Origin of the sequence: Loktanella sp. F6476L, from assembly GCF_023015725.1 — a bacterium.
Taxonomy (GTDB): Bacteria; Pseudomonadota; Alphaproteobacteria; order Rhodobacterales; family Rhodobacteraceae; genus Yoonia.
This window is the reverse complement of record NZ_JALKAR010000013.1, coordinates 1-51,531: the sequence shown is the minus strand read 5'-3', so window position 1 is coordinate 51,531 and position 51,531 is coordinate 1. Positions and strand designations below refer to the sequence as shown.

Below are 51,531 nucleotides of genomic sequence, written 5' to 3'. Positions count from 1 at the left end.
ACGCAACACCGCGCAAGTGCCTCGGCTATCAAACGCCTTCAGAAGTGTTCCGCGCAAAACTGATGGAAGGAGAGCCATGATCCAGATAAACTGAACAGAGAGAAATCGCGCTTCAGCGTGAGTTCACCAAACCGAAGGCTTCAGCGCTGCGTCCAAGTGTTGAAAACTGGCACTTTCCAATTGGCCATACCAGCAGACGGATCACCCGCGGCCAAACACGTCGCTGCCACACGTCGCTGACGTTGGTAACCAGTCACAAAACACGCCTGATAGCTGTCCGCATTGGCTGGGCGTCCCAAAATATGCGCGCCCGCGCCAAATCGGCCTTTGATCCCGTGCCAATGGCCCGCGATATGATCCGCAGACGCCCACGCCAGATTTTCGTCTGGATCAAGATCAACGTCATCATCCAACGGATCATCTGTTGGCCCATCCGGCGCGTCATCCGGTTGGTCGCGATCAAGGTCCTCTTCCTCCAGATCAGCGCCCGTGATCAGCGCATAACTTTGGCCCGCAATCTGCGCCAGATCATCGTCGGCCATCTGTTCGATCAACCAAGGCACCGCGCCGACGTCACCTAAAATACCGTAGCCTTTAATCTTGCGTGCATTCGCGTCGATCGGTTGCGTCGTCAGCCAGCTACTACCCGCCGCAAATCCCATCGCAGGCAGCACAACATGCAACGCGTCATCCGCGCGGGCATTATCGCTGGTCGCGATCTGCGACAGACCATCAAGCGCCGCACCGCGGTCCCCCAGCAAAACCGCCGCCCACATCGCCCAAAACGCCGTTTCTGGGTCCGTATCGGTGCAAAGTTCCTGAACGCGCGGCAACAGATCCACCCGCCCGATTTCACCCGCAAGACGCAGCGCACGGCGACGCACGCCGGGCGCATCGTCCAGAAAAGCGGCCATATGCTTGCCAGGATCAACGCGGTGAACAGCACAGGCGGTCACACCAAGCGCGCGCGACACGGGGTTCGATGACCCCAGCAGCGGACTAACTTTGCCTGACAGTTGCGACCCGTGCAGCCACCCGATGCCCGACGCGGCGGGTCCGATCAATTCGCTCGGGTCAGTCTTAATCATCTCGATTGCGTCAGGGATCAGCGATGTATCGTGATGCCCAAAAGCAAGGTGGGCCACGGTGAACATTTCACCACCTCCGCCGATACCTTCGAATGCGGCAACCGCTTCATCCCAGCCAGCCGTGCCAGCAATGCGCAATCCGTCAAGATGCGCCTCGAGCTGCTCATCCAACCGCCCCAAATACATCGTATTGTAATGTGGCGCACCCACCGCACGACGGCGACGTTCCCACAGGACAGCCGCATCTTCGATGTGTTGGGCAAGAATTATCGGGATGTGTTTCATATCAGTTAAGGTGGATCGAACCGCCCTTGATCCGGTTCGCCCCCGATGAACGGCTGGAAATATAAGCACCGCGCAGCAGGATTTTTCCGGCCTTTGTCAGCGTGATGCTGGCACGCCCACAGCGGATCACGACCTGCTCTTTACCGGTGATATCGACGATCTCTTCTGCCCCATCATCAACGCTGACCCGCATCGGGGCGGGAGCCATATCAAGTTCAGTGGTCCCATCATCAGGGTCGTCCATCCCGTCACCCGGACGCAAAAGACGGCCCATAATGATCGGGGCACCGGGGTTGCCCTGCTCAAAGATAAGCGCCACTTCCGCGCCAATATCGCGGGTCGACAAAGGCACAGTTGCCCGCGCCGGAATCGCTTCTTCACTGGGATTACCGGGAAAGACCACCTGAATGCCGTCCTTTGTCACATCCATGACCATGCCAATCACAACACCGTCGAGCTTCACATCACCAATTTTCACGTCGCTGGGGTTCATTTCAAATCTCCTCGGTTAGGATTGACCTATCGTGCGCCAGTCGTTGCCGTCGAATAGAACGATGTCCTGTAACCCAATGGACCAAAGCCCGCTGGGCCCAACGGTTAACGCATAGACGGTGCGCATCTCTTCGTCGGTGTCACGCAGCATTTCCAATTCGCCGTCTTTCAATTCGTAAATGCCGCTAAGCGCTGTCAGATAGAACGCCCCGTTAAAGGCGCGGACCGACCAGAAATCTTCTTCGGTTTCGTCCTGTTCAACCATTTGCCAATCGTCACCGCGCCCCATGATTATCTGGCCAGCAAGCCCCACAGCGACGCAAATGTCCGGACCTGCAGCGATATCATTGAGGATGATGTTGGTCGGGCTCTGGCGTTGCTGCCAGTTGCTGCCGTCATAAGACCAGATTTCGCCATCCCAGCCAGCCGTGTAAAGTTCGGTATTGGAAAACCCGTCGATGGCCTGAAAAGCAACGGGCCGTTCGTTGGTCATGACGTCGTCATTTGAAATCATCTGCCATTTGCCTTTGTTACGCATATAGGCTTGGCGTTCGACACCAACGGCGTAAACTTTGTCGCCGACGCGGCGAACGGCCCGCAACGGCGCGTCCGGCGCATTGCCTGCCCCGTCTGTGACGCCGTTAATCACCGCATTGCCGCCGTCGGTCACATGGACAAGGCCAAACGGGTCGGTGACTAGCGCCTGCGCACCATCCTCGGTTGTTGTCGCGTCTGCTGTGACGCCATTGGCCAGACCAATTTCACACCACCCTTCGTCGTCGGACCAATAGACAAGTCCTGTGTGCGGCTGGGTTTCAATATCCATGCCCGGGGCCTGCGTGCAAACAACAAGCTTTTCGTCGTCGGTTTCAGCAGCGCGAATGAACTTCTGACCTGTGATATCCATTATGGTGTTTTCCTTTTATCCGCCTGTTGCGAGCTTGGAAAAGCCCGTGGTGCCCGGTGAAAGCCCGGCTTTGCTCACGTCGAAACCCGCATCGACCAGCTTTTCCGCGTTGGCGATGTCAACATCTTTTGTGTAACCGGTATCAACGAGTTTCAACCGGTCATTGTCGCCCACGCCGACATCGTCTTTGTGGTATGCGTCAAGCTGGGCTTCAGTACATTTCTTGTCGCATTTTGCCTTTGGAAACGTCTTGTTCAGAGCCTCAGCACCGTTCTTGCGAGCTTCGGCATAAGACACAGATGGTGTGGTTGTTGAGGGACCATTTCCGAATGTGACCGTTTCCCCCGTTTTGGAATCTGCCTTGTTCGCCGCACCTTGGAACGTGTGCAAAACGCCATGCGCGCCTTGATACTGGTTCGGGCCAAATGCGCACACGCAGGGCGCATCCCCCTCGTCGTAACCGGTTTTGCCATCCGCGCCACCGGACGCGATGGTCAGGCGGGATGCTTTAGACGATTTACTGGTGCCGCGTCCGGTTTTGAAAAATGCGGATGCTTCAACCAGATGGTGCGGGGTTTGACCGGGACAACAGCCCGGTTTCTTGCCGCTTGGCGCATCCTTGGGAACCAGCTTACAGGCCCGCGCGGTCAGACATTCGTTAGCCACGCGTTTTTGCGATTTGGACATGTTCTTATGCTTGTCGCGAGTAAAGGCGGAACCGGTTTCTGGTGCGACAAAGCCTGCTGCCGCACATGCATCTTCGCCGTCTTCTTTGTGCGGCTGATAATCCTTACAGGCGTCTTCCTCTTTCTTTTTGTCCTTTTGACAGGGATCATCGCTTTTCCCGTCAACATCAATCGCCATGCTGTCCATGAACGGCCATGGTGGTGTGTTTCCCGGCGCACTGCCGTGATTGTGCGTTGTCAGGTCGAGGTGACGCACGGCGTTTTCGCCTTCGATCTTCACGTCCATCGACCATGCGTTAAAATAGACTTTGCCACCTGTTTTACTGGTCACGACACCTTTCTTCGGGGCACAGCCCGCTTGATCGCCGACGCTTTTCTTGAACGCACTTTTGTTCTTCAACATCACCTCTTTTTTGGTGATTTTCACATCGCGGCTGCCTTTGGATGTGTCGGACGACATGCCGGTGTTGGGGTACGGGATCGGCACGCCGGGGGGCGTTGCTGGGGTCTGTGGCGGCGTGAAACAGACATCAGGAAAGCAGCAGATCGATTTACCGCTGCCTGCCTTGCACGACAATTCGCGCCCGTTGGCGAAGACATCATTCCCCATGATCTACCCTTCCATCCTGAAAATTGCGGTGCCGCGTCTGCCGTCATCATCTGAGGTTTGCATGATCACTGTTGGCCCCGGCGCATAACGTTTTTGCGCGGCGGTCAGACCTAGGCCAAGCATAAGCGGAATGCTTGCCGCACCCGTATAGCCAAATTCGCTGGCGGGGTTCCAAAGGTCCATTTGTTCAACCCTGATCCGCAACACGCGCGTCAAAGCAAGCGCTGCTTCTTTGAAATAGTATTGCTCACCGTTCAGGTCACTGACACGGTAATCGACTTCGCTGAAATCAATGCCCGCTTCACCCAAAGCACCGCGCATTGCTGTGACAAGTCCATCGGCACGCGTCGGTTCACCCGACGTGATATGTGCGGCTTCGCGACCAAAACCGAGGCCGAGCAGTTTGAACGCACCTTCGCGACCAAGCAGAACAGCCCCTGCCCCTTCAGCGGCAGGAAACCCGTTTGAGTTTGTCTCGGTCAGCACACGATCTTCGGCGTCGTAAAAGCCCATCGTTTGGGCCAGAAGATAGCTGTCCACGCCCGCAATAATGACCTTTTGCGCGCCCTTTTTCATCAATTCACGCGCGTCACGCAGCGCCACGATCCCGCCAACGCGACCGTAGATGATCACGGCACTATCTTCGTGCACCGGTTGGCCAATCGCCCGCAGCGTATCGTGCAACAACGACGCGTCCACACCAGCGAGCCTGCCGGGGCGGTCCGCCTCTGCCAAACACAACAGCACTGGCACGTCTTTCGGGTCCACGTCGCCCAAAGCCGCGTAGCATTCGCGCAATGGTCCTTCGAGCAATGCCTGCAGACGCGCGCGGCCCCGTTTCGGCGGATCCAATGGCACTTCGGCCCCGATCATCCATTTCCCGTCGTGGGATATGAAATGGGTTTCTTCGAAATTCGACAGGCGCGCCCGCTGGGCCGCTGCGGCGGCGGCCGCTGTCAGGCCGATTGCGGTGGTCATGCCGCAGGCTTCAATCGCAAGGCCACTCATAATTCAGGGACCTCTTTATCCATGCCAAGACCCGCAAGCCCCGGATTATACTTCTTGCCGAGCGCACGTGCCCGCCAAAATCCGCGCCCGCGCTTGCCGATAATCGCTTCGCGCATTTCCAGAATATCGCGCTGCAACGGCAGACTGGACCGCGTCACCACATCGATGATGCGCAAATCGGGTTGAATGATAATCGTGTCAGCGACCGAAGTGCCCGGAATGTCAGGACCGCGACGCCGCGCAAACACAACCGGCAGATCAAGCTTTGGCAGTACCATCTCGAACGGGCCGTCATGCCCCTGCATCATGTTGTTTAACTTGATCACTTCGCCCCCTTTTGGATGGCGAATTTGCTGATCGGCGGGGGCGGATTGCGCGTAACGATCGTCATAATCGTCGGGCAAATGCGGAAAACGGTTGTCGATCCAGTCTTGATCATAGGTCCCCGCATATTGCGCACGATTAGGCGCACCACGGGCCAACGGGCCAAAGCTGACAGGGGCGACTTTGTCCCATGGGGACTTTAGCAAATTATGTGGGTCTTCGCAGAACGGCATCGGGGCGCCATCCACGATGTCGCTGTTCTTGGACTGATGCCACCCCATGCCAACGGTGTTCAGCGGATACATCGCAGGTTCTTTTTCCGCTGTGTTCAGACGATCCGCGCCACCAAAGGCGTAATCATACGAAATCATCTGGCGGGTGAATGGTGCGGCCTCTGACGGCGACGTCGTCAGCATGTAAGACTGCCACGTACGCGGCCCGAAGACGGCAATCGTTTTTGACACGGTGCCGCAGATCAAACCGGCGTAAACCATTTGGGTCGGAACGCCGCCGGGCGCATACGCAGCCCCATGCACAAGCACATCGCAGTAAGGTTTGCGCAGCGCAAATTCGGATTCAAACGTGACCGCGCTCACCCCTTCTTCACCGCTGAATTCATCTGCAGTGCACAAAGCAGGCACATCATCCGACCACGTGCAAACGCCGCCAGTTTCAGCCGGAAAGGAAAGCCGCCGCTTTGTCACCACAACAGCATGTTCGCGGCCAGTCGGGTCCATCCCGATACTGAACCCTGCTATTCCGGACCCTTTGAGGTCGATGTGCATAGTCGCCCCGCGCTAATAAAACTTCTAAAATCTATACAACCTTCCCACCGTTACCGGATTCTTGAAAGGCTTTTATGACAATCGCAATATCCTGCAGATTGGGCGGGGATGTGCCCCTGGGTCAAGTCAGGAAAACCCGCAACATTTCACGACGCGCGAAAATGACTTGATCGGCGTGGCACCGCGATGCAGCTTGCAGGCGACATCATCAAGGGGCCGACCACATGCGCTACACGACAGAACACCATTGGCTAAGGGCTGAACAGGGGTTTGTTGTGGTGGGAATCACGCCCTTTGCGGTCGAACAACTGGGGACCTTGGTTCTGGTGGAATTACCGCAAATGGGGGACAACGTGGCCAAAGGGGAAGAGGTCGCAATGGTCGAAAGCAGCAAGGCCGTATCAGACATCTCAGCCCCGATCAGCGGGGACATCGTGGCTGTTAACACCGCGCTTGCAGGCAATCCGGGCCTCGCGAACGAAGACCCGATGGGCAACGGGTGGTTGTTCAAAATGTCCGTGCCAAATCCGTCCGAAATAGACGGCATGATGGACGATGCAGGCTACAAAACATTCATGGGTTAACTGCCCGCACGTACGTCATGCCCTTGTGACAAACGAAAGGTAGCGGTTCCCTTACTTGTTTTTGAGACTGATTCTATGTGAAGCTATGCGCAGGTTGGGCGTATTATTTCTACGAAAGCAGACCTCTTTTTTACAAAGCGACCGCGTTTTTAGCATGTTAGGACACTGAAATGGCATCGGATTTTCTACAAGACGGCCGGATGGGCATCCTGAAAACAGAGCTCGGCGAAAACGAATTGGTCCTGCTGCGTTTCAACGGCGAAGAACACGTTAACAACCTTTTCGAATTCCACGTCGAAGCCTTATCCACCAAGGCTGACATTGATTTTGACGCTTTGGTCGGCACGCCCGCCCACGTTTTGCTGAAAACATTCGAACACCCCGATCAGCCATTCCACGGGGTCGTCACTGCGGCCAAATTTGATGGTGTTGATGAAAACGGCTGGCGGTATGATTTGACGCTGCGCCCATGGTTCTGGCTGGCTGGACTGCGCCGGAATCAACGCATCTTCCACGAAATGTCGGTCGTCGAAATTCTGGACGAACTGCTGTCCCCCTACAGCCACCTCGGGTCGCCCGCCGTCGAAAAGAAACTGACCAAAAGCTACGCGACGTTGGAATATACCGTGCAGTACCGCGAAAGCGATCTGGCTTTTGCTACCCGCATGATGGAACGGTTCGGGATCAGCTATCACTTTGCCCACGACGATTCCGGCCACACGCTTGTCATGACCGACGAGATGACCGAACACGATCCTATCGACGGGGATAGCCGCAAATTCCAGCAAGTCGCAGATCGACATCGCGGCAACGAAGAACATTTCTGGCACGTGGCCCCTGCCCGACGGATCACAACCGGTGCGATCCGTCTGACCGACTACAACTTCAAAACGCCCAACGCGATGATGGAAGCCGATCACATCGGCGATGCCGGTTTCGGTGAAGGTCAGATTGAAAGCTTTGATTTCCCAGGCAACTACCTTGATCAAGGCGAAGGTAAAGCGCTGGCCAAACTGCGCACTTTGCAGGAACGTGGCCAAGATCACCGCCATTTTGCGACGGGCGATGCCACATCGATGCGGGCCGGCTTGACGGTTAAAATCATCGGTGATCCGATCAAAGGTGTCGATGATCCATGCCTGTGTCTGACCGCGCGCCATAGCTATTCCAGCAACACATATGCCAGCGGCAACGGCAGCGGCGAACCCAATTACGAGGGCACATATGTGATGCTGCCCACGTCGGCCCCGCTCGCCCCCGAACGCAAAACACATGTGCCTGCGGTGCAGGGCCCGCAAACGGCAACGGTCGTCGGCGAAGGCGAGATTGATTGCGACGAATATGGCCGCATCCTTGTGCACTTCGCTTGGGATCTGGCGGGCGCCAATTCGATGCGCTGCCGCGTGTCGCAAAACTGGGCCGGTAAAGGCTGGGGCGGCATGGTGATCCCCCGCATCGGGATGGAAGTTGTCGTTGAATTCCTTGAAGGAAACCCAGACATGCCGCTGGTCACGGGCTGTGTCTACAACGGCAAAAACGACGTGCCCTACCCGCTGCCTGCGAACAAAACACGGTCGACCTTCAAGACGGACACGCACCAAGGCACCGGTTTTAACGAACTGCGGTTCGAGGACGACAAGGAAAAAGAAGAAATCTTTATCCACGCCCAAAAAGACCGGAACGAAAAGACGCTGAACTGCCATTCGGAACGGATCGACGCCAACTGGGTACAATCGGTCGGCCAGAACAAATCCATCGAAGTGAACAACAACCATGTCGAAGCCATCGGCGGCAACATGAACCTGACCGTCGGCCCATCCGCGATCAGCAGCGTGGTCAGTGCGGCGGCGGCGGCAATGGCAGGCGGTGTTGGCAGTGTGGCTGCGGGGCTTGGCAAACTCGGTGCGGCGATCCCTGGTGAAGGACATTATGTCGAAACGATTGACCTGACCAAAACATCCACCGTCGGCATTTCGGATTCCGCGACCATCGGCGTGTCAAAATCCGTCAGTGTCGGCAAATCCATCGACGTGAAATCCGGTGTGTTGATTGCCGTAGAAACTGGCAAATCCTACGATCTGCAATCGGGCGAAACCATCGCGGTCCAATCGGGTAAAACGATGGATGTGCAGGTTGCAGAAGACGCGTCAGATACCGTTGGCAAAGATAAATCCATCGCAGTCGGCGAAAATTTCAGCATTAGCGCTGGCAAAAAGATGGATATCACCGTTGCAGATGAGCTCAGCATCACCGTTGGCAAAAGCAAGCTCGTGATGAAAAAGGACGGCACCGTCCAGATCAACGGCAAGGACATCGACCTGAAGGCCAGCGGCAAGGTCAACGTCAAAGCAACGTCCAAGATCATCGTCAAAGGGTCGAAAGTTCAGATGAACTAATCGGCCAGCAACGCGGCCCAGTTCGCTTTGCTATGCACCACGCGGATCACGTCCAGCGTGGTGTCATCCGCCGTGTAAATCACGAGATGGCGTTGGTACGGCATGATCCGAACAGCAGGCGTAAATTCATCGCGCAACCGTGTCATTTCTGGAAATTGTCCCAGTTTTTCAAACATCTGACCAAGGCCGCCCAAATAGGTGACCGCTTGGTCCTGCGACCACGTTGTCACCGTATAATCCCAGATCGCATCCAGATCGGCCCGCGCAGCAGGGCGTAGCGCCACCGTTAAAGTCACGCGCCGGATTTGTCCGCGATGAAAGATGCCATATCAAATGGGGTTGCAGGACCACTGTTCAAACCGTCGTCGACAACCGCCTGCAGCTCGGCAATCGCGGCGTGCTGTTCCTGATCCTTCCTGATCAAATCGCGCACGTAATCACTGACGTTGCTATAACGCCCGCCTTTGGTGCGGTGTTCGGCCCATGATTTCATGGGATCGGGAAGGGATACGTTCATTGTGGCCATGACGTGAACCTAGGCTGAATGACAAAGATTGTCAAGATTTCGCCCTACATCACCGCCCCGATTTGCCATGGCACAAATTCATGATCGCCAAGCCCTAACGCTTCGCTCTTCGTCTGCTGCCCCGACGCCGATGCCACGATCAGGTCGAGGATATCCGCCCCCTTGTCCGCAATCGCCACGCCTTGCGACACGATATCCCCGCAGTTCAGATCCATGTCGTCCGGCATCTTCGCGTAAAGCGCGTCGTTCGTGGAAAGCTTAATCGTCGGCGCAGGTTTCGATCCAAAGGCCGATCCGCGACCTGTCGTGAACACCACAATCTGTGCGCCACTGGCGATCTGGCCCGTCACGGACACCGGATCATAGCCGGGTGAATCCATGAAAATCAGACCTTGTTGTTGGGGTTTTGCAGCATACCCGACGACTTCAACCAATGGCGTTGATCCGGCTTTTGCGACCGCGCCCAACGATTTTTCCAAAATCGTCGTCAACCCGCCCGCCTTGTTCCCAGGGCTCGGATTGTTGTCCATCGACCCGCCATTTAGACGCGTATAATCTTCCCACCAGCGCAATTGCTTGCTCAGAGTTTCGCCTACGGCATCCGACCGCACACGGTCCAGCAACAGCTGTTCCGCACCATAAATCTCCGGCGTCTCGGCCAGCACAACGCTGCCACCATGCCCGACCAAAAGATCGCTCGCGGCACCCAAGGCGGGGTTCGCCGTGATCCCCGAATACCCGTCAGACCCGCCACATTGCAGCGCGACTGTCAGCGCAGACAACGGTTGCGGCGTGCGTTCGGTGGCATTCACATCCGGCAAAATCGCCTTCACCTGTTCGACGATCCGCGCCGCCGTTGCCGTCGTCCCGCCCGTTTCTTGAATGGTCAGACCGTGAAACCGTTCCTGACCGGTGCTGCCGAACTTCGTCTTCATCCGCGCGACCTGCATCACCTCGCATCCGAGGCCCACAAAAATCGCAGCTCCGATATTGGGATGCGTGGCATAGCCCCACAAAACCCGTTCAAGATATTCCATCCCCAAACCGTCAGTCGCCATCCCGCAGCCAGTCCCGTGACCAAGGGCCACGACCCCGTCAACGTTCGGATAAGCGTCAAGTAGCCCCGACGTCGTGATCTGTTCCGCCGCCTTGCGGATCACCGTGGCAGAGCAATTCACCGTCGCGATCAGCGCAATCATATTGCGCGTACCAACCTGCCCGTCATCGCGCAGATAACCGCCAAACGTACGCGGCGAAACATGCGGCACAGCCGCCTTTGCAGTCTCTAACGCGGCCCCAAACGGCAAATCCGTATCGTGATCACCAAAGGCGCAATTGTGACTATGCACATGTTCGCCCATTGCAATATCGGTGGTCGCATAGCCAATCAGATACCCGAATTTGAAGACCGCATCGCCTTTGGCAATGTCCGCCCGCGCTACTTTGTGACCCGCACTGACAGAGGCTGCTAAAGCTGCGCCATCAGGCACCACTTGCGTCCCCGCTTTGGTGCGTTCCGTTAGGATCACCACGTTATCGCGGTCGTTCAAAATCAGGGTCGTCATTGGGCGATATATTCCTTTACAGCCGCACGCGCCCCTTGCGATTGCAAGCGCGCATATGCTGCCGTCAAAGGTGCACGGAAAGCAGGGTTTTGCGCAAGCGTTTCGCTGAAAATATCGCGAAACCCGAGCAGATCAAAAACGCCATCTGACGCCTTCAGCTGGTCCGCCATCGGGTCACGGACATCAATCGGGTCACCCTTTTCATCCGTGCCACCAACGTACCGCATCCACGCCGCCACCGCGAGGATCAGACCATTCGGCAAATGGCCCTGCGCCAGATTATCGGCGATTGTCCCCAGCAACCGTTGTGGTAGTTTCTGACTACCATCCATCGCAATTTGCCAGGTCTTATGCCGGATCGACGTATCCTTGAACCGATCCATCAGCGTCGCGCAATAGGCTGGTAGGTCTTCGCCATCGGGTTGCGGCAACGTCGAAATGATCTCTTCATGCCACAGCTTTTCGCACAATCCGGCAAAATCAGGGTCTGTGACAACGTCGCCAATCGTCTCTAATCCCGCCAAATAGCCTAGATAAGCCATCGTCGAGTGGGTCCCGTTCAGGCACCGCAGTTTCATCAATTCGTGGGCATCAACATCCTTGACGAACTGCGCGCCGGCGCTGTCCCACGCGGGACGCCCATCGGCAAAATCATCCTCGATCACCCACTGCCTGAATGCTTCATGAAACACGCAAGCGGGGTCGTGATAGCCCGCAATCTCTGCCAGCTTTTCCACATCAGCGTCAGTTGTCGCAGGCGTAATCCGGTCCACCATCGTAGCGGGAAACGGCACGTTCTCCGCAATCCAATCCGCCAACGCCGGATCATAGGCTCGCGCGAAATCAAGCACAGTGCCCCGCGCCAACGCCCCATTCGACGGCAGATTATCGCACGACAGAACGGTAAACGGTTTCCCGCCCGCCGCATGACGTTTTGCTAACGCAGCCACAATAAACCCAACAGCCGTGCGCGGCGCGGCGATATTTGCCAGATCATGCATAACGTCAGGATGGGTTCGGTTCAGCGCACCCGTCGCAGGTTCGTGGCAATACCCTTTTTCAGTGATCGTCAACGACACGATCTTCACACCCGCATCCGCCATCGCATCAACGACAGCGTTCGGGTCTTCAGGCGCAACTAAAACGCGGGAAATAGACTCTATCACACGCGGTTTTGGCCCGTCTTCGGACAGTGACACAGATGTGAACGCGCCGCCCTGCGGGTCAAGCTGATCACGCGCAGTGGGACTGCGCAGACTAACCGCGCAAATCCCCCAATCGCCACCTGCATTCGCCATCGCTTCATCGGTGTAAACCGCATTAAAGGCACGGAAAAACGCGCCCGGCCCAAGGTGAACGATCCCCACTTTCGGGGCTTCACACGACCGTTTCAACCTTGGTTTATCGGGCAAGCCATCCTCCATCGACGTTCAAAACTGCGCCCGTCACGTAATTCGCGGCACCGCCACACAGGAACGTCACCGCCCCCGCAATATCGGCAGGATCACCCCACCGTCCGGCAGGAATACGACCCAAAATCTCGGCACTGCGCTGCGGATCATCGCGCAGGGCGGTCGTGTTATTCGTAGCAATATAACCGGGTGCGACCGCATTCACGTTGATCCCGTGCGCGGACCATTCGTTCGCAAACAGTTTTGTTAGACCCGCAACGCCGTGTTTTGACGCAGTGTAGGCAGGCACACGAATGCCGCCCTGAAACGACAAAAGCGAAGCAATGTTGACGATACGACCACCCGCCTCTCGGGCAATCGCGGCTTTCGCAAAAGCTTGGCACATCATGAACACAGCCTTCAGGTTCACGTCCATTACGTCGTCCCAATCGGCCTCGGTGTAATCGACACTGTCGGCCCGGCGAATAATGCCCGCGTTATTCACGAGGATATCGAAATCACCCGCACCTTCCATCGCAGCCACCGCCGCCGCAGGATCGGACAGATCAAGGCGCAGCTCTGCGCCCTTTTCCCCCATCATTGCGACGGTTTCAGCACATGACGACCGGCCAGCGGCGACCACGTCGGCCCCCGCCTGCGCAAGCCCCACGGCAATCGCCTGACCGATACCCGTATTCGCACCCGTCACAAGGGCGCGTTGCCCATCAAGTCGGAACGGATCAGTCATTTCAGGTCCCCGATTGCAATCATGTCCATATCGGTGAAATCAACGTTATCGCCGGCCATTGCCCAACAGAACGTGTACGACGACGTGCCAGCACCTGAATGGATCGACCATGGCGGTGAAATCACGGCTTCCTCGTTGGCCATCACGATGTGACGGGTTTCCTGCGGCGTGCCCATAAAGTGGAAAACCCGCTGATCTTCCGGCACATCAAAGTATAGGTAGGCTTCCATCCGACGATCATGCGTATGCGCAGGCATCGTGTTCCAAACAGACCCCGGCGTGAACTGCGTGTACCCCATCAACAGCTGGCAGCTTTTGCAGACGTCAGGGTGCAGGATTTGAATAATCACACGTTCATTTGCGGTCTCGCGCGCACCCATTTCGACACGGCGTGCGTCTTCAACTTTAATCAGCGTGGTCGGGTAGGTTTGGTGGGCGGGTGCGGACAGCAGATAGAACCGACCACCCGACAACGAAATTGGACCAGCACCCATGCCGATATATAAAACTTCTCCTTTTTCAAGGGTATATGTTTCGCCACCGACTGCGATCTCACCGGTATCGCCAAGGTTTAGCGTGGCCATTTCACGACGTTCAAGGAATGTCGCCGTCCCCGTTTCTGGCACATGATCCAACGTCAGAGGGCCATTTGCAGGCACCGCAGAGCCAAGGATCAAACGGTCGTAATGCGAATACACCAGCCGGATCTCGTCATCGGCAAACAGGTCGCCCACATGAAAATGTTCACGCAGCTTTTCGGTGTCGAACCCTTTGGCCGTTTCGGGGTCAATGGCGTAGCGGGTTTGGGTCGTTGTCATAGCTCTACTTTCAATTCAGAGGTTATAGGCAGTTTTGGCAAGCCCGTAGGACAGGTCATGCGCGACTTCAAAAGCGTCTTGCTCGCGCAACCGTCCGGTCATCACAAGCGTGGACAAATACGCGCAATCCGATCGACGCGACACATCGTGGCGGGCGGGGATAGAACAAAAGGCGCGGGTGTCGTCGTTGAAACCGGCAGTGTTATAAAATCCGCAGGTTTCGGTGGTATTTTCGCGGAACCGCTTGATGCCTTCATAACTATCATGGAACCACCATGGCGGCCCCAGCTTTAGTGCGGGGTAAGCACCGGCAAGCGGCGCAAGTTCGCGCGCATAAACGGTTTCGTCCAATGTAAACAAGATGATCGTCAGATCAGGTTCCATCCCGACGGCATCCAACATCGGTTTCAGGCCTGTGACGTAATCAGTACAGCCCGGAATATCGAACCCCTTATCGCGGCCAAATTCCGCAAAGACGCGCGCAGAATGGTTGCGCCGCGATCCCGCGTGAATTTGCATGGTCATGCCATCGTCCAACGACATCTTCGCCATTTCGGTCAGCATCTGGCCGCGAAATTCTTCGGCTTCGGCCGCGTTGAAATAGCCACTGTTAATCTTGATGAACAACGCTTCTGCATCCGCGCTGCTCAAAGTGGCCGTGTGCGCAGACGGATGCCCGTGATCCGTCGCTGTTGCACCGTGTTCGCGGAAAAATGCACGCCGCTTACGGTGCGCCGCAAGATAACCCGACCAACTGCGTGTATCTTCGCCCGTGATATCACCAAAATCACGCAAGTTTTGCGCAAAGCCTTCGAATTCGGGATCAACAACAGCGTCGGGGCGGTAGGTTGTGATCACACGCCCCTGCCAACCGCTATCCGCAATCATTTTGTGCCACTTCAAGTCATCCAATGCACCTTCCGTCGTCGCAAGCAATTCGATGTTAAACCCATCGAAAAGAGCACGTGGGCGGAACGCATCAGTCGCAAGTTGCGCTTCGATTTGTTCGTAAATCACGCCCGCAGTTTCAGGTGACAGCACCTGATCAATCCCAAAAACATGTTCGAACGCATGATCAAGCCAGATCGACGACGGCGTCCCGCGGAACAAATGATAATGTGCCGCAAACCGGCTCCAAATCTGGCGCGGGTCACGCTCAACGGCGCCACCATCGGCGCGTGGAATGCCCAAATCAGCCATCGGAACACCTTGCGACACCAACATGCGAAACACGTAATGATCTGGAATCACAAACAATTCAGCGGGATTACCAAAACGTTTATCCTCTCCGAACCATTGCGGATCACAATGCCCATGGGGACTAATGATCGGCAGATCAGCCACGCTTTGATACAGCGCACGCGTCATATCCCGCTGGCGCGGATCAATCGGAAACAGACGATCAGGGTCGTTTAATGGCATGCCGAAATCCCCCTCATAACGGAACTGGTACACTAATATGCTAGTCGGTCAGTTGAGTCAAAGTTGAAATGAGGCTATCGTCCCACAAAAGCACACAGGGCACCCCATGAATGCAATCATATTTGATCCCATCGACGCGCCCACAGGGTCCGCAACGGACACGGTGTTTGATGCGCTTTATGATGCAATCGTACACGCGAAACTGCCACCGGGTGCACGCGTTTCAGAACAAGATGTCGCCAAACAGCTCGCAGTATCGCGCCAACCTGTCCGCGACGCATTTTTTCGATTATCCAACCTCGGGTTCCTCGCGATCAGGCCACAACGTGCGACTTTAATCACGCCCATTTCGGTTCAGGCGGTCAAAGACGCGATGTTCACCCGCACGGCGCTAGAGGTAGAAAGCCTTCGGGTGGCGATGACCAAAGACCTCGCAAAATTAATAGATGCGTTAACACACAACCTGTCAGAACAGCGCACATGCAAACCAAATGATGCTGCGGGATTTCACATACTCGATGAAGCATTCCACGAAATCATCTGCGCGCATTCCGGCCACACACACGTTTGGTCACTAATCCGCGCCCAGAAAGCGCACCTTGATCGCATCCGTTTTTTGACGCTTTCGCACGAACGCTACAAAGAAGTCATCCTCGAACACGACCGCATTCTAGACGCTATCGTGAACGCGGATGCGGCAAAAGCAGAGGCCGAATTGCGGCACCACATCAGCGCAGTCATGAACACGTTGCCCGACATTGTCGCTGCAAGACCCACGTATTTCGACCCGAACGCGAAAGATGCATTGCCTTAACCGGCCCCTTTCAAACGGCTTTCTTCGGTCGCCGGGGCATAGGTGCGGTGCGCAAACGCCAATAACCTTGCCCAAGCCGCAGGGTCAGGGTTCGCCCGATCCGATCGGTCCAATCGATAGGGCATCACCATCGGGGCAGCCACGATCACACGCGATGCAGATTCGTCGATGATACCGTTGAAACAAACACTTTCCCCATCCGTGGTCACGGTCCCGCTCGCAGTTTCAATGGTCGCGCCACCCTGCCCCGCGATAAATGGCAACACCAATATCGGCACCGCAACTGGGCCTATACTATAGTCACGCCGCCCAAGATCCGACATCAAACACCCCGTCAACAATGGGCACAAAGGGCCAGCCGCCGCCCAATCGTCCTGCGTCATGACTGGTTTTGCAGCGTTAAAATCCACGCCATCCATCCGGCGCAACAAAGCTGCCAACGCCGCGCACCCGTCCACCCCGCGTGCAGTTAACCAACGCGCAGCAAATCCGGCCTCGTCCGCGACGCCCCAAGAATATCCCGCACCGCGCGCTGCTTTTTTGGCAGTCGCTTCGACTTCGTTCAGCGAAAACATCACGCATATCCCGTGGGATAGACCCACAAATCGGACGTTTCAGGCGATAAATCCTCGGGATACGGCGCGCCCTTGTACATGCAAATACGGACCCAGCGATCAGATCGCGGATCGAAATGGATTGCCCCAAAAAACGACAACTTCGCGCGCAGCATATCAATCGGCATAACCGCCGCGCTAATCGTATTGTCGCGGATTTCACCGTAAGGCGCGACGCGCGTCAGCTGCGCCCGCTTCACCGCCTGCCGATGTTCGGGATGGTCCAGCAAAACCATCGCAACAGGCGTTTCATCTGCAATATCAGCAAGATCGCGCATCAGTGAAACCGCATCACGGGCGGGGGCCAAGGGTTGTTCAAAGGCTGCAATCGGTTCTTCAAAACGCTCCCCAAGGCGCGGTTCCAGCTTTTCCGCCGACACGTACCACGCGCGCGCGCAGTGTTCCGCCGCGGCCCAATCGATATCCGCAGCCCAGCCGTAGACATCCGCCAAGATCACGCGCAGGTCGCCCACGGCCATCGTGCCATCAATGCGGAACGATTTTTCGAACATATCCGCCATGCAATCCGCTAGCCCGTCGACCAAATTCGGATAGGGTTCCAAGATCAATGACGCGATCAACTCTTGGCCTTCTTCGCTCAGCGTTTCAAACGCCCATAACCAGAGTCTATTCCACGGGAATTCGCCGTCAAACGCCGTTTTCCGGTAGGCCCGTATTTGCTGCAGATCGTCATGCAAATCCGCCAGTTTGGCGACCTGTACCGGATTTTTCGATCGCCATTCGCCAACAGACGTCGCGACGCGGGCAAACAACGTGTCAAATATGCGCAGTTCATCGGCAGTTGCGACTTGCACACGCCGGACGCGGGCAATTGCCTCTTCTCGGGCGAAGATCCAATTGTTGAATAAAACCGGATGGTTGACGATAAACGGGGCCATCCCCAGACCCGTCGAATTGCCGATCCCCAGACTTTGCGCGATTGCAGGGTTCAACGCGACCGCCTTGTCGCCCCCTTCCACACGCGCCATGTGTTGCACAAGGTCACGCACGAAGGTCCGGATCAGGTAAACCGTTAACATCTCGGTCTGAAATGGCACGGTCAGCTCGGGTCGATCCGCGATGGTTTCGCGATCTGCCGCCCCGAATTTACCGGACCCATAAACAGCGGTCGTGCGCATCAGGTAGCCAACGGCATCGATCTGATCGACATCGGGTTGCCGCCCATTCGCAAGTGCTGTGACGACATGCGACCATAACCGAACCGACCGATTTGCCCGTGATAGGGTCAATTCTTTGGCCGAAACGCGACCTGCTTCTTGCAACGGCACGTTTTGCGCCAGCCTGTCGATATCAGCCTGCGTCGGCACGCCATCAAACAGGGTAAACGTCGCATCCCACGCATCTGCGATGACCCGATCCGACCGTTTGTCTGCGGGCAGATCATGCGCAAACGCGATTAACGAATATGAACGCGCGGGCCCTTTTGCAGTGTAGACAGCGTGCCCCACACCACTTTGATCGATGTCGAAGATCGGACGTGTGAAGTCCCAGCTTTCGCCCGCCATACGCCGTGTCAAAACGCGCATAAAGCTAAGCCTGCTTTGGTGGAACGACCCAAGTCTGCTTAATCGCATCACAACATCAGGCGGCCGGCGCGTGATATCTGTGATGCGATCCATCATGTTGCTGGACCAAAATTCGCGGCGAAAAAGCGGTACCAATTGCCGCCCATGATCTTCCCAACCTCGTCGTCAGACATCCCGACCGCCCGCAATCCAGTCTCTATGTTGGGGAAATCGCGGTTATCTTGGAACCAATCCGGCATGTCCGGAAACCCAGGTGCGGCAGCTGATCCTTCGCCGTAGTCGATAGTTTTTGTCCATCGCCCCGTCCGCATCCATTCGACGACACTATCGGGATGATCCTGACAAAGGTCAGAGCCGATCCCAAGGTTATCCACACCGAATTTATCCGCCGTCCGCGCAACCATTTCGCAAAAGCTGGTCAGCGTGCAGTCCGTCTTATCCTTCAGATGATGCGGGTACAGCGAAAACCCGAGCATCCCGCCGTTTTGCGTGACCGCCCTGATCACGTCGTCTTTTTTGTTGCGCAGCGCAGGGCACCATTCGTGCGGGTTGGCATGTGTGATCGCAATCGGGCGGTCCGAGAAATCAGCTGCTTCAATCGTGGACCGATCCGCTGAATGGCTCATGTCCACAACAAGCCCCACGCGGTTCATTTCACGCACCACTTCGCGGCCCATGCGGGTCAAACCCATATCTTCGGCTTCATAACATCCCGTCGCAAGCAGCGATTGGTTGTTATAGGTCAGCTGCATGAACCGCGCGCCAAGCGTATGGTTAATCTCGACCAACCCGATGTCGTCTTCAATCGGGCTGGGGTTCTGGAACCCAAAGAATATCGCAGTGCGACCCGTCGCCTTTGCCCGATCAATGTCTGCGGCTGTTAGACCTCTGATAATCAGGTCGTCGTATTGTTCGAACCAGCGGTTCCATTGTTCAAAGTTCAGGACCGTTTCGCGAAACATCTCGTGGTAGGCGATGGTGACGTGAACCGCGTCCACGCCCCCAATCCGCATTTGTCGAAAAATCTTTTCCGACCAATTCGCGTATTGCAGCCCATCGATCCGCATCAGTCTGGCGTGCCCGCGCTGATGTAGGCGGTTTTCACTGTGGTGTAGAATTCCGCCGCAGCCTTGCCCTGTTCACGCGGCCCGTAAGAACTGTCACCGCGGCCGCCAAATGGCACGTGGTAATCGGTGCCCGCCGTCGGCAAATTGATCGTCACGACACCGGTTTGGGCATTGCGGCGGAAGTGGTTCGCGCGTGCCAACGATTTCGTCACGATCCCCGACGTCAAACCGAATTTCGTGTCGTTCACGACGCTCAACGCTTCATCGTATGATCCCACTTTGATCACGGATGTCAGCGGCGCGAACATTTCTTCGCGGTTGATCCGCATCGCGTTGTTCGTGCCAAGAAACACACCCGGCGACATGTAAAACCCGTCATGCGGCATATCGAGCCGCACACCGCCGCAGGCCAGTTCCGCCCCTTCGGATTTCCCAAGATCAACGTATGCTAGGTTTTCAGACAACTGCTGTTCGCTCACAACCGGACCAATCTGTGTGCCTGTTTCTAACGCGTGCCCGACCTTCATCGCTTGCGCACCCGCGACCAGCTTTTCGACAAATGCGTCGTGCACCGCTTCATGCACCACCAGTCGCGACGATGCCGTGCATTTCTGTCCGGTCCCACCAAATGCACCGCCCAATGACAGCGTCACGGCAAGGTCCAAATCCGCGTCATCCATGATGGCAAACGCGTTCTTTGACCCCATTTCCAACTGTACCTTGGTGAAATTCCCGATGGCCGTTGCGGCAATTCCGCGCCCAACAGGCACGGACCCCGTAAAGGACACCGCGTTCACGCCGTCGCTTTCGACGAGGCGTTGACCGATGGCACCGCCCGCCCCCATCACCAACGAAAACAACCCGTCGGGGATGTCTTGCTTTGCGATGATTTCTGTTAACGCGACGGCGGATGCGGGTGTCATATTGGCCGGTTTCCAGATCACGGCGTTCCCGTAGCAAAGCGCAGGCGCGATTTTCCAAGACGCGGTCGCCGTCGGGAAATTCCAAGGCGAAATGATCGCGACCAGACCCACAGGTTCGCGGCGCACGTCGATCTCGATACCATCGCGCACGGAATCGGCGTTTTCGCCAATCTGACGCAGACATTCGGCGGCATAATACGTGAAGAACTGACCGGCGCGGTACACCTCGCCTTTCCCTTCGGCCAGCGGTTTGCCTTCTTCGCGCGACAACAAAGTACCGAGCTCTTCCGCCCGCGCCATCATTTCTGTCCCGATTGCATTCAGGACGGCCTGCTTACGTTCCAAACCATATGCCGCCCATTCGCGTTGTGCGGCGTGGGCTTTTTCAATCGCCAGATCAAGTTGATCCGCACGGGCCTGCGTGAACATCCCAACCAGATCCGTCACATCAGACGGATTGCGGTTTTCGATCTCACTGTCACCGGCAACCCATGCTCCAGCGATGTAATTCAGTTTGGTGTCGCTCACGTTCCGCGCCCCTGTTTGTATTTAGTTCAGAGCACGTTGTCGAAACGGATTGATTCCGTCAAATTTATTCGCACCGACACAAAGGGCGCACAGATGATGCAGCGACCTAGATCACAACAACACTGTGCGGATCGCAAACGCGACGATGCCCAGCACCGCCACGCTTGCGATCCAGATCGCGATAAACCATGCGATCCGTTTCATCAGTGATACCCTTCGTCAGGGTCGATTTTCCCGCGAAACACCCAATAGGCGTAGGCGGTATAAATCAGGATCATCGGCACCAGCACGACCGTGCCGACAAGCGCAAAGCGCAGGCTTTCGTCGGGGGCCGCTGCTTCGGCGATGGTCAGGCTTGGCGGGACGATGTTCGGGTAAAAGCTGATCCCGATCCCGACAAAACACAGCACAAAGATCGCCAAGGCCGCCAAGAACGGTTGCGCATCGCGGCCCGCGTTCAGCCCTGTGAACAACGCCCACGCCGACACAAGAACCGCCGCGGGCATTCCCACGCTCAGGAATACACTCGGCATTGCAAACCAGCGTTCAAAATACACCGCATCTTGGAACGGCGTCAGGATGCTAACCAGGCCAATAAAGGCCAACGTGCCCGCCCCCAGATACCACGCATACCGCTGCATTTTGCGCTGCAATTCACCTTCGGTTTTCATGATGATCCATGTGGCGCCAAGCAATGCGTAGCCCACAACAACCGCGACGCCGGTCAGCACGGAAAACACGCTTAACCAATCCCACCAGCCGCCAGCATAGGCGCGATCCGCAACCGTGATCCCCTGCACCAACGCGCCAAGCGCGATACCTTGCATAAATGCCGCCACGACTGATCCGCCAAAGAATGCGACGTCCCAAACCGGTTTCCACCGTTCCGTCCGCCACCGGTATTCAAACGCCACGCCGCGAAAGATCAACGCAAGCAGCATCAGGATAATTGGCATGTAAAGCGCAGGCATGATCACGGCATAAGCCAGCGGGAAAACGGCAAACAATCCGCCACCGCCTAGCACCAACCATGTTTCATTCCCGTCCCAGATGGGTGCTACGGAATTCATCATGGTCGCTTTTTCGCGTTCGCTTTCGGCTGTCGGGAACAGGATCCCGACGCCTAGATCAAAACCATCAAGGATCACATAGGTCAGCACAGCAAAGGCGATGATACCTGCCCAGATAAAGGAGAGTTCAAACATCAGACGGTTCCCTTTCGTAGACTTCGGTATGCTGGATCGGTGTGATGCCGGCAGTCCGAATTGGGCCATCCCCGCGCAGTGGATCAAGCTCGCCAACCGGTTTGCCCATCATCCGCAGCAGGTAGAACGTACCTGCCCCAAAGACGAAGAAATAGACGATGATGAAGGCCAGCAACGATGCGGCAACCGCAGGTGCGGCAACAGGGGCCAAACTATCAGAGGTGCGCAGCAACCCGTAAACGGTGAATGGCTGACGCCCGACTTCGGTGGTAATCCATCCGGCCAACACCGCGACAAACCCCATCGGTCCCATCAAAATAGAAGCCCGGTGCAGCCATTTGTCGTCGTACAACTTGCCCCGTACACGCCGCCACAATGACCACGCACCCAGACCCAACATCGCAAAGCCAAGACCAACCATCACCCGGAAGCTCCAGAACACAATCGCGACGGGCGGTTCATCCTCGTCAGGGATCGTATCAAGCCCGTCCAAAGGCGCATCGAGGTGGTGTTTTAGGATCAAGCTCGACAGTTTCGGGATTTCAATCGCGTAATCGATCCGCTTTTCTTCTGCATTCGGAATACCAAACAGGATCAGCGGCGCACCGTCGGGATGGCTGTCGTAATGGCCTTCCATCGCCATGATCTTGGCAGGCTGGTGTTCCAACGTATTCAAACCGTGGAAATCACCCGCGAGAATTTGCAACGGTGCCACCACAATCAGCATCCACATCGCCATCGAAAACATCCGGCGCGCGGCGGCATCTGCGCGATCACGCAGCAAATGCAGCGCCCCTGCCCCGCCAACAACCAGCGCAGTCGTCAGATAGGCGGCCAACACCATATGCACGAGCCGATATGGGAACGACGGGTTAAACACGATGGCCCACCAGTCTTCGGGTACAAACTGGCCCAATTCATTGATGGAATACCCCGCAGGCGTTTGCATCCACGAATTCACCGACAAAATCCAAGTGGCGGACATCAACGTGCCAAACGCCACCATCGCGGTCGCAAACATATGCAGCTTGTCACCCACACGGGCGCGGCCAAACAACATGATGCCCAGAAATCCTGCCTCTAGGAAAAAGGCAGACAACACCTCGTAGGCCATCAACGGCCCAAGGATCGGTCCGGTCTTGTCCGAAAACACGGACCAGTTCGTGCCGAATTGATAGGACATCACAATGCCCGACACGACGCCCATGCCGAACGCCACGGCGAAAATCTTTTTCCAATAGTTGAACAACGCCAGATACGTCTGATCGCGGGTCCATAGATACAACCCGTTCAGAACCGCCAGAAAACTGGCCAATCCGATCGAGAACGCGGGAAAGATGATGTGAAACGACACCGTGAATGCAAATTGCATCCGTGCGAGCGTTTCAGCAGTCAGGCCGTCAAACATTGTCATGCCTCATTGTGTAAGGTCAGATGCACCATACGATATAGTGCACCTGATGCACTTGTCAGTTTCGTTTCGGGCCAAAGTCGGCGGCAGTGATTGCACCGTCTCCGTCGCGGTCCACATCTGCAATCCAGCGGGCGGTGTTGTTCAGGAACTCTGCGCGGGTCACTTCGCCGTTCGCATCCGTATCGTTGAAATCCATCGTCAGTCCAACCTGCATCCGGTGGCCACCTTTTCCGTGGCCGCCTGCATTGTTCTCCATATCCGCGGCGCGGGTTTCGTCGAAAAGAACATATTCGGCGGCATCCAAGACGTCGTTTTCATCTTGGTCAAACATGTAGAAAACGTCGCCGCGACGCGTTGTCGCCTCTGCGACTGTGACGCTGCCATCTTCGTCCAGATCCCAGTTCAAAAGAAAATGTGCACCGGGTGTTTCTTCTGCGAAAGCGGCAAGCGGGCTGATCGAAAGGGCGGCAGCAATAAGAAGTGTTTTTGTCATGGTCGTCTCCGATTGAATTGGGCGCAAAGGTTAGATTTTGACCGTGCGTAGGTAAGGACGCAGCGTTTCAAATCCTTGCGGGAATGCAGTCTTTGCATCCGCATCCGACACCGATGGTGGGATGATAACATCGTCGCCCGGCGTCCAATCCGCAGGTGTGGCGATCTTGTATTTATCGCCGGTCTGCAGGGCATCAATGACACGTAGGATTTCGTCAAAGTTCCGACCGACGCTCATCGGATAAGTCATGGTCAGGCGGATTTCCTTATTCGGATCAATGATGAACACAGACCGGACAGCGGCGGTTTCGCTCTCGCTGGGGTGGATCATGTCGTATGCTTTGGCGACGGTCAGGGTCGCGTCGGCCACAATCGGGAACACGAGGTTTGTGTTCTGCGTGTCGTTCACTTCGTCGATCCATTTCACATGTTCTGCGACAGTATCCGTCGACAGACCAATCGGCTTCACGCCGCGGGACGCAAATTGTTCGGCAAGCTGTGATGTGCGGCCCATCTCTGTGGTGCACACAGGGGTAAAATCAGCGGGGTGGCTGAAAAAGAACGCCCAATCGTCACCGATCCAATCGTGAAAGTTAATCGGGCCAGTGGTTGTGTCAGCGTCAAAGTTCGGGGCGGTGTCACCGATGCGAAGGCTCATGTCGTTTATCCTATATTTGAAATAGTGGTTTAAACGGGATGTAGACCTACCCATTTACAAAAGCAATACCTTGAATGTATCTTTTAGGTGCGGCAACAGGATGCACCCATGAAACTGACAAGCTATACCAACTACGCGATGCGATCTCTCCAACTCGCCGCGCTGAAATCGCCAGACCTTGTGCGGGTCGATGATGTGGCGAAAATTCACAATCTGTCCCGCCCTCACATTATGAAGATCGTCCATGAATTGGGACGTGCAGGATATCTTGAAACGGTACGCGGGCGTGGTGGCGGGTTTCGGCTGGCGCGTGACGCCAAGGATATTATCGTGGGTGATGTGGTGCGCATCACCGAAGGACCGTTGGACGTTGTCGAATGCTTCAACCCCGAAAAAAACACCTGCCCGCTGATGGGCATCTGTATCTTGTCGCGCAAAATGCAGGAAGCCACCGCAGCCTTCATGGCCGTATTAGATGACCTGACAATCGCGGATATTTCTGCGAACAAGGGACAACTGCTTGACCGGATCGCACCGCTTGAACTTCCACGTGAAAAGGCCGCGCCATGACTGAAACAACCGACCTTTGGGTGGACCGCTTTCCAGGATTGTCGCGGCTCAAGGCCCCGATCAAAGACCTGTTAGTGTCGCGCAGCACGATCATCGAAGTCCCGAAAAACACGATGATGTTCGGACCGGGCAAATCGCCTGAAAACATGCTGTTCCTGTTGGACGGTACGGTGCGGGTGCAACAAGTCTCGGAAACGGGCCACGAAATCGTTCTCTACCGGATCAACGCGGGGCAAAGTTGCGTGCTGACCACCGCCTGCCTTTTGGCCTACGACGATTATTCGGCGGAAGGGATCACAGAAACCATGGTGCAAGCCGCCGCCGTGCCGCGTAGCGTGTTTGACGATCTGGTATCGCAATCCAAAGATTTCCGTGACTTCGTTTTCGCGGCGTTTTCCAAACGGATCACCGATCTGTTCTTGATGATCGACGAAGTCGCGTTTCAACGGCTTGATGTGCGGCTCGCCGACAAACTGATCGCTTTGTCGGACGGGAAAGACGACATCGCCACGACGCATCAGAAACTATCCGTCGAACTGGGCACCGCCCGCGAAGTCGTGTCACGCCAGTTGCAAGAATTTCAGCGGCGCGGTTGGATCGAACAAGCGCGTGGCAAGGTCAGTTTGCGCAACAGGGTCGAACTCGAAAAGCTCGCAAATCATAATACGTAAAGGTTTCTCTGGCTTGGTGACAATATCACCAAAGATATCCGGCAAAAGGACTACATAAGATATAGCTTTTACAGGCAAAGACAGAATCACCGCTGTCCGCGCCCAACCAAAACGAGGTATATTCATGAACTATCCTGTTGATATGTCCGTCAAACCCGATGTTTCGGCCCACTTTGACGAAGCCACAAACACGATCACCTATATCGTGAAAGATCCCAACAGCGACCACTGCGCGATCATCGATAGCGTCATGGATATCGACTATGCTGCGGGCCGGATCACCTATGAAGCCGCCGACAAACTGATCGCCGAAATCAAGGAACGCGGCCTGATTGTTGACTGGATTATTGAGACCCATGTTCACGCCGACCACCTTAGTGCGGCCCCCTACATCCAAGACAAACTGGGCGGCAAAATCGGTGTTGGTGAAAAGATTTTGGTCATTCAGGAAACGTTTGGCAAAATCTTCAACGAAGGCACCGAATTCGAACGCGACGGATCACAGTTTGATGCGTTGTTCAAAGACGGCGACGGCTACATGATTGGCACAATGCCCGCATTTGCGATGTACACACCGGGTCACACGCCGGCCTGTATGGTGCATGTGGCTGGCGACGCGGCCTTCGCAGGCGACACATTGTTCATGCCCGACGGCGGATCAGCGCGGGCCGATTTCCCGGGCGGCGACGCGGGCGAATTGTACGACAGCATCCAAAAAGTGCTGGCGCTGCCAGACGACATGCGCCTGTACATGTGCCACGACTATGGCCCGAACGGCCGCGCGATCGAATGGGAAACCACTGTCGGCGAACAAAAACGTGACAACATCCACGTTGGCGGCGGCAAGTCCCGTGAAGATTTCATCAAGTTCCGAACCGAACGCGATGCACAGCTCGCCGTACCAAAACTGATCATCCCGTCACTGCAAGTGAACATGCGCGCAGGTGAAGTGCCGACAGACAAAGACGGCAATCCAATGCTCAAAGTTCCCGTAAACGGCATCTAAGTCAGGTTAGAACAATGGAAATGAAGACACTTACCGCTGGCCTTTCGGTCAGCGCCCAAATCCATGCGGCCGATATGCAGGCCATCAAAGACGCCGGCTTTCGCGGCATCATCTGCAACCGCCCCGATGGCGAAGGGGCGGATCAACCGACCTTTGACGAAATCGCCAAAGCTGCGAAAAAGCATGGGATCGAAGCTGTTTATCAGCCAATCACCCCTGGCAAAGTGTCCGATGACGACGCCGACGCCTTTGACACCGCGCTGACCGAATTGCCGGGTCCGGTGCTGGCCTATTGCCGGACAGGTACACGGTCCACCACGCTTTGGTCGCTCGGCCAAGCCGAGAAACGCACCCTTGCCGATATTCTCGCCGCGACCAAAGCGGCGGGTTACGACATGGGCGGCGTGGTTCGCCGGATCGTGAACGGCGGCAAAACGCCAACGGACACATGCGACGCGCAATACGACATCGTTATCGTCGGGGCCGGTGCAGGCGGTATTGCCGCTGCTGCCAGCCTGAAATCACGCCGCGAAAATCTAGAGATCGCGATCATCGATCCGGCTGATATCCACTATTACCAACCCGGTTGGACGATGGTCGGCGGCGGCATTTTCGACGCCCAAGACACGGCCCGCACCATGGGATCGCTGATCCCCAATGGCGTGCATTGGATCAAATCCGCCGTCGCCGCGTTCGAACCTGCTAATAACGCCGTCATCCTCGATGGGTGTCGCGTGGTGAAATATGACCGCTTGATCGTGTGTCCGGGCATCAAGCTGGACTGGCACAAGATCGACGGCCTTGTCGACACCCTTGGCCAGAACGGCGTGACCTCAAACTACCGCTACGATCTTGCCCCCTATACGTGGGAATTGGTCGAGAACATGAAATCGGGTCGCGCGATCTTTACGCAGCCACCAATGCCGATCAAATGTGCGGGCGCGCCGCAAAAGGCGATGTATCTGTCCGGAGACGCATGGCACCGGCGCGGCGTTCTCAACAACATCGACATCCAGTTCAACAACGCAGGTGGCGTGTTGTTCGGGGTCAAGGATTACGTCCCTGCGCTGATGGATTACGTCAAGAAATACGATGCGACGCTCAACTTCTTCCATACACTTGTGGCGGTCGACGGGCCTGCGAAAAAGGCTTGGTTTGACGTGGCAAAACCCGACACACCGGTTGAACGGGTCGAAATGGATTTCGACATGATGCACGTTTGCCCGCCGCAAACGGCACCTGATTTCATCCGCGTGTCACCACTGGCCGATGCGGCAGGTTGGGTCGATGTGGACCAAAGCACCCTGCGCCACAAAACCTACGACAACATCTGGTCGCTGGGCGATGTGATGAACGCACCCAACGCCAAAACCGCCGCCGCCGCGCGGATCCAAGCGCCGATCGTCGCCGAAAACATCATGGCCGACATCAACGGCGGATCACCGGTCGCGCAATACAACGGCTACGGATCCTGCCCGCTGACCGTGGAACGCGGCAAAATCGTGTTGGCCGAATTTGGGTATGGCGGGACAATGCTGCCCAGCTTCCCCAAAGCGTTGCTCGACGGCACAAAACCCACACGGGCTGCATGGTTCCTGAAGGAAAAGATGCTGCCACCTGTTTACTGGAAAGGCATGCTGAAAGGGCGTGAATGGATGGCCAAGCCTGAAAAGATCACCGTTTCGTAATGCCTTAGGTCGTCCCTGATGCGAACAGGCAGGGGCGACCATTTAATCACCCGAGGTCACCATGACACTGTCCACTTATCTGCCAATTCTCACATGGGGGCAGGCCTATAACCGGTCCGCTTTTTCCAATGACCTCGTCGCGGCGTTGATCGTCACGATCATGTTGATCCCGCAATCACTGGCCTACGCATTGCTTGCGGGCCTGCCGCCCGAGGCAGGCCTTTACGCCTCTATCGCGCCGATCATTCTATACGCCATCTTCGGCACCAGCCGCGCGCTGGCCGTGGGCCCCGTCGCCGTTGTGTCGCTGATGACAGCCGCTGCGTTGTCCAACATCGTCGAACAAGGCACGATGGGATATGCGGTCGCGGCCCTATCGCTCGCCGCTCTTTCAGGGGTGATTTTGCTCGCAATGGGCCTGTTTAGGCTCGGATTCGTGGCTAATTTTCTGTCACACCCTGTCATCGCAGGTTTCATCACTGCATCCGGTATCATCATCGCAGCCAGCCAGCTGAAACACATCCTTGGCATTGATGCCCACGGACATAATTTGTTGGAACTCGTCATTTCGATCATCCAGCACCTGCCAGAGGTAAACTGGATCACCGCGATCATCGGTTTTGTCGCGACAGCATTCCTGTTTTGGGTGCGGAAGGGCCTAAAACCCCTGTTACAGAGCCTTGGTTTCGGCGCTGGCCTAACCGGCGTTCTCGTCAAAACCGGCCCGGTTTTTGTGGTCGTCGCAACGACGCTCGCCGTTTGGCTGTTCAATCTGAATGACGTTGGCGTCAAAATCGTCGGTGACGTCCCACAAAGTTTGCCACCCCTCACGCTCCCATCGTTTTCCCCTGCCCTGCTCAGCCAACTGCTGCTGCCCGCCTTCTTGATCTCGATCATTGGCTTCGTTGAATCGATATCCGTGGCGCAAACCTTGGCCGCAAAGAAACGTCAGCGCATCGACCCTGACCAAGAACTGATCGGGCTTGGGGCCGCCAACATAGGCGCATCGCTGACGGGTGGCTTCCCGGTTACGGGCGGATTTTCACGGTCCGTCGTGAACTTTGACGCAGGCGCGGAAACCCCTGCCGCTGGCGCATTCACCGCAGTGGGCCTCGCCATTGCCGCCCTTGCGTTGACCCCCCTGATCTATTTCTTGCCGAAAGCCACGCTCGCCGCGACCATCATCGTCGCAGTGCTCAGCCTTGTGGATTTTTCGATCCTGAAACGTAGCTGGGGCTATTCCAAAGCCGATTTCGCAGCCGTGCTCGCCACGATCCTCGCGACCCTCGCATTGGGGGTTGAGGTTGGCGTGTCCGCAGGCGTCGGGCTGTCGATCCTGCTACATCTCTACAAATCGTCCAAACCGCATATCGCCGAAGTCGGGCAGGTTCCCGGCACCGAACACTACCGCAACATCCTGCGTCATGACGTGAAAACAGACCCTAACGTTGTGACTTTGCGGGTGGACGAAAGCCTGTACTTCGCAAACGCACGCTATCTGGAAGACAAAATCCAGACCCGCGTCGCAGGTGATAAAGCAATCCGGCACGTCATTTTGCAATGCTCCGCGATTAACGAAATCGACCTCAGCGCACTTGAATCGCTCGAAGCAATCAACGAACGCCTACGCGAGATGGACGTCAAATTGCACCTGTCAGAGGTCAAAGGCCCCGTGATGGACCGCCTGCAAAAACAGCACTTCTTGTCCGACCTCACGGGCAATGTGTACCTGTCGCAGTTCGAAGCGGCACGATCCGTCGCCGCCAGCTAAGCAGAATCGCCCCTGCCCTGTCGCAAGATTCGCGCAGGGGGCCGATGCTTTTCGGCAATTTCACTATTCGAACATTTTCCTGACATTTGCTGCTGTGCACCATTTTATCAAAGATTTCAGCAAGTTATCCACAGACAAATGTGCCGCACGCGCAAAGCAAAGAAAATCTTGCCATTGTCATGGCTTTTCGGGCTATATAGAGACAAATACCAAGAATAAGCGGCCAAAGGCCGACCATCAGGCGGACACCTATATGCGTAGGCACCAATCATTTCTCTTGCAACCGCGCGTAGCGCGGCCCGCACCCGTGTTGCTGATCTCCATCCACAGCGGAGCCATCAACATGCGCTAAAAACGTCAAAGCCGAGCGGCGGCAACCACTCGGCTTTGGTCAATAACAAACCCCACGGGCTTATCATCTGTTCTACCCTGATATTAGCGCCGTGGCATAAAATTCGCAAGCAATAGCTTTGCGAAAACGAGGAAATTATGTCCGAGCATCCCACTTTCGACCGCGCAAAAGGCTTTGTCGCCCTGCCCGTCGAAGTCCTAGAACTTGATCTCACCCCCGGCGCGTTCCGGCTTTTGGTCGAACTGTGTCGCATGGCGAACGCGGACGGCTTTTGCTGGCCGTCCCTTGACCAGCTCAGTGACCGTTTGGGGCGATCAAAATCCGCCATTTCCGGCTATATCAAAGACCTACGCGCGGCTGATTTGGTCACGACGACAGAGCAGAAGACGGCTAACGGTTACAACTATCGTCTCAAATATCAGGTGACTTTTTGGAAGGATTGGCGCGCTTCGCTTACCGGCAAAGTTGTTCAGAAAAATGAACGCAGTGTTCAGCAGGATGAACGCCTTAGAGAATCTAAAAAACAGAGTCATTTAAATCAACTTACGCCTGCGGCGGTTTGTGTTTTGGACAAATTGTTGGATGATTGGGCTGCTTGTTTTCGCGGTGCCCCCTACCCTACCGTTGCGCGGTTCCCGTCGGCGGATACCCTATCCAACAGTGAATATGCTGTGAATGCTGCGGCCGGTGACTTGGCTATATCCGCGGATATAATTTCTGCGCTTCGGGCCACTTGGCGTAAACTTCGGGTCGCGACAGATGAACAAGCGTTGACCGAACAGGCTAAATACCTTGTCAAAGCCGGGTATTCTCAGGCCAACCTTGATCAACTATTAGCGCACGTCGAAAAGACTTGGGAAGTCCATTGGCGGCGGCCACCAAGCGATGAACAATTCGCGAAACTGATCAAAGCAGCGAAGGTTGTGACTGATCAACAAAAAGGAATCCTGCTTAAATCGCACCTGAAGCGTTGGGAGTTAGCACAAAAGACCTTGCAGAAATCGCCGCGCTCCGATTGTTTAGGCGCAACAAAACTATCCGCAACTTTTGCGGCTGGATAACAATATATCCGTGGATATAACTTGATGGCTTACGGGCAATTCGAACAATTCATTCGCAACATGAGCCGCGTTATGGGTGCGGTGAACACAAAGTTGCAGCGCGACCTAACCTTGCGCACGCGCGTTGCTCGTCGGTTTTCGATGGTCGAAGTCGCAGGGCTATTGTCCGTCGACACGACCTACCTGACGCGCATATCAAACGAAGAACCGGGGTTTCCCGAGGGCGAAAAGCGGGGGCGCGAGCGGACATTTTCACCGTCCGAGATCATGTTGATCCGCGCGATCATAGGGTCGAACCCTGCCGCCAAACGCCCCTACATGCATTGGCGGACAAAAGATCAGCCAGTGAAGGTCGTGACGTTTGGTGCACAAAAAGGCGGGACCGGTAAATCGCTTAGCGCCGCGCATTTCGCCCAGTACGTGAACCTGCATTACGGTTTGCGGGTTGGTGTGATTGATGCCGATCCGCAGGCTACGGTTAGCCTGTATTTCGCAGACGAAAAGTTGCCGCTGTTTGAACCGGATACACCAACGCTTGCCGACTTTATGGGCGTAGATGAACCTGGTGCAGATAAATTAACAAACCGTGATGCGACCGCGCTGGATGCGATTTGGCAGGGCACGCCTTGGCCCGGTATCAAATTGATTCCCGGTGGCGCGAATATTCAGAACGGCGATATCAGCCTGTTCTTCATGTCGCAAAGCACCCAAGTGCCCGTGTACCGCGTCCTGAAAGATGCGATCAAAACGTGGGATGAGGGCAACGGGCCGAAAACGGCGCTGGATGATCTCCGCGGTGATAACGGCAAATTTGATATCGCAAAATATGAAGAAGCGTTGAACGAAACGGTCGATGTGATTGTCATTGATCAGCAGCCGTCGCTGACGTTGATGCAGTTGAACGGATTGGTCGCGGCGGACAACGTTATTATCCCGCAGACGATGAAGGGCTTCGATCTAGCTACGCTTGCGACCTATGTGTCGAACATCGGCGAATACCTTGAGTTCATCATGGGGTTCGAAGCGGATATTGAGATCGGTAAGGGCGAACATGCGGTTCTTCCGACCATCGTGCAGGAACAAAATAGCCAAGATACGGACCAGATTTTGGACCTGTATCGCAAGGCCCCACGCGAGGTCATGCAGGTCTGGTACACCCGATCTGATGCGATTGCGAACGCGGCTGAGGAATACAAAAGCATCTACGAATACCTGCCGCCCAAGACCCGCCGTGCGTCGGCAAAAGCGTTCATGGCAAATGCCAACGCGGTGAATGACGCACTGGTGCAAAAGGTCTGGCCGGATCTCCCAACGAAAGGCTTTGCCAAAACATTCATAGAGGAGCGCTGGAGCTGATGGCCCGCAAACGCAAACTCGACGCGACGATCCCCGAAGAGATACTAACGCCGCCTGTAGAGCCTGAAAAAGACCGCAAGGGCAGCATGGGTGGCATGTGGGCCGGTTCGGCGATGAACATGCTGAAGCAGCGGATCGAAGATGCCCATGGATCGCTTTATGCAGGCGTCATGGCGGGCACGGTTTCGCTTGAATTAGACCCTGCGCAGATCGTCGATCAGGTCGGCAGCGACCGATTATCTCCGTGGCAAGAAGACGAAGATTTCGCGGCGCTAAAAGCCAACATTAAACGCCGTGGTCAGACGCAGCCAATTCGTGTTCGTCCTGTGGATGAAGATTGGACACCGGACCAAGCGAACCCATTGAAAACCAGCGATCAGTTTATGATCCAATCGGGCCGTCGCAGGCTAGAGGCGTGTCGCGCGTTGGGTCAGCCCGTGCTTGCGATTATCAGCACGACGCAGGGCGATCAGGGTCTTGCCGATCTTGAAGAACGGTTCCACGAAAACACGATGCGTCGGAACCTGAACGGGTTCGAAGAACTGATTTCTATTGGTTTGCTAGCGCGCAGTTTGGGTGAGCTGACGCAGGCCGAAATCGCAGCACGTCTTGGGGTCGGGCAGGGTGATGTTTCGTTGGGTCTAGCGTGCCTCGAATATCGTCAGCAGATCATGGATCAGGTTGATATCGCGACAGCCCCGAAACGCAGCTATCGTGCGATGATCCCCAAACTGAAACGCGGCGAACGGGTGACCCCACTGCTGCCGAAGGCACTGACAGGCGAATACACCCAGCCCTATGATGTTCGCGGTGTGCGGATGGCCGCCAAACTTGGCCCGCGCGGGTATGATATCAGCATGAAGCAAACCCAGATCGCAGAGGCGGATTTAGAGCCTATGTTGGGCGAAATCGCCAAGATTGTTCAGAAGTACCAAGCAAAATCGCGGTGATCCTGTCGTCTGCCGGAGGGGGATTGGCCTGATCATTTGCGCGGGACAACGGGAAACAGATGTGCCAGACTTTGTGCAACAAGGGGAGGATAATTGATGTTCCACACGAAAACCGCTTTGGGTGCTGCGACACTAGCGTTGTCTGCGACGGGGGCCTTGGCCCAAGACGTTACGCTCAATCTGCACCAGTTTTTGCCTGCGCAAGCTGTTGTTCCAGCAAAGATCCTTGACGTCTGGGCGGACAAAGTCGAAGCCGCATCTGATGGCCGTATCAAGGTCGAACGCTTTGCGTCAATGGCGCTCGGTGGTGCCCCGCCCGAACTGATGGATCAAGCAATTGATGGTGTTGCGGATATCGTTTGGACCGTGGTTGGCTATACGCCTGGCCGTTTCCCAACGACGGAAGTTTTTGAGCTGCCGTTCATGGTTGAAGACGCAAGTGCAGCGTCCTGCGCCTATTGGACGATGTATGAAGCGCACATGCAGGAAGAATTTGCCGATGTGCATGTTCTTGGCACATGGGTACATGGTCCGGGCATGTTCCACACGGCTGATCCTGTTGAGGTGCCCGCCGATCTGGAAGGCATGAAAATTCGCGGTGGGTCGCGTCTTGTGAACCAGTTGCTGGAACGCGGTGGTGCGACACCCGTCGGGATGCCTGTGCCTGCTGTGCCAGAAGCGTTGTCCAAAGGCGTGATCGACGGGACCACGATCCCGTGGGAAGTCACGACCGCCTTGAAGATCCCTGAACTGGTTGAAAACCACACGGAATTTGAAGGTCCGGCGCTGTATAACCTGACCTTCGTTCTTGCCATGAACAACGATTCATACGCGGCAATGCCTGCTGATCTGCAGGCGATCATGGATGCGAATTCCGGTCTGGAATTTTCGGTCTTTGCGGGCATCACACAAGAAGCTGCCGATGCGCCCGCCCGTGCGATTGCGGATGACGCTGGCAACAACATCATCACGATTGATGCGGAGACCGCAGCGTCCGATTGGTGGCCTGTTGTCCAGCCGATTTACACGGATTGGGTTGCCGAGATGTCAGAGCAGGGCCGCGATGGTCAGGCCTTGATTGATGAGGCGCGTGCATTGATGTCCGGGTCGTGCGCTGGTGCGACGACCGATTATTAAGATCACAAAATCAGGACACTCCGATTGCAATCATCGGGGCGTCTGTTGAGGCCAGAATGTACGCATTTTTCTACTCTATCTCGCGCGTGATGGCCTATCTTGGCGGTGTCACGCTGACGCTTTTGATCGTGATGACGTGCCTGTCGATCGCAGGCCGCAGCATGAATGGGTTGTTTGGCGCAGGCCCAATCACCGGCGATTTTGAACTTGTCGAAGCGGGCGTCGCTTTTGCCATTTTCGCGTTTCTGCCGCTGTGTCAGATCACGGGCAGCCACGCGACGGTGGATGTCTTCACCCAACGTTTGTCACCCCGCACAGATCGCGTTTTGCAGATGTGCATCGATCTGTTGTTCGCTGCTGTGTTGGTCGTGATCGCGGAGCAATTGTTTGCGGGTATGCAAAGCAAACTGCGGTCGGGACAGACGTCTTTTCTGATCGAATTTCCGGTGTGGTGGGGATATGCGTCCTGCATGATCGGCGCCGGGATTTCCGCTGTGGTTAGTGTCTATATTGCAGGAATGCGCGTGTTTTCGGTGATCGCGGGCGAAGATAAGCTGCCCCAATTGCAAGGCGCTGACACGTGACGGATCTGTTTATTGGCGCCATGTCATTTCCGGTTTTGCTGGGGCTTATTTTCCTGCGTGTTCCGATTGGCCTTGCGATGTTTAGCGTGGGGTTTGCGGGGCTTTGGATGGTCAACGGCAGTGGGTTGATCGCCTTTGCCCGTCTGAAATCCGAAACCTACACGACGTTTTCCAGCTATTCGCTGTCGATCATTCCGATGTTCCTGTTGATGGGCCATTTCGCGACCTTGGGCGGGATGAGCCAAGCGTTGTTCAAAGCCGCCGAAAGTTGGCTAGGCCACAAGAAGGGCGGCGTTGCCATGGCCGCGATTGGGGCCTGTGCAGGCTTTGGGTCGATCTGCGGGTCGTCATTGGCCACGGCCGCCACCATGAGCCGCGTGGCGCTGCCTGAAATGAAACGTTACGGCTATTCCGGCGGCTTTGCGTCCGCGACATTGGCTGCGGGCGGCACATTGGGCATCCTGATCCCGCCGTCTGTGGTGCTGGTGATCTATGCGATCCTGACCGAACAGAACATCGCAAAGCTGTTTCTGGCGGCCTTTGTGCCGGGGATTATTGCAGCGCTGGGGTATGTTTTGGCGGTCTCGGTCTATGTGCGCCTGAAACCTGACAGCGCGGGCACACGACCGCGCATTCCATACGCAGATAGGTTCAGTGCCGTTTTTGCCGTTTGGCCCGTTTTAGCGGTGTTTAGTCTCGTTGTTGGCGGGATTTACGCGGGCTGGTTCACCCCGACAGAAGGCGCTGCGGTCGGCGCATTCGGTACCGGTTTCATCGCGTGGGCCAGCGGCGGTTTGAAGTTCGCGACGCTTGGCGAAAGCTTTCGCGTGACGGCAAAATCGACTGCGATGATCTTTTTCATCGTGTTGGGGGCGGCGTTTTACAACGGGTTCCTTGCATTGACCCAAGTCCCGCAAGACGCGGCCGCATGGGTGGTCGAACAGGGGCTGAGCCCGTGGGTCGTGCTGATCGTGATTTTGGTGTTCTATCTGCTGCTAGGTTGCTTGATGGATAGCCTGTCGATGATCCTGCTGACGATCCCTATTTTCTGGCCGATTATGCAGGGGCTCGATTTTCAGTTTGTGACGATGGTTGAACTGCATTCTGCCAAGTTAGACACTGTTTTGGATGCGCCCCCTGCGTTGATGGCAGAAGCAAAAGCGGTGCTTGCTGCGGGGAATGAACTGCCGCGCGAGATGTTGCGCGAACTGGGTATTCGTGGTGCAAATAACGGTGCGTTGAACCGGATCAATACCGAACAGATTGCGATCTGGTTTGGCATTCTGGTTCTGATCGTGGTCGAGGTCGGTTTGATCACGCCACCCGTAGGGATGAACCTGTTCATCATTGGCGCGATGGACCGCGATACCCCCATGTTAGAGACTTATAAAGCGGTGCTATTCTTTATTGCATCGGATCTATTTCGGGTCGTTCTGCTGGTCGCTTTTCCCGCGATCACGCTGTTTGCGATCCCGTGGTTTTAAGGGAGGAAGACAATGGATATTTCAGGACAGGTGGCAGTGGTCACTGGTGGTGCAAGCGGTCTGGGTGAAGCCACCGCGCGGCACTTTGCCGATCTTGGCGCGAAGGTTGCGATCTTTGATTTTGATGCAGATCGTGGGGCCGCTGTTGCCGCCGAGATTGGCGGATTTGCGGTGAAATGCGACGTCAGTGACGAAGCGATGGTCGCGGATTGCATCAGGTCGGTGACCGATCATTTTGGGCAGGGCCCACGGGTTGCGGTGAACTGCGCCGGGCTGGCCCATGCCGCGCGGATTGTGGGCCGTGAAGGCAAGACATCTGTTGATCTGTTCCGTCGTGTGATCGAGGTGAACTTGATCGGATCTTACAACGTGATGACCTATGCCGTGCAAGCGATGCTTGAGATGGACCCGCTTGCGGATGGTGAACGCGGTGTGGTGATTAACACGTCCTCTGCCGCCTATGAGGACGGTCAGATCGGTCAGTCGGCCTATGCCGCATCAAAGGGCGCGATTGCGTCCATGTGCCTGCCTGCCGCCCGCGAATTGGCCAAACCGGGTGTGCGCGTGATGGCGATAGCCCCCGGTCTGTTCAACACGCCGATGATGGAAAGCCTGCCGGATGAAACGACGGCTGCGATCACGAAGAATATCCCGCATCCGGCGCGCTTGGGTCATCCCGCTGAGTTTGCCCAATTGGCGGGTGATATCGTGCGCAATCCCTACCTAAACGGCACGGTGATCCGGCTGGATGGCGCGACACGGTTGCCTGCGCGATGAACTGGGACGATTACACGCGGTGGGGCGAACACATTGCCCGATGGGGTGGTGCATACCACAAATCACTGCGTGAGCGTCCTGTGCGTGCCCAGACAAGGGCAGGGGACATCGCCGCGCAGTTGCCTATAGCCCCGCCTGAGAGGCCAGAGCCGATGGACGCGATCATGGATGATTTCGAGACCATCGTGATGCCCGGTATGACCCATTGGCAGCACCCGCGTTTCTTTGCCTATTTCCCTGCGAATGCGAGCCCGCCGTCGATGCTTGCTGAACAACTGGTCAACACGGTCGCCGCCCAGTGCATGTTGTGGCAAACGTCGCCTGCTGCAACCGAGGTCGAAGGCGTGATGATCGATTGGTTGCGCCAAGCGATGCAACTGCCCGACGGGTTCACCGGCGTGATCCAAGACAGCGCGTCGTCTGCGACCCTGTCTGCCGTGCTAACGATGCGCGAACGGGCCACCGGATACACCGGCAACCGTGATGGATTGGCGGGGAAGGGGGCCCTACGGATCTACTGTTCGGATCAGGTGCATTCGTCGATTGATCGGGCCTGTTGGGTCGCGGGGATCGGGCAGGATAATCTGGTGAAAATCAGCACGCTGGGGCCGCGTTACGGTATTGATCCTGATGCGCTCGATGCCGCGATTAAGGCTGATATTGCCGCCGGTCATACGCCTGCTGGCATCATCGCGATTACGGGCGGGACGGGGATCGGGGCGTGCGATACGTTGGGGCCTGTTTTGACGGTCGCGAAGGCCCATGATCTGTATACCCATCTGGATGCAGCTTGGGCCGGATCGGCAATGATTTGTCCTGAATTCAGAGCTGATTTCTGGGAAGACGTCGAAAGGTTCGACAGCATCGTTTTCAACCCGCACAAATGGTTGGGGGCGCAGTTCGACTGTTCTGTTCAGTTTTTGCGGGATGCAGCGCCGCAGTTGAATACGCTGAAAATCGAACCGGAATACCTTAAGACCACGGGCGAAGCGGTCACGAACTATTCGGAGTGGACGATCCCGCTTGGGCGCAGGTTCAGGGCGCTGAAAATCTGGTTCCTGATCCGGTCTTATGGATTGGACGGCCTGCGGACACGGATGCGGAACCACGTGCTGTGGGCAGGTGAATTATGTGCTGCGATCCGTGAACTTGACGGGTTCGAAATCACGACAGAACCAATGTTCAGCCTGTTTTCGTTCCGCTGTCCGGGCGACGATGCGATGCAGCAAACGCTTGTTGATGCGCTGAATGATGACGGTCGGATTTACGTGACCCAAGGCGCGTTTGATGGGCAAAAAATCATCCGGTTTCAGGTCGGCCAGTTCGATACGACCCGCGATGATGTAATGCTGGCGTTGGATGTCATCCAAGAGGTTTGGCAGGCGATCAACGACGCGAGCTAAAGCGCCGCTGCCGCCGTGATCAATGCGTGATGCAGCGACCCTGCCGATGCGCGGGGACCAAGGACACGGATGTGGTCGGGGTCGACGCGTTTGATCACGAAGCAAGAGATTTGATGGATCATGGTGCGCTGTGCGTCGCCGGATTGCATGCGTCGGATGGGCACGGCACACAGGCGTTCGCATAGATCGCGCATCGCGGGTCCGGTAACGTCGAATGCCACCCAACCGCCCGATTGATCGGTGATGGATGCGGTTCCGCCAAACCGGTTTTTCAACTGCACGGCAAGGTCTGCGTGTGTGTCGCGGGGGGCGCCTATGATCCATTGATCCGGCCCGACCCAGAAACCCGCTTCGGGATCGTGGAGGACGACCTTTCCGGGGGCGGGGACTGCGCCAAGAAGTGCTGCCAGATGCGCGTGACACGCGGTTTCTTGTCCCAGTCGCGCGGCTACAGACGCGAGCGCCAAACCGTCATTTTCGGCGATGGTGACGTGGTCGAATGTGTCGATGCGCGGGGTAGTTCCGCCAAGCGCTGTGGTGGGTATCAGATCATGCACGAAGCCGGTCCCCCTGTGGATCGATGAAATGCGGGCTGACGATCTTGATTGCGATATCAACGTCTGTCACGGGCGACACAAGCCGCATGGTATCGCCGATCCGGTTGTCGCCGTTTTTGAGGAACCCGAGTGCGATATGGTGCCCCAGATTGGGCGAATAACAGGCCGATTTGACGTGGCCTTGATCGTGGGCTGCGTCTGCCGGATCGTCGGTGTTGACCAGATGCCCACCTGCGGGTGTTTTGTCTGACGGATCAACGGATACGATGCCAACCAAACGCAAATCGTTGTTCGCATTCAGCCCTGCGCGGCGCGATAGGACCGTGCCGATACTGTCTTTGGTTTGGGACACCATCCGCCCCAAGCCAAGGTTAGCTGCCGTGGCGTTCCCGTCGAGTTCGTTGCCCGTCACGTGGCCTTTTTCGATGCGCAGTACGTTGAGCGTTTCGACGCCATAGGGCGTTATCCCGAGGGGTGCACCTACGTCCATAATCCTGCGGATCAGCGCGTCGCCGTAGGCGGTTGGTACGGCGATTTCGAACGCCAGCTCACCACTGAACGAAATACGGAAAAGACGCGCGGGCAAACCGCCGCAGACGGTGATGTCGGCGCAGGCCATAAAGGGGAACGCATCGTTGCTGATGTCTTGGTCCACGATCTGCGCTAGCACATCGCGGGATTTGGGACCTGCGACCGCAAATTGCGCCCAGCTTTCGGTGGTCGAGATCAGTTGCACGTCCATATCAGGACACAGGCATTGGCGCACGAATTCCATGTGCCGATAGACGGATAGCGCGTTGGCGGTGGTGGTGGTGACAACGAAATGATCGTCGGCCATGCGTGCCGCTGTGCCGTCGTCCATGACGATCCCGTCTTCGCGCAACATCAACCCGTAGCGAGTGCGTCCGACAGGGATTTTGCCCATGCCATTGCAGTAGATTTTATTGAGAAAAGCCGCCGCATCAGTGCCCTGTACGTCGATTTTACCCAGCGTGGTGACATCGCAAATGCCGACGCCATTGCGGACGGCTAATGCTTCGCGGTCGACGCTGTCGCGCCATGTTTCTTCGCCTTTTTGCGGGAACCATTGGGCGCGCATCCAGTTGCCGACTTCGACAAAAACCGCGCCTTGTTCTTTGGCCCATGCGTGGGACGGCGTCAGACGTGTCGGGTGGAAATGCTTGCCCACGTGACGGCCCGCGAAGGCCCCGATTGCCGTTGGCGTGTAGGGCGGGCGGAACATGGTAGTGCCGACTTCCGGGATGGTTTTTCCGGTCAGTTCGGCCATGATCGCCAGCCCGCCAAGATTGGCAGTTTTGCCCTGATCGGTGGCCATGCCAAGTGTCGTGTAACGTTTCAGATGTTCGACCGCGCAGAACCCTTCTTGGTGGCTGAGCTTCACGTCTTTGACCGTCACGTCGTTCTGGAAATCGAGCCATGCGCGTTTGCAGCCCTGCACGTACCAGAAGGGTTTGATCTCGATTGGCGCATCTTCGGCCTGCGGCAGATCCGTAGGCTTGAGGTCCGTCGCCGCCGCGCCCGATTGCAGCGCTGCGTGGGTGGAAAATGCGCCGCTGGCGGCACCCGCGACGGTCATACCGGGGGGAAGTGTTGCACCCGGCACAAAGGCTGCGATGTCTGGGTTCCAAACGGGGCGCCCGCCTTGATGGCAGGTCAGATGCACGTTGGGGTTCCAGCCGCCGGACATGCCAAGCGCGCCGCATTCAAGCGTGCGCATGGACCCGTCGGCTAGCCGGACATCCGCGAAAGTCAGGCCAAGACGGCCTTTGGTGTCGATGACTTCGCCTTGCAGGACTTCGTAGTTTTCGTTGCGCTGTTGATCGGGGCGCACATCGACCACGGCGCTGATTTTGATACCTTTTGCGTGCAGATCAGCGGCGGTGCGGTGGCCATCATCGTTGTTGGTGAAAATCGCGATGCGTTTGTCAGGCGTGACGGCGTAGCGGTTGGCGTAGGTCCGGATCGCAGAGCCGAGCATGATGCCGGGACGGTCGTTGTTATCAAAGGCGATAGGCCGTTCAATCGCGCCAGCGGCGAGGAGGCTGCGCCGCGTGTAGATGCGCCACAGGATTTGGCGGGGCTTGCCTGCATCAGGCGTCTGCATGTGGTCGCTGACACGTTCCAGCGCGCCAAAAGTGCCATGATCGAAGGCCCCGATCACTGTGGTGCGGATCATGAGCCGGACGTTGGGCAAGATGGCGAGTTCGGCGATAGTGGTTGCCGCCCAATCCGCGCCTGACTGATCGCCAAGCTGGTAGGTTTCGGCGTTTAGACGGCCGCCCATGCGGAAATCTTCGTCCGCGAGGATCACGTCTTGCCCGGCTCGCCCAGCGGTCAAAGCCGCCGCAAGCCCCGCCGGACCCGCCCCGATGATTAACAAATCGCAGTGCAGGAACCCTTTGTCGTAAGTGTCCGGATCGTCTTTGCCCGACAGCGCACCAAGGCCCGCGGCATGGCGAATGATCGGTTCGTACAGCTTTTCCCAAAAGGCTGCGGGCCACATGAATGTTTTGTAGTAAAACCCTGCGGTCAGGAAATTGGACAGGCCGTCATTGATCGCAAGTGCGTCGAACCTCAGCGACCCGAGCCGGTTTTGGCTGTGGGCCAACAGACCATTGTAAAGTTCGGCAGTCGTGGCACGCGTATTCGGTTCCGCCCGCGCACCACCGCGCAAGGACACCAGAGCGTTGGGTTCTTCGGAGCCCGCTGCAAGTGGTCCGCGGGGTCTGTGATATTTGAACGAACGGCCCATGAGCCGAACACCATTGGCCAGCAGGGCAGAGGCGAGCGTGTCGCCTTGATGGCCTTCGTAGAATTTGCCGTCGAACATGAACTGATGGGTCTGCGATTTGTCGATCAGGCCGCCGGGTAAACGGTTGATTTGTGTCATCTGTCTTGCCCCCGGCGGCGGGCCACGTCGCGTGCGAGTTGAACCTCTGCGATTTCGTGGGTCAGGGTGTTGCGCGTCACAACCAACCAGCTGCGATCGCCCGCTTCGTGGAACCATAATTCGTCGTGCCAGCCTGCAGGATTGTCGCGCAAGTAGGCGTAATCGTGGAAGTCTGCAGCTGCGGTATCGCGGGCTGGGTCAGGCCGGTCGAGCAGGGACGCGCTGCCAAGATAGGTGAATTCCGACGCGTCGCGCGGGCCGAGAAGGGGGTGATTGATGATCATGCGGCACCTTTAGGAAGGACGGCTGCGGTGAACGGAACGGATGAAAGGGGAAGGACGCGCATCAATGCAAATTGGGCTGATTGCCCACCCCTTTTTCGTCGATCATATGACCGGTTTCGAACCTGTTCATGCGGTAGGCTGCGGCTGTCGGGTGCGGTGTACCGCGCGTTAAAAGATGCGCAAAACAATAGCCCGAAGCGGGCGTTGCTTTGAAGCCGCCGTAGCACCAGCCGCCGTTGAAATAGAGCCCGTCGATATGCGTTTTGTCGATGATCGGGGATCCGTCCATCGACATGTCCATTATCCCGCCCCACATGCGCAGCACGCGGGCGCGGCCCATCATCGGCAGGATCGCCATGCCGCCTTCGCAGACGTCTTCGACCACAGGCAAATTGCCGCGTTGCGCGTAGGAATTGTACCCGTCGATGTCGCCGCCAAAGACCAACCCGCCCTTGTCCGACTGGCTGCAATAGAAATGCCCGCCGCCGAAGGTGATCACGCCCGGCAGGATCGGTTTCAGACCTTCGCTGACGAAGGCCTGCAAGACGTGGCTTTCGATAGGCAGGCGCATTTCCGCCTTTGCCATAAGCCGCGACGATGATCCGGCCACGGCGCAGCCGATTTTCCCTGCACCAATATCGCCCCGCGTCGTTTTCACGCCCGTGACCGTGCCGTTTTCAATCTTGAAACCCGTCACTTCGCAGTTCTGGATGATATCCACCCCAAGACTGTCGGCCCCGCGTGCGTAACCCCATGCCACTGCGTCATGACGGACCGTGCCGCCCCGTTTTTGCAGCAACCCGCCTTTGATCGGGAATCGCGCGTCGGTGGTGTTCAGCGACGGGTACATCTGTTTGATCTGGTCGACGTCCAGCATGTCCGCATCGGATCCGTGCATCCGCATCGCATTCCCACGCCGCAGGTAAGCGTCGTTTTGCGCGTCTGAATGGGTGAGGTTGAGCACGCCGCGTTGGCTGATCATGGCGTTATAGTTGAAATCCTGTTCCAGCCCTTCCCACAGCTTGAGCGAAAATTCGTAGAACGGGATATTGCCGTCGTGCAGGTAATTGGACCGGATGATCGTGGTGTTCCGGCCCACGTTGCCGCCGCCGATCCAACCTTTTTCAAGCACTGCGATCCGCTTTTGACCAAATTCCTTGGCCAGATAATACGCAGTGGCAAGCCCGTGCCCGCCACCACCGATGATGATGATATCGTAATGGGGTTGCGGGTCAGGATCACGCCACGCAGGCGTCCATCCTTTGTCCCCTGTCAGGGCTTCCCACATCACTTTGAAACCAGAATAGCGCATCTTGACGACCTCTTTCGTCAAGCCTGCGCTAAGCTTTTTGCAATGTCACTAGCGATATGAACAGGTGAAGGTCCATTACCGACATTTTCTGGAAATGCCGTTATTTCGTAGGCTTTTTCAGTTTGTCCTTGAGGGTGTCCCGTTCTTTTTCGAGCGCCTCGATTTTGTTTTGTTCGCGGTCAAGTTCCAGCCGTGACTGATCCCAACGCTGTTTCCAGAACTGGACTTCTGTGTCCGCGGATTCAGCTGGGGTTTCTGTTTTGAATTTCCACAGGACCCATCCCAACGCCAAGCCTAAGACAAAGGCTGCCGACAAGAAGGTAAGGATATGGATTGAAGGTGTTAACATGGCTCTTCAAGCTTTCTTCTAAAGGCGTGAGGGATCTTATTCCCAGTCAAAAACGATACGCTGGTTTTGGGCCGGATCGGCGTCAGCGATAGGATAGTTGCCCCCAAACCCGACAGAGCGGATGGCATTTGCTGGCACACCTGCATTCGTCAGGTAGGTTTCGACAGCTTTTGCGCGTCCGTTGCTGAGCAGCAGATTGGTCGCTTCGCCGCCGGACCCGCCAGTGTGGCCTTCGATTTCAAGCGTCAGACCTTGCTCTGCGCAGGCAATGGCAATGGCTGCAATGGCGTCTAGCGTCGCATCGGCTGCATCATCAAGCACGGGTGTGCCGTTGGCAAAGCTGACTGCACCGTCTGCCAAAGCGGCATCGGTTTGGTCTTGGCACGCTTGTGCGGGGGATGCCGCGCTAAGCTGTTCGATTTCCGTGTCACGTGCGGTCAATGCGGCCTGCAGTGTTGTGATTTCGGCTGCGAAAGCGGCTGCTTTTTCGCCAAGGTCGGTTGCATTGGCGGTTGCGGCTTCGGCGGCTTCTGTTTTTTCTGCGACCAGTGCTTCCAGTTCAGCGATCTGGGTGTCTGGCACGGCTGCTGTTGTGGTTGCTGATTGTTCCAGCGTTGCGACGGTTTCTGCCAGCTCGGATTTTTCAGTCTCAAGGGCGGCAATTGTGTCGGCGTCGCTTGCAGTGACGGATTCAAGGTTTGCGACCGTTTCGATCAAGGTATCGCGTTCGCTTTCGAGCGCTGCGATGGTGTCGTTCAACGTGCCTTGTTCTGCTTGCATATCTGCCATTGTGGCCTGCAACGTTTCCAGTTCCTGCTGACCCGCTGCAATCTGATCGGTGAGCGCTGTCAATTCGGTTGACGCATCGCCTGACGTGGCGTTGAGCGTATCCATGTCAGATTGCAGCGTCGCCATATCAGCTGCCAACGCGTCTTTGTCTGCTACAAGCGTTGCGTTTTCGTCGGTCAAAGCGGTCAATTTCTGCGTCGCTTCGTCCAGTTCAGCCGTCAGTTGGTCGCGTTGGGCGATTGCGGCATCCAGCGCGTCTTGTTGGCCCTGACCAGCCCCTTCGATTTCGGCGATTTGCGCGTTCAACGCGGCGGTTTGTTCTGTCAGCGCCGCTCGTTCCGTGTCGAATTGGGTCTGCAAGGCCGCCAATTCCTGCGCTGCGTTTTCAGCGATAGACGGGTCTTGCGCTGTCGGTGCGGATTGTACTGCGAAATAGAATACACCCGCGGTGGCCGCGACAGTGGAAAGAATAAGGGGGGTTTTCATTGTATCAAACCTGCAATTCTTGACTTGGGTTAAACCCCGCAATGACTGGGATGAAACCGCATAATTTTTATAACGAAGCGCGGACGCTTAACACAGAGTCTACGGGGAAGGGCGGCCCAAAGATAGGGGCCGCCCGTGACGTAATTATTCGACGATAGAGAATTCGATCCGTCGGTTACGCTGTTTGTTTTCTGGAGTTGTGTTGTCAACCACGGGGATGGTTTCGCCGTAACCGATTGCGTCAACGCGTTGGCCATCTGCGCCTGCTTCAATCAGGAATGTGCGAACGGACTGTGCGCGGGCTTCGGACAGTACCTGGTTGTTTGCTTCGCTGCCGTCTGAATCTGTGTGGCCGCCAATGCGGATCGCCAGATCAGGACAACGGTCAACGATTTCCACGATGCTGTTCAGGATCGGTTCGGACGTTGTATCCAAACGTGAACTGCCGCGTGCAAAGTAGATGTTGTCGGTCAGGGACATCGTGTCAAAGCGGTTTTCGCAAGATGCCAAAGAGAAGTTGCCTTCTTCTTCGATTGCGACGTTGAAGCCTGCTTCGACGTTCATTGCGTTAGATGCCGTCACAAATTCCTGCGCGCTGTCTGCACGGTTAAATGTGAAGTCGAATGTCACTGTGCCAGACGGGATGATATCCACCTTGGCAGCTTCTTCGAGTTTCGCCAGACCACCTTCGAGATTGAAGTCTGCAACTGGCAAGGAAATCGGTGTGGCGGATGTGACGGACACGGTGTCGTTGTCCAGCAGGGTCACCGCAATTTCTGCTTCGCGGTCAGATGTGACGCCGTGCAGGTCGATGGTGTAGTTCACGTTCATCACTTTGCGGCGCACCTCTTCGAGGTCTTCCAGCTGTGCCGGATCAAGCTGCATCGTGACGGTTGCTTCTGGGTATTGGAACGTTTCGAACATCAGGAAACGCATACGTACGTTCCGCAGGTCGACGTTTGTGTCAACGGAATCCATCAGGATGCGGATCGACGCCAGACCGTTTTCATCGATGCTGCCAGTGTATGTGCCGAATGTGCTGGATTCCACGACCGTTTCTTTTTTCACGGACTGGAAACGCAGGGATGCGGTTTCGGTGTTCATGGTCCAACCGGGTGCGAACATGCTTTGGGCCATTGCTGTTTGCGGTCCTAGTGCGACCAGACCTGCAAGTAGGATATTGCGTACGCTCTTAGATAACATCTTTTGTTTATTCGTCATGACTCTCGTCCTCCAAATGATCAAATCTCGGCGCTGCCCCCTGCATCATAAGAACTGCACTTAATATCGCAGGTCAGGACACTTCCTGTGGAGGAGCGGCATAATGGCCGTTGAACAGTTCAATTGTTGTGAAAGTGTGACGCAATTGTGCAGTTTTTGAAGTAATGTTGAAGCATTGGGGGCGTCATACGAAACATTTAGGGGCGGGGGGTTGCCACGCGAGCCTAGTATCTGGTTTTGTTTCGGATGAGGTTACGGAGATTTCATAATGAAAAAGTTAGTAGTGATTGGTGCCATGGTGTTGGCAAGTACTGCCAGCCTCAAGGCACAAACAGCCGAAGAAACAGCTGCGTGGGAAATTGCGCAGACGGCTACGACATCTGAAGAAGTGTTCGCATTTATCGAACAGTTTCCAGATGGGACCTACGCCAAAGACGCGAAGGCCCGCATGATCGATTTGTTGTGGTTGGAATTGGCAACTGCACAACCAGCAGACGGCGCCGCCGCTGCAGAAGCCCCGACTGAAGGGGTTGAACCCGCACCGGTTGCATTCAGTGTTCCGCTTGTTGAAGGGTCGCCCGAAATTATCGGCAAATCCCTCGAAGAACTGATCGCTGCGTCACCGTTGTTTCCACCCGTCGAAGGATTGCCGGACGAATACTGGAAAGAACAGGAATGTTCGGATTGCCACGCGTGGGAGCAAGCCAACCTATGTGATCAGGCGAACACCTACCTGAACGATGCGGGTGCCGAGAACTTGGTAAAGCCCCATCCATATGGCGGTGCGTTCAAGCTGACATTGCGCAATTGGGCGATGGATGGCTGCGAATAATCGCAACGTCTACTATTTTTACAGAACGGCCGGGCAGCAGATCATGCTGGTCGGCCGTTTTGGTTTTGGGCACTGACGGAGTGTATCGTTGACTTTTTCGGTTATGGCGCGACAATGTCCCCGCGTCGGAGAGACACCGCGCCGTCAGGATTTAGAACGCGCTGTTGCCCATGGATGCCTATCAGATTGCCCAAGACTTTTTAGATCGCCAAGGTGACGCGACAGTTGCGGGCGACGTTGAAGCCACAATGGGCTTTTGCGATTTACCCTGCACGCTGGAAACGATGGATCGTGTGACGGTTGCCAAAACCGAAGCAGACATGCGCGCGATCTGCGAAGGGTTTATCCATCAGCTGCGGTCGCAGCAGGTGACGCATATGGTCCGGACCTGCCAAGAGGCCGTTTTGAAAAGTGACGATACGCTTTGGGCCACGTATACGACCCGCCTTGTTTGCAACGGCAAACTTTTGAACGAACCGTCGTATGGGGCTTTTGTGATCCTCAAGCTGCGAGACGGTGTTTGGAAGATCAGTACGATGCAGTTCGCCATAACGCGTGACAACTGCGTGAACCTGACCTTGCGAGACTTCGCCGCGAAATACGAAACCGTCTAATGCGCGGCGCGTCGTCGTGGCGTTGATCCTCGGAATTTCCCCTGCAAATCCGGACTGTAGCGTAATACGCCTATGTTATGGGTCTATCGGAGGTTGTGTTGCATTTGCGTCAATTTTCAGCAGAGCCAGTTTGATAGCGTTTTGGGTGTTTCGTCTTCCAGCAAAGTGTCGCATACCTTAGGCTGGTAAAAATACCGTTAATAACGCCCAAAATAATAGGGCGAGGGCAAGTTGGTACGGGGGGCGTGATCATGAAAATGTGGCGCAACACGAAGGCAGTGTTTTTTGCAGTTTGCACATCGGTTCTTGGAACCGGTGCTTTGGCGACACCATTCACAATGACCGTGCCCGCGACGGGTGTCGCGCTGCCGGAAGAATACCCGGAAGCTGGCGGTGTTGCGATTGTTCTGACAGGTATCAACGGCAACATCTATTATCAGTTCTCGGATCCCGATGGCGCGTTCCGCGGGTTCAACTCGAACGGTGAGCCAGTGGCGTTTCGTGGGAACCCGTTTACGATCAACAATCCGATCTCGCTTGATTGTGGCTTCACGACCTGTACCGATTATTTTGGCGGGTCGATTGCCCGCATGGATATCCGTTTTTCTGCTTACGACGGTGACACCCAAGTCGGCGGTTTTGATGAAGACGACATTTCGCTGCGGATCAACAACTTTGATGTTGGCAGCTGGTCCGGCATTACGACCGAACGGACAGATAATACTGGTACGACTAGTTTTGGTTTCGAAGACGGTTTTGGGAATAACGTCTTTAACACTGGTTGGTTTGCTTCGACCAATCAGGCGCTGTTGGATAACATCCTGACGACGAACCAAACCGTCGCGCAGGTTTTTGATGACGATCCAAACGACAACTATTGGGATTTCCGTCGCGGACCGAGTTTGGGCGACGATGATCTGCGGACTGTCGCGCCGGGATACGAATTTGAAAAAACCCTAACCGCCGGACCAGAGCCGTTTTTGGTTGTCGGTGACACACTGAGCTATTCCTATTTGGTCCGCAACATCGGGTCCGTCCGCATTAGTGACATCACTGTCGTCGACGATAAGATTGCGAATGTGTCCTGTCCTGCGGCGCCAGGTAATGTGTTGGAACCTGTGCCGGCTGGTGCGGGTGCCGCGAATTTCCTGACCTGTACTGGCGACTATATTGTGACGCAGGCCGACGTGGATGCGGGCGAAGTCACAAACATTGCCCGCGCGAATGGTACACCTGAATTTGGTGAGCTGGGCGAAGTGACCGACCAAGTATCGGTTTTTGGCCCGCCTCGTAACTCTGCTGTGACGCTGGACAAGCAAGGCAGCCCTGATCCATTCGGGGCTGCAGGCACGACAGTGACCTATGACTTTACGATCACCAATACTGGGAACACGACACTGACAAATGTTGTTGTGACCGATCCCAAGCTGCCAAGCCTGTCTTGTACGATCCCAAGCCTTGCGCCGCTGTCTGTCGACAATACCGTAAACACGGCGACATGTTCTGCCGACTACACCGTGCTGCAAAGCGACGTTGATAATTTTGTGCTGAACGGCACCACGCTGGACAATACCGCGACCGTCAATGCGACCGGTCCTGAGGCATCCGTTTCCGCGACCGCGACTGATATGTTGAACGGCCCAACTGCGGCGCCTGCGCTGACTTTGGATAAATCCGCACTGGTGGCCAATTACGACGCGATTGGCGACACGATTGATTACCGCTTTGTCATTCAGAACACGGGCAACGTCACATGGCCGTCCGCCCCGACCATCACCGATGTGACAACCGGTGGTGCGGTTTGTCCCGCTGGCACTGTTGCACCCGGTGCGTCGATTACATGTACGGCAAGCCTGACAATCCAGCAGGGTGAACTTGACGATGAACAGGTCGTCAACACCGCCACCGCCGAAATCACTGTCGGTGGTGTGACTGCATCTGACACGGATAGCGTCACGGTCCCTGCAATCACCAGCACTGGTCTGACTATCGAAAAGCGTCTGCAGGCCGGATCGCCGAACCCCTATGACACTGTCGGCCAAACGTTGGTCTATGAGTATGTCGTGACGAATACCGGAACCGTAACGGTCGAGAAGCTTGTCGTGACGGATGATAAAGTTGCGGTCACCTGTACTCCAACGACTTTGGCGCCGACCGATGCGCCGCTTGTGTGTACATCTGCTGCTTACACGATCGCCCAGACCGATCTGGACGACGGGTCTGTGATGAACACGGCCAGCGTCGCAGGGGCGACCTTGCAAGGTACAACGGTGACGTCTGCCGAAGTTGACCTGATCGTGCCTGCGACCCAATCGCCCGAAATGCTGTTCACGAAATCCGCGCCAGTTATTGATCCGGTTGATTTTGTTGAGGGTTTGTTGGTTGAGTATACGTATGTTGTTGAGAACGTTGGTAATGTTACGATTGTTGATGATCTGACGGTTATTGATGACAAGTTTGTTGATCCGA

47 protein-coding genes and 1 pseudogene are annotated in these 51,531 nt (G+C 56.2%); 19 read left to right on the top strand and 29 right to left on the bottom strand.

From position 1 onward, the window contains the following. Positions 1-140: 140 nt before the first annotated feature. The 6 genes from MWU61_RS17790 to MWU61_RS17765 are packed head-to-tail and all read right to left on the bottom strand — an operon-like array spanning position 141 to position 6,185. Entirely contained in the window at positions 141-1,373 is a 1,233-nt protein-coding gene (locus MWU61_RS17790) for a TIGR02270 family protein (RefSeq protein WP_247129816.1), read from the bottom strand. Position 1,374: 1 nt separating this feature from the next. Beyond that, positions 1,375-1,866, bottom strand: coding sequence for a DUF6484 domain-containing protein (locus MWU61_RS17785; protein ID WP_247129815.1), 492 nt, complete (start codon positions 1,864-1,866; stop codon positions 1,375-1,377). Positions 1,867-1,881: 15 nt separating this feature from the next. Continuing rightward, a complete protein-coding gene (locus MWU61_RS17780; RefSeq protein WP_247129814.1) occupies positions 1,882-2,772 on the bottom strand; it encodes a hypothetical protein in 891 nt (296 codons plus the stop codon). 15 nt (positions 2,773-2,787) lie between these two features. Then, positions 2,788-4,068 carry a PAAR-like domain-containing protein gene (locus MWU61_RS17775; RefSeq protein WP_247129813.1) on the bottom strand — a complete coding sequence of 427 codons (1,281 nt, stop codon included), beginning with the start codon at positions 4,066-4,068 and terminating at the stop codon, positions 2,788-2,790. A 3-nt stretch (positions 4,069-4,071) separates the two neighbouring features. Then, on the bottom strand, positions 4,072-5,076 hold the full coding sequence (locus MWU61_RS17770) for a 3-oxoacyl-ACP synthase (RefSeq protein WP_247129812.1): 1,005 nt from the start codon (positions 5,074-5,076) through the stop codon (positions 4,072-4,074). Further along, positions 5,073-6,185 (bottom strand): DUF2169 domain-containing protein, encoded by a 1,113-nt coding sequence (locus MWU61_RS17765; RefSeq protein ID WP_247129811.1) that lies wholly within the window; start codon positions 6,183-6,185, stop codon positions 5,073-5,075. The genes MWU61_RS17770 and MWU61_RS17765 overlap by 4 nt, the downstream gene beginning before the upstream one ends. Before the next feature lie 224 nt (positions 6,186-6,409). On the opposite strand from MWU61_RS17765, the gene gcvH reads away from it, so the two are divergent. Together gcvH and tssI are read left to right on the top strand one after the other, a co-directional pair. After that, a complete protein-coding gene (gcvH, locus tag MWU61_RS17760; RefSeq protein WP_247129810.1) occupies positions 6,410-6,769 on the top strand; it encodes a glycine cleavage system protein GcvH in 360 nt (119 codons plus the stop codon). A gap of 170 nt (positions 6,770-6,939) precedes the next feature. Further along, positions 6,940-9,165 carry a type VI secretion system tip protein TssI/VgrG gene (gene tssI, locus MWU61_RS17755; protein ID WP_247129809.1) on the top strand — a complete coding sequence of 742 codons (2,226 nt, stop codon included), beginning with the start codon at positions 6,940-6,942 and terminating at the stop codon, positions 9,163-9,165. Here tssI and MWU61_RS17750 read toward each other — a convergent pair. Genes MWU61_RS17750 through uxaC form a run of 7 tightly spaced genes read right to left on the bottom strand, consistent with a single transcriptional unit; the run spans position 9,162 to position 15,635 of the window. Continuing rightward, positions 9,162-9,461, bottom strand: a complete 300-nt coding sequence (locus MWU61_RS17750) for a type II toxin-antitoxin system RelE/ParE family toxin (protein WP_247129808.1) — start codon at positions 9,459-9,461, stop codon at positions 9,162-9,164. The genes tssI and MWU61_RS17750 overlap by 4 nt on opposite strands. Next, positions 9,458-9,691, bottom strand: coding sequence for a type II toxin-antitoxin system ParD family antitoxin (locus MWU61_RS17745; RefSeq protein ID WP_247129807.1), 234 nt, complete (start codon positions 9,689-9,691; stop codon positions 9,458-9,460). Before MWU61_RS17745 ends, MWU61_RS17750 begins: the two co-directional genes overlap by 4 nt. A gap of 44 nt (positions 9,692-9,735) precedes the next feature. After that, complete coding sequence (locus MWU61_RS17740) at positions 9,736-11,256, bottom strand: altronate dehydratase family protein (protein WP_247129806.1); 1,521 nt, start codon at positions 11,254-11,256, stop codon at positions 9,736-9,738. Further along, on the bottom strand, positions 11,253-12,680 hold the full coding sequence (locus MWU61_RS17735) for a mannitol dehydrogenase family protein (RefSeq protein ID WP_247129805.1): 1,428 nt from the start codon (positions 12,678-12,680) through the stop codon (positions 11,253-11,255). Before MWU61_RS17735 ends, MWU61_RS17740 begins: the two co-directional genes overlap by 4 nt. Next, entirely contained in the window at positions 12,658-13,395 is a 738-nt protein-coding gene (gene kduD, locus MWU61_RS17730; protein ID WP_247129804.1) for a 2-dehydro-3-deoxy-D-gluconate 5-dehydrogenase KduD, read from the bottom strand. Before kduD ends, MWU61_RS17735 begins: the two co-directional genes overlap by 23 nt. After that, a complete protein-coding gene (gene kduI, locus MWU61_RS17725) occupies positions 13,392-14,213 on the bottom strand; it encodes a 5-dehydro-4-deoxy-D-glucuronate isomerase (RefSeq protein ID WP_247129803.1) in 822 nt (273 codons plus the stop codon). Before kduI ends, kduD begins: the two co-directional genes overlap by 4 nt. 15 nt (positions 14,214-14,228) lie before the next feature. After that, a complete protein-coding gene (uxaC, locus tag MWU61_RS17720) occupies positions 14,229-15,635 on the bottom strand; it encodes a glucuronate isomerase (RefSeq protein ID WP_247129802.1) in 1,407 nt (468 codons plus the stop codon). A 106-nt stretch (positions 15,636-15,741) separates the two neighbouring features. Between uxaC and MWU61_RS17715 the strand changes: the two genes are divergently transcribed. Then, positions 15,742-16,449 (top strand): GntR family transcriptional regulator, encoded by a 708-nt coding sequence (locus MWU61_RS17715; RefSeq protein ID WP_247129801.1) that lies wholly within the window; start codon positions 15,742-15,744, stop codon positions 16,447-16,449. Here MWU61_RS17715 and MWU61_RS17710 read toward each other — a convergent pair. The 9 genes from MWU61_RS17710 to MWU61_RS17670 all read right to left on the bottom strand — a co-directional run bounded on the left by MWU61_RS17710 (position 16,446) and on the right by MWU61_RS17670 (position 24,897). Continuing rightward, positions 16,446-17,024, bottom strand: a complete 579-nt coding sequence (locus MWU61_RS17710) for a DUF3726 domain-containing protein (protein WP_247129800.1) — start codon at positions 17,022-17,024, stop codon at positions 16,446-16,448. The two genes, MWU61_RS17715 and MWU61_RS17710, sit on opposite strands and share 4 nt — an antisense overlap. Then, positions 17,024-18,703, bottom strand: a complete 1,680-nt coding sequence (locus tag MWU61_RS17705) for a hypothetical protein (protein WP_247129818.1) — start codon at positions 18,701-18,703, stop codon at positions 17,024-17,026. The genes MWU61_RS17710 and MWU61_RS17705 overlap by 1 nt, the downstream gene beginning before the upstream one ends. Then, complete coding sequence (locus tag MWU61_RS17700) at positions 18,703-19,677, bottom strand: membrane dipeptidase (protein ID WP_247129799.1); 975 nt, start codon at positions 19,675-19,677, stop codon at positions 18,703-18,705. The genes MWU61_RS17705 and MWU61_RS17700 overlap by 1 nt, the downstream gene beginning before the upstream one ends. Beyond that, positions 19,677-21,128: an aldehyde dehydrogenase family protein gene (locus MWU61_RS17695; protein WP_247129798.1), complete on the bottom strand. Its 1,452-nt coding sequence runs from the start codon at positions 21,126-21,128 to the stop codon at positions 19,677-19,679. The genes MWU61_RS17700 and MWU61_RS17695 overlap by 1 nt, the downstream gene beginning before the upstream one ends. Positions 21,129-21,239: 111 nt before the next feature. Then, positions 21,240-21,332 (bottom strand): DUF2474 family protein, encoded by a 93-nt coding sequence (locus MWU61_RS17690; RefSeq protein ID WP_247129797.1) that lies wholly within the window; start codon positions 21,330-21,332, stop codon positions 21,240-21,242. Then, complete coding sequence (cydB, locus tag MWU61_RS17685; RefSeq protein ID WP_281502245.1) at positions 21,332-22,333, bottom strand: cytochrome d ubiquinol oxidase subunit II; 1,002 nt, start codon at positions 22,331-22,333, stop codon at positions 21,332-21,334. Before cydB ends, MWU61_RS17690 begins: the two co-directional genes overlap by 1 nt. Beyond that, the gene (locus tag MWU61_RS17680; RefSeq protein ID WP_247129796.1) at positions 22,326-23,741 is read right to left on the bottom strand and encodes a cytochrome ubiquinol oxidase subunit I; all 1,416 of its coding nucleotides are present in this window, start codon (positions 23,739-23,741) and stop codon (positions 22,326-22,328) included. The genes cydB and MWU61_RS17680 overlap by 8 nt, the downstream gene beginning before the upstream one ends. A 61-nt stretch (positions 23,742-23,802) precedes the next feature. Further along, positions 23,803-24,240, bottom strand: coding sequence for an EF-hand domain-containing protein (locus MWU61_RS17675; protein ID WP_247129795.1), 438 nt, complete (start codon positions 24,238-24,240; stop codon positions 23,803-23,805). A 30-nt stretch (positions 24,241-24,270) separates the two neighbouring features. Then, the gene (locus MWU61_RS17670; protein ID WP_247129794.1) at positions 24,271-24,897 is read right to left on the bottom strand and encodes a peroxiredoxin; all 627 of its coding nucleotides are present in this window, start codon (positions 24,895-24,897) and stop codon (positions 24,271-24,273) included. 108 nt (positions 24,898-25,005) lie between these two features. Here MWU61_RS17670 and MWU61_RS17665 point away from each other — a divergent pair, with 108 nt between their 5' ends. From MWU61_RS17665 to MWU61_RS17605, 13 genes are all read left to right on the top strand, one after another. Beyond that, positions 25,006-25,467: an Rrf2 family transcriptional regulator gene (locus tag MWU61_RS17665; RefSeq protein WP_247129793.1), complete on the top strand. Its 462-nt coding sequence runs from the start codon at positions 25,006-25,008 to the stop codon at positions 25,465-25,467. Continuing rightward, the gene (locus MWU61_RS17660) at positions 25,464-26,138 is read left to right on the top strand and encodes a Crp/Fnr family transcriptional regulator (protein ID WP_247129792.1); all 675 of its coding nucleotides are present in this window, start codon (positions 25,464-25,466) and stop codon (positions 26,136-26,138) included. Before MWU61_RS17665 ends, MWU61_RS17660 begins: the two co-directional genes overlap by 4 nt. A gap of 124 nt (positions 26,139-26,262) precedes the next feature. Then, a complete protein-coding gene (locus tag MWU61_RS17655; protein WP_247129791.1) occupies positions 26,263-27,144 on the top strand; it encodes an MBL fold metallo-hydrolase in 882 nt (293 codons plus the stop codon). Positions 27,145-27,158: 14 nt separating this feature from the next. Continuing rightward, positions 27,159-28,832: a bifunctional protein tyrosine phosphatase family protein/NAD(P)/FAD-dependent oxidoreductase gene (locus tag MWU61_RS17650; RefSeq protein ID WP_247129790.1), complete on the top strand. Its 1,674-nt coding sequence runs from the start codon at positions 27,159-27,161 to the stop codon at positions 28,830-28,832. 61 nt (positions 28,833-28,893) lie between these two features. Then, complete coding sequence (gene sulP / locus MWU61_RS17645; RefSeq protein ID WP_247129789.1) at positions 28,894-30,603, top strand: sulfate permease; 1,710 nt, start codon at positions 28,894-28,896, stop codon at positions 30,601-30,603. Positions 30,604-31,092: 489 nt separating this feature from the next. Next, a complete protein-coding gene (locus MWU61_RS17640; RefSeq protein ID WP_281502244.1) occupies positions 31,093-32,016 on the top strand; it encodes a helix-turn-helix domain-containing protein in 924 nt (307 codons plus the stop codon). A 24-nt stretch (positions 32,017-32,040) separates the two neighbouring features. Beyond that, entirely contained in the window at positions 32,041-33,372 is a 1,332-nt protein-coding gene (locus tag MWU61_RS17635; RefSeq protein ID WP_247129787.1) for a ParA family protein, read from the top strand. Continuing rightward, positions 33,372-34,322: a ParB N-terminal domain-containing protein gene (locus MWU61_RS17630; protein WP_247129786.1), complete on the top strand. Its 951-nt coding sequence runs from the start codon at positions 33,372-33,374 to the stop codon at positions 34,320-34,322. Before MWU61_RS17635 ends, MWU61_RS17630 begins: the two co-directional genes overlap by 1 nt. A gap of 96 nt (positions 34,323-34,418) precedes the next feature. Next, a complete protein-coding gene (locus MWU61_RS17625) occupies positions 34,419-35,459 on the top strand; it encodes a TRAP transporter substrate-binding protein (RefSeq protein ID WP_247129785.1) in 1,041 nt (346 codons plus the stop codon). 56 nt (positions 35,460-35,515) lie between these two features. Further along, the gene (locus tag MWU61_RS17620) at positions 35,516-36,043 is read left to right on the top strand and encodes a TRAP transporter small permease (protein WP_247129784.1); all 528 of its coding nucleotides are present in this window, start codon (positions 35,516-35,518) and stop codon (positions 36,041-36,043) included. After that, positions 36,040-37,527: a TRAP transporter large permease gene (locus MWU61_RS17615; protein WP_247129783.1), complete on the top strand. Its 1,488-nt coding sequence runs from the start codon at positions 36,040-36,042 to the stop codon at positions 37,525-37,527. The genes MWU61_RS17620 and MWU61_RS17615 overlap by 4 nt, the downstream gene beginning before the upstream one ends. 12 nt (positions 37,528-37,539) lie before the next feature. Next, complete coding sequence (locus tag MWU61_RS17610) at positions 37,540-38,304, top strand: SDR family NAD(P)-dependent oxidoreductase (protein ID WP_247129782.1); 765 nt, start codon at positions 37,540-37,542, stop codon at positions 38,302-38,304. After that, a complete protein-coding gene (locus tag MWU61_RS17605; RefSeq protein WP_247129781.1) occupies positions 38,301-39,707 on the top strand; it encodes a pyridoxal-dependent decarboxylase in 1,407 nt (468 codons plus the stop codon). The genes MWU61_RS17610 and MWU61_RS17605 overlap by 4 nt, the downstream gene beginning before the upstream one ends. Here MWU61_RS17605 and MWU61_RS17600 read toward each other — a convergent pair. From MWU61_RS17600 to MWU61_RS17570, 7 genes are all read right to left on the bottom strand, one after another. Beyond that, entirely contained in the window at positions 39,704-40,264 is a 561-nt protein-coding gene (locus MWU61_RS17600; RefSeq protein ID WP_247129780.1) for a sarcosine oxidase subunit gamma, read from the bottom strand. The genes MWU61_RS17605 and MWU61_RS17600 overlap by 4 nt on opposite strands. After that, positions 40,257-43,175 (bottom strand): sarcosine oxidase subunit alpha family protein, encoded by a 2,919-nt coding sequence (locus MWU61_RS17595; RefSeq protein ID WP_247129779.1) that lies wholly within the window; start codon positions 43,173-43,175, stop codon positions 40,257-40,259. Before MWU61_RS17595 ends, MWU61_RS17600 begins: the two co-directional genes overlap by 8 nt. After that, entirely contained in the window at positions 43,172-43,459 is a 288-nt protein-coding gene (locus MWU61_RS17590; protein WP_247129778.1) for a sarcosine oxidase subunit delta, read from the bottom strand. The genes MWU61_RS17595 and MWU61_RS17590 overlap by 4 nt, the downstream gene beginning before the upstream one ends. A gap of 61 nt (positions 43,460-43,520) precedes the next feature. After that, positions 43,521-44,771 carry a sarcosine oxidase subunit beta family protein gene (locus MWU61_RS17585; RefSeq protein WP_247129777.1) on the bottom strand — a complete coding sequence of 417 codons (1,251 nt, stop codon included), beginning with the start codon at positions 44,769-44,771 and terminating at the stop codon, positions 43,521-43,523. Positions 44,772-44,871: 100 nt separating this feature from the next. Then, on the bottom strand, positions 44,872-45,120 hold the full coding sequence (locus MWU61_RS17580) for a hypothetical protein (protein WP_247129776.1): 249 nt from the start codon (positions 45,118-45,120) through the stop codon (positions 44,872-44,874). Between the two features lie 36 nt (positions 45,121-45,156). Continuing rightward, positions 45,157-46,395 (bottom strand): OmpA family protein, encoded by a 1,239-nt coding sequence (locus tag MWU61_RS17575; RefSeq protein WP_247129775.1) that lies wholly within the window; start codon positions 46,393-46,395, stop codon positions 45,157-45,159. Between the two features lie 144 nt (positions 46,396-46,539). Then, positions 46,540-47,616: an OmpA family protein gene (locus MWU61_RS17570; protein ID WP_247129774.1), complete on the bottom strand. Its 1,077-nt coding sequence runs from the start codon at positions 47,614-47,616 to the stop codon at positions 46,540-46,542. Positions 47,617-47,884: 268 nt separating this feature from the next. Between MWU61_RS17570 and MWU61_RS17565 the strand changes: the two genes are divergently transcribed. The 3 genes and pseudogenes from MWU61_RS17565 to MWU61_RS17555 all read left to right on the top strand — a co-directional run. After that, positions 47,885-48,448, top strand: a complete 564-nt coding sequence (locus tag MWU61_RS17565; RefSeq protein ID WP_247129773.1) for an outer membrane protein assembly factor BamD — start codon at positions 47,885-47,887, stop codon at positions 48,446-48,448. A gap of 170 nt (positions 48,449-48,618) precedes the next feature. Then, positions 48,619-49,062 carry a hypothetical protein gene (locus MWU61_RS17560; RefSeq protein ID WP_247129772.1) on the top strand — a complete coding sequence of 148 codons (444 nt, stop codon included), beginning with the start codon at positions 48,619-48,621 and terminating at the stop codon, positions 49,060-49,062. Between the two features lie 251 nt (positions 49,063-49,313). Further along, positions 49,314-51,531: pseudogene (locus MWU61_RS17555) on the top strand (hypothetical protein); the annotation flags it as partial.

What these genes read in the sequence shown, in the direction of transcription:
- MWU61_RS17790 (WP_247129816.1), bottom strand. Translation starts at nt 1,373, where the DNA reads ATGAAACACATCCCGATAATTCTTGCCCAACACATCGAAGATGCGGCT.
- MWU61_RS17785 (WP_247129815.1), bottom strand. Translation starts at nt 1,866, where the DNA reads ATGAACCCCAGCGACGTGAAAATTGGTGATGTGAAGCTCGACGGTGTT.
- MWU61_RS17780 (WP_247129814.1), bottom strand. Translation starts at nt 2,772, where the DNA reads ATGGATATCACAGGTCAGAAGTTCATTCGCGCTGCTGAAACCGACGAC.
- MWU61_RS17775 (WP_247129813.1), bottom strand. Translation starts at nt 4,068, where the DNA reads ATGGGGAATGATGTCTTCGCCAACGGGCGCGAATTGTCGTGCAAGGCA.
- MWU61_RS17770 (WP_247129812.1), bottom strand. Translation starts at nt 5,076, where the DNA reads ATGAGTGGCCTTGCGATTGAAGCCTGCGGCATGACCACCGCAATCGGC.
- MWU61_RS17765 (WP_247129811.1), bottom strand. Translation starts at nt 6,185, where the DNA reads ATGCACATCGACCTCAAAGGGTCCGGAATAGCAGGGTTCAGTATCGGG.
- gcvH (WP_247129810.1), top strand. Translation starts at nt 6,410, where the DNA reads ATGCGCTACACGACAGAACACCATTGGCTAAGGGCTGAACAGGGGTTT.
- tssI (WP_247129809.1), top strand. Translation starts at nt 6,940, where the DNA reads ATGGCATCGGATTTTCTACAAGACGGCCGGATGGGCATCCTGAAAACA.
- MWU61_RS17745 (WP_247129807.1), bottom strand. Translation starts at nt 9,691, where the DNA reads ATGGCCACAATGAACGTATCCCTTCCCGATCCCATGAAATCATGGGCC.
- MWU61_RS17740 (WP_247129806.1), bottom strand. Translation starts at nt 11,256, where the DNA reads ATGACGACCCTGATTTTGAACGACCGCGATAACGTGGTGATCCTAACG.
- MWU61_RS17735 (WP_247129805.1), bottom strand. Translation starts at nt 12,680, where the DNA reads ATGGAGGATGGCTTGCCCGATAAACCAAGGTTGAAACGGTCGTGTGAA.
- kduD (WP_247129804.1), bottom strand. Translation starts at nt 13,395, where the DNA reads ATGACTGATCCGTTCCGACTTGATGGGCAACGCGCCCTTGTGACGGGT.
- kduI (WP_247129803.1), bottom strand. Translation starts at nt 14,213, where the DNA reads ATGACAACGACCCAAACCCGCTACGCCATTGACCCCGAAACGGCCAAA.
- uxaC (WP_247129802.1), bottom strand. Translation starts at nt 15,635, where the DNA reads ATGCCATTAAACGACCCTGATCGTCTGTTTCCGATTGATCCGCGCCAG.
- MWU61_RS17715 (WP_247129801.1), top strand. Translation starts at nt 15,742, where the DNA reads ATGAATGCAATCATATTTGATCCCATCGACGCGCCCACAGGGTCCGCA.
- MWU61_RS17710 (WP_247129800.1), bottom strand. Translation starts at nt 17,024, where the DNA reads ATGTTTTCGCTGAACGAAGTCGAAGCGACTGCCAAAAAAGCAGCGCGC.
- MWU61_RS17705 (WP_247129818.1), bottom strand. Translation starts at nt 18,703, where the DNA reads ATGGATCGCATCACAGATATCACGCGCCGGCCGCCTGATGTTGTGATG.
- MWU61_RS17700 (WP_247129799.1), bottom strand. Translation starts at nt 19,677, where the DNA reads ATGCGGATCGATGGGCTGCAATACGCGAATTGGTCGGAAAAGATTTTT.
- MWU61_RS17690 (WP_247129797.1), bottom strand. Translation starts at nt 21,332, where the DNA reads ATGAAACGGATCGCATGGTTTATCGCGATCTGGATCGCAAGCGTGGCG.
- cydB (WP_281502245.1), bottom strand. Translation starts at nt 22,333, where the DNA reads ATGTTTGAACTCTCCTTTATCTGGGCAGGTATCATCGCCTTTGCTGTG.
- MWU61_RS17680 (WP_247129796.1), bottom strand. Translation starts at nt 23,741, where the DNA reads ATGTTTGACGGCCTGACTGCTGAAACGCTCGCACGGATGCAATTTGCA.
- MWU61_RS17675 (WP_247129795.1), bottom strand. Translation starts at nt 24,240, where the DNA reads ATGACAAAAACACTTCTTATTGCTGCCGCCCTTTCGATCAGCCCGCTT.
- MWU61_RS17670 (WP_247129794.1), bottom strand. Translation starts at nt 24,897, where the DNA reads ATGAGCCTTCGCATCGGTGACACCGCCCCGAACTTTGACGCTGACACA.
- MWU61_RS17665 (WP_247129793.1), top strand. Translation starts at nt 25,006, where the DNA reads ATGAAACTGACAAGCTATACCAACTACGCGATGCGATCTCTCCAACTC.
- MWU61_RS17660 (WP_247129792.1), top strand. Translation starts at nt 25,464, where the DNA reads ATGACTGAAACAACCGACCTTTGGGTGGACCGCTTTCCAGGATTGTCG.
- MWU61_RS17655 (WP_247129791.1), top strand. Translation starts at nt 26,263, where the DNA reads ATGAACTATCCTGTTGATATGTCCGTCAAACCCGATGTTTCGGCCCAC.
- MWU61_RS17650 (WP_247129790.1), top strand. Translation starts at nt 27,159, where the DNA reads ATGGAAATGAAGACACTTACCGCTGGCCTTTCGGTCAGCGCCCAAATC.
- sulP (WP_247129789.1), top strand. Translation starts at nt 28,894, where the DNA reads ATGACACTGTCCACTTATCTGCCAATTCTCACATGGGGGCAGGCCTAT.
- MWU61_RS17640 (WP_281502244.1), top strand. Translation starts at nt 31,093, where the DNA reads ATGTCCGAGCATCCCACTTTCGACCGCGCAAAAGGCTTTGTCGCCCTG.
- MWU61_RS17635 (WP_247129787.1), top strand. Translation starts at nt 32,041, where the DNA reads ATGGCTTACGGGCAATTCGAACAATTCATTCGCAACATGAGCCGCGTT.
- MWU61_RS17630 (WP_247129786.1), top strand. Translation starts at nt 33,372, where the DNA reads ATGGCCCGCAAACGCAAACTCGACGCGACGATCCCCGAAGAGATACTA.
- MWU61_RS17625 (WP_247129785.1), top strand. Translation starts at nt 34,419, where the DNA reads ATGTTCCACACGAAAACCGCTTTGGGTGCTGCGACACTAGCGTTGTCT.
- MWU61_RS17620 (WP_247129784.1), top strand. Translation starts at nt 35,516, where the DNA reads ATGTACGCATTTTTCTACTCTATCTCGCGCGTGATGGCCTATCTTGGC.
- MWU61_RS17610 (WP_247129782.1), top strand. Translation starts at nt 37,540, where the DNA reads ATGGATATTTCAGGACAGGTGGCAGTGGTCACTGGTGGTGCAAGCGGT.
- MWU61_RS17605 (WP_247129781.1), top strand. Translation starts at nt 38,301, where the DNA reads ATGAACTGGGACGATTACACGCGGTGGGGCGAACACATTGCCCGATGG.
- MWU61_RS17595 (WP_247129779.1), bottom strand. Translation starts at nt 43,175, where the DNA reads ATGACACAAATCAACCGTTTACCCGGCGGCCTGATCGACAAATCGCAG.
- MWU61_RS17590 (WP_247129778.1), bottom strand. Translation starts at nt 43,459, where the DNA reads ATGATCATCAATCACCCCCTTCTCGGCCCGCGCGACGCGTCGGAATTC.
- MWU61_RS17585 (WP_247129777.1), bottom strand. Translation starts at nt 44,771, where the DNA reads ATGCGCTATTCTGGTTTCAAAGTGATGTGGGAAGCCCTGACAGGGGAC.
- MWU61_RS17580 (WP_247129776.1), bottom strand. Translation starts at nt 45,120, where the DNA reads ATGTTAACACCTTCAATCCATATCCTTACCTTCTTGTCGGCAGCCTTT.
- MWU61_RS17575 (WP_247129775.1), bottom strand. Translation starts at nt 46,395, where the DNA reads ATGAAAACCCCCCTTATTCTTTCCACTGTCGCGGCCACCGCGGGTGTA.
- MWU61_RS17570 (WP_247129774.1), bottom strand. Translation starts at nt 47,616, where the DNA reads ATGACGAATAAACAAAAGATGTTATCTAAGAGCGTACGCAATATCCTA.
- MWU61_RS17565 (WP_247129773.1), top strand. Translation starts at nt 47,885, where the DNA reads ATGAAAAAGTTAGTAGTGATTGGTGCCATGGTGTTGGCAAGTACTGCC.
- MWU61_RS17560 (WP_247129772.1), top strand. Translation starts at nt 48,619, where the DNA reads ATGGATGCCTATCAGATTGCCCAAGACTTTTTAGATCGCCAAGGTGAC.